The sequence below is a fragment of the Bradyrhizobium sp. UFLA05-108 genome (genome assembly GCF_059803455.1).
Genome location: NZ_JBANAZ010000058.1, coordinates 1 through 57,671, shown reverse-complemented (window position 1 = coordinate 57,671; position 57,671 = coordinate 1). Strand labels below are relative to the sequence as shown.

The 57,671-nt window shown below is 57.8% G+C and carries 48 protein-coding genes and 6 pseudogenes (1 of these 54 running past the window's edge); 30 read left to right on the top strand and 24 right to left on the bottom strand.

All coding sequences use genetic code 11. The annotated features are described in order from the left end of the window. The 8 genes in view from SO140_RS33295 to SO140_RS33260 are tightly spaced (at most 60 nt apart) and all read left to right on the top strand, a layout consistent with a single transcriptional unit that may run on beyond the window. On the top strand, positions 1 to 29 hold the 3' portion of the coding sequence (locus SO140_RS33295) for an ABC transporter substrate-binding protein (RefSeq protein ID WP_498543640.1). 1,336 nt of this gene lie to the left of the window's left edge; only the last 29 of its 1,365 coding nucleotides appear in the window; the start codon falls outside the window, past its left edge; it ends in the stop codon at positions 27 to 29. 60 nt (positions 30 to 89) lie between these two features. Continuing rightward, positions 90 to 1,052, top strand: coding sequence for a carbohydrate ABC transporter permease (locus SO140_RS33290; RefSeq protein WP_498543639.1), 963 nt, complete (start codon positions 90 to 92; stop codon positions 1,050 to 1,052). A gap of 11 nt (positions 1,053 to 1,063) precedes the next feature. Continuing rightward, entirely contained in the window at positions 1,064 to 1,924 is an 861-nt protein-coding gene (locus SO140_RS33285; RefSeq protein WP_449379866.1) for a carbohydrate ABC transporter permease, read from the top strand. Continuing rightward, the gene (locus tag SO140_RS33280) at positions 1,921 to 2,862 is read left to right on the top strand and encodes a ribokinase (protein ID WP_498543638.1); all 942 of its coding nucleotides are present in this window, start codon (positions 1,921 to 1,923) and stop codon (positions 2,860 to 2,862) included. Before SO140_RS33285 ends, SO140_RS33280 begins: the two co-directional genes overlap by 4 nt. Then, positions 2,859 to 3,629 carry an SDR family NAD(P)-dependent oxidoreductase gene (locus SO140_RS33275; RefSeq protein ID WP_449379864.1) on the top strand — a complete coding sequence of 257 codons (771 nt, stop codon included), beginning with the start codon at positions 2,859 to 2,861 and terminating at the stop codon, positions 3,627 to 3,629. Before SO140_RS33280 ends, SO140_RS33275 begins: the two co-directional genes overlap by 4 nt. Then, entirely contained in the window at positions 3,622 to 4,449 is an 828-nt protein-coding gene (locus SO140_RS33270; protein ID WP_498543637.1) for an HAD-IIA family hydrolase, read from the top strand. The genes SO140_RS33275 and SO140_RS33270 overlap by 8 nt, the downstream gene beginning before the upstream one ends. Beyond that, positions 4,449 to 5,561, top strand: a complete 1,113-nt coding sequence (locus tag SO140_RS33265) for an ABC transporter ATP-binding protein (RefSeq protein WP_498543636.1) — start codon at positions 4,449 to 4,451, stop codon at positions 5,559 to 5,561. The genes SO140_RS33270 and SO140_RS33265 overlap by 1 nt, the downstream gene beginning before the upstream one ends. A gap of 36 nt (positions 5,562 to 5,597) precedes the next feature. Beyond that, the gene (locus tag SO140_RS33260; protein WP_498543635.1) at positions 5,598 to 7,373 is read left to right on the top strand and encodes a phosphoenolpyruvate hydrolase family protein; all 1,776 of its coding nucleotides are present in this window, start codon (positions 5,598 to 5,600) and stop codon (positions 7,371 to 7,373) included. Between the two features lie 11 nt (positions 7,374 to 7,384). On the opposite strand, the gene SO140_RS33255 is transcribed toward SO140_RS33260, so the two are convergent. From SO140_RS33255 to araD1, 6 genes are all read right to left on the bottom strand, one after another. Continuing rightward, a complete protein-coding gene (locus tag SO140_RS33255; RefSeq protein ID WP_498543634.1) occupies positions 7,385 to 7,996 on the bottom strand; it encodes a hypothetical protein in 612 nt (203 codons plus the stop codon). A 797-nt stretch (positions 7,997 to 8,793) separates the two neighbouring features. Then, positions 8,794 to 9,576: an enoyl-CoA hydratase-related protein gene (locus SO140_RS33250; RefSeq protein ID WP_498543633.1), complete on the bottom strand. Its 783-nt coding sequence runs from the start codon at positions 9,574 to 9,576 to the stop codon at positions 8,794 to 8,796. 194 nt (positions 9,577 to 9,770) lie between these two features. Beyond that, the gene (locus SO140_RS33245) at positions 9,771 to 10,973 is read right to left on the bottom strand and encodes a CaiB/BaiF CoA transferase family protein (protein WP_498540400.1); all 1,203 of its coding nucleotides are present in this window, start codon (positions 10,971 to 10,973) and stop codon (positions 9,771 to 9,773) included. 301 nt (positions 10,974 to 11,274) lie between these two features. Next, a complete protein-coding gene (locus tag SO140_RS33240; RefSeq protein WP_498543632.1) occupies positions 11,275 to 11,502 on the bottom strand; it encodes a hypothetical protein in 228 nt (75 codons plus the stop codon). A gap of 252 nt (positions 11,503 to 11,754) precedes the next feature. Continuing rightward, a complete protein-coding gene (locus SO140_RS33235; RefSeq protein WP_449379857.1) occupies positions 11,755 to 13,110 on the bottom strand; it encodes an aminotransferase-like domain-containing protein in 1,356 nt (451 codons plus the stop codon). A gap of 65 nt (positions 13,111 to 13,175) precedes the next feature. After that, complete coding sequence (gene araD1 / locus SO140_RS33230) at positions 13,176 to 14,183, bottom strand: AraD1 family protein (protein ID WP_498543631.1); 1,008 nt, start codon at positions 14,181 to 14,183, stop codon at positions 13,176 to 13,178. An 824-nt stretch (positions 14,184 to 15,007) separates the two neighbouring features. On the opposite strand from araD1, the gene SO140_RS33225 reads away from it, so the two are divergent. After that, positions 15,008 to 16,333 carry an MFS transporter gene (locus SO140_RS33225; protein WP_498543630.1) on the top strand — a complete coding sequence of 442 codons (1,326 nt, stop codon included), beginning with the start codon at positions 15,008 to 15,010 and terminating at the stop codon, positions 16,331 to 16,333. Positions 16,334 to 16,873: 540 nt separating this feature from the next. Here the strand turns inward: SO140_RS33225 and SO140_RS33220 are convergent. Both SO140_RS33220 and SO140_RS33215 read right to left on the bottom strand, forming a co-directional pair. Further along, entirely contained in the window at positions 16,874 to 17,866 is a 993-nt protein-coding gene (locus SO140_RS33220) for a hypothetical protein (protein WP_498543629.1), read from the bottom strand. An 877-nt stretch (positions 17,867 to 18,743) separates the two neighbouring features. Continuing rightward, positions 18,744 to 18,924, bottom strand: a pseudogene (locus SO140_RS33215) (IS110 family transposase); the annotation flags it as partial. 207 nt (positions 18,925 to 19,131) lie between these two features. Here SO140_RS33215 and SO140_RS33210 point away from each other — a divergent pair. Together SO140_RS33210 and SO140_RS33205 are read left to right on the top strand one after the other, a co-directional pair. Next, positions 19,132 to 19,908 carry a bestrophin-like domain gene (locus SO140_RS33210; RefSeq protein ID WP_449379853.1) on the top strand — a complete coding sequence of 259 codons (777 nt, stop codon included), beginning with the start codon at positions 19,132 to 19,134 and terminating at the stop codon, positions 19,906 to 19,908. A 173-nt stretch (positions 19,909 to 20,081) separates the two neighbouring features. Then, positions 20,082 to 20,243, top strand: a pseudogene (locus SO140_RS33205) (phosphoenolpyruvate synthase regulatory protein); the annotation flags it as partial. Positions 20,244 to 20,289: 46 nt separating this feature from the next. On the opposite strand, the gene SO140_RS33200 reads toward SO140_RS33205, so the two are convergent. From SO140_RS33200 to SO140_RS33170, 7 genes and pseudogenes are all read right to left on the bottom strand, one after another. Then, a complete protein-coding gene (locus tag SO140_RS33200) occupies positions 20,290 to 21,111 on the bottom strand; it encodes a metallophosphoesterase (RefSeq protein ID WP_498543644.1) in 822 nt (273 codons plus the stop codon). Between the two features lie 123 nt (positions 21,112 to 21,234). Continuing rightward, complete coding sequence (locus SO140_RS33195; protein WP_498543628.1) at positions 21,235 to 22,470, bottom strand: NAD(P)/FAD-dependent oxidoreductase; 1,236 nt, start codon at positions 22,468 to 22,470, stop codon at positions 21,235 to 21,237. Further along, a pseudogene (locus tag SO140_RS33190) lies at positions 22,467 to 23,332 on the bottom strand (sugar phosphate isomerase/epimerase family protein). The gene SO140_RS33195 and the pseudogene SO140_RS33190 overlap by 4 nt, the downstream one beginning before the upstream one ends. A 16-nt stretch (positions 23,333 to 23,348) precedes the next feature. Then, entirely contained in the window at positions 23,349 to 23,669 is a 321-nt protein-coding gene (locus SO140_RS33185) for a MocE family 2Fe-2S type ferredoxin (protein ID WP_498543627.1), read from the bottom strand. Positions 23,670 to 23,837: 168 nt separating this feature from the next. Next, complete coding sequence (locus tag SO140_RS33180) at positions 23,838 to 24,833, bottom strand: sterol desaturase family protein (RefSeq protein WP_498543626.1); 996 nt, start codon at positions 24,831 to 24,833, stop codon at positions 23,838 to 23,840. 118 nt (positions 24,834 to 24,951) lie between these two features. Further along, positions 24,952 to 25,782 (bottom strand): 3-methyl-2-oxobutanoate hydroxymethyltransferase, encoded by an 831-nt coding sequence (locus tag SO140_RS33175; RefSeq protein WP_498543625.1) that lies wholly within the window; start codon positions 25,780 to 25,782, stop codon positions 24,952 to 24,954. A gap of 327 nt (positions 25,783 to 26,109) precedes the next feature. Next, positions 26,110 to 27,126, bottom strand: coding sequence for a ribokinase (locus SO140_RS33170; protein WP_498543624.1), 1,017 nt, complete (start codon positions 27,124 to 27,126; stop codon positions 26,110 to 26,112). A gap of 172 nt (positions 27,127 to 27,298) precedes the next feature. Between SO140_RS33170 and SO140_RS33165 the strand changes: the two genes are divergently transcribed. From SO140_RS33165 to SO140_RS33115, 11 genes are all read left to right on the top strand, one after another. Next, positions 27,299 to 28,183: a helix-turn-helix domain-containing protein gene (locus tag SO140_RS33165; RefSeq protein ID WP_449379894.1), complete on the top strand. Its 885-nt coding sequence runs from the start codon at positions 27,299 to 27,301 to the stop codon at positions 28,181 to 28,183. 440 nt (positions 28,184 to 28,623) lie between these two features. Next, a complete protein-coding gene (locus tag SO140_RS33160; protein ID WP_498540388.1) occupies positions 28,624 to 29,322 on the top strand; it encodes a hypothetical protein in 699 nt (232 codons plus the stop codon). Between the two features lie 386 nt (positions 29,323 to 29,708). After that, the gene (locus SO140_RS33155) at positions 29,709 to 30,953 is read left to right on the top strand and encodes a Tm-1-like ATP-binding domain-containing protein (protein ID WP_498543623.1); all 1,245 of its coding nucleotides are present in this window, start codon (positions 29,709 to 29,711) and stop codon (positions 30,951 to 30,953) included. Then, the gene (locus tag SO140_RS33150; protein ID WP_449379845.1) at positions 30,940 to 31,770 is read left to right on the top strand and encodes a phosphoenolpyruvate hydrolase family protein; all 831 of its coding nucleotides are present in this window, start codon (positions 30,940 to 30,942) and stop codon (positions 31,768 to 31,770) included. The genes SO140_RS33155 and SO140_RS33150 overlap by 14 nt, the downstream gene beginning before the upstream one ends. A gap of 32 nt (positions 31,771 to 31,802) precedes the next feature. Continuing rightward, positions 31,803 to 33,581, top strand: a complete 1,779-nt coding sequence (locus SO140_RS33145) for an FAD-dependent oxidoreductase (protein ID WP_498543622.1) — start codon at positions 31,803 to 31,805, stop codon at positions 33,579 to 33,581. Between the two features lie 1,054 nt (positions 33,582 to 34,635). Further along, a complete protein-coding gene (locus SO140_RS33140) occupies positions 34,636 to 35,988 on the top strand; it encodes a coproporphyrinogen-III oxidase family protein (RefSeq protein WP_498540385.1) in 1,353 nt (450 codons plus the stop codon). 8 nt (positions 35,989 to 35,996) lie between these two features. Further along, a complete protein-coding gene (locus SO140_RS33135; RefSeq protein WP_498540384.1) occupies positions 35,997 to 36,947 on the top strand; it encodes a class I SAM-dependent methyltransferase in 951 nt (316 codons plus the stop codon). Between the two features lie 753 nt (positions 36,948 to 37,700). Then, positions 37,701 to 38,561, top strand: coding sequence for a xanthine dehydrogenase (locus SO140_RS33130; protein ID WP_498540383.1), 861 nt, complete (start codon positions 37,701 to 37,703; stop codon positions 38,559 to 38,561). Between the two features lie 172 nt (positions 38,562 to 38,733). Further along, positions 38,734 to 39,459 (top strand): sulfite exporter TauE/SafE family protein, encoded by a 726-nt coding sequence (locus SO140_RS33125; RefSeq protein WP_498543621.1) that lies wholly within the window; start codon positions 38,734 to 38,736, stop codon positions 39,457 to 39,459. A 684-nt stretch (positions 39,460 to 40,143) separates the two neighbouring features. Then, positions 40,144 to 40,362 carry a hypothetical protein gene (locus tag SO140_RS33120; RefSeq protein WP_498543620.1) on the top strand — a complete coding sequence of 73 codons (219 nt, stop codon included), beginning with the start codon at positions 40,144 to 40,146 and terminating at the stop codon, positions 40,360 to 40,362. A gap of 115 nt (positions 40,363 to 40,477) precedes the next feature. Next, positions 40,478 to 40,639 carry a DUF3892 domain-containing protein gene (locus tag SO140_RS33115; RefSeq protein WP_498543619.1) on the top strand — a complete coding sequence of 54 codons (162 nt, stop codon included), beginning with the start codon at positions 40,478 to 40,480 and terminating at the stop codon, positions 40,637 to 40,639. A gap of 765 nt (positions 40,640 to 41,404) precedes the next feature. Here SO140_RS33115 and SO140_RS33110 read toward each other — a convergent pair. The 4 genes from SO140_RS33110 to SO140_RS33095 form a co-directional block, all read right to left on the bottom strand. Beyond that, positions 41,405 to 42,547, bottom strand: coding sequence for a nucleotidyltransferase family protein (locus SO140_RS33110; protein ID WP_498543618.1), 1,143 nt, complete (start codon positions 42,545 to 42,547; stop codon positions 41,405 to 41,407). Then, positions 42,547 to 43,173: a Cap15 family cyclic dinucleotide receptor domain-containing protein gene (locus SO140_RS33105; protein WP_498543617.1), complete on the bottom strand. Its 627-nt coding sequence runs from the start codon at positions 43,171 to 43,173 to the stop codon at positions 42,547 to 42,549. The genes SO140_RS33110 and SO140_RS33105 overlap by 1 nt, the downstream gene beginning before the upstream one ends. Positions 43,174 to 44,036: 863 nt before the next feature. Further along, the gene (locus SO140_RS33100) at positions 44,037 to 44,168 is read right to left on the bottom strand and encodes a hypothetical protein (protein ID WP_498540381.1); all 132 of its coding nucleotides are present in this window, start codon (positions 44,166 to 44,168) and stop codon (positions 44,037 to 44,039) included. A gap of 182 nt (positions 44,169 to 44,350) precedes the next feature. Then, positions 44,351 to 44,905, bottom strand: a complete 555-nt coding sequence (locus tag SO140_RS33095; protein ID WP_498543616.1) for a peroxiredoxin — start codon at positions 44,903 to 44,905, stop codon at positions 44,351 to 44,353. Between the two features lie 982 nt (positions 44,906 to 45,887). On the opposite strand from SO140_RS33095, the gene SO140_RS33090 reads away from it, so the two are divergent. From SO140_RS33090 to SO140_RS33075, 4 genes and pseudogenes are all read left to right on the top strand, one after another. Further along, positions 45,888 to 46,490 (top strand): DJ-1/PfpI family protein, encoded by a 603-nt coding sequence (locus tag SO140_RS33090; protein ID WP_498543615.1) that lies wholly within the window; start codon positions 45,888 to 45,890, stop codon positions 46,488 to 46,490. 107 nt (positions 46,491 to 46,597) lie between these two features. After that, a pseudogene (locus SO140_RS33085) lies at positions 46,598 to 46,965 on the top strand (ribbon-helix-helix domain-containing protein). A 260-nt stretch (positions 46,966 to 47,225) separates the two neighbouring features. Beyond that, positions 47,226 to 47,765 (top strand): annotated as a pseudogene (locus tag SO140_RS33080) (IS21 family transposase); the annotation flags it as partial. Between the two features lie 482 nt (positions 47,766 to 48,247). Next, positions 48,248 to 48,775, top strand: coding sequence for a hypothetical protein (locus tag SO140_RS33075; RefSeq protein WP_498543614.1), 528 nt, complete (start codon positions 48,248 to 48,250; stop codon positions 48,773 to 48,775). Positions 48,776 to 49,896: 1,121 nt separating this feature from the next. Here the strand turns inward: SO140_RS33075 and SO140_RS33070 are convergent. Together SO140_RS33070 and SO140_RS33065 are read right to left on the bottom strand one after the other, a co-directional pair. Next, positions 49,897 to 50,121 (bottom strand): hypothetical protein, encoded by a 225-nt coding sequence (locus SO140_RS33070; protein WP_498543613.1) that lies wholly within the window; start codon positions 50,119 to 50,121, stop codon positions 49,897 to 49,899. A gap of 442 nt (positions 50,122 to 50,563) precedes the next feature. Beyond that, positions 50,564 to 50,977 (bottom strand): annotated as a pseudogene (locus tag SO140_RS33065) (helix-turn-helix domain-containing protein); the annotation flags it as partial. A gap of 223 nt (positions 50,978 to 51,200) precedes the next feature. Between SO140_RS33065 and SO140_RS33060 the strand changes: the two are divergent. Next, positions 51,201 to 51,695, top strand: a complete 495-nt coding sequence (locus tag SO140_RS33060; RefSeq protein ID WP_498543612.1) for a GNAT family N-acetyltransferase — start codon at positions 51,201 to 51,203, stop codon at positions 51,693 to 51,695. 472 nt (positions 51,696 to 52,167) lie between these two features. Here the strand turns inward: SO140_RS33060 and SO140_RS33055 are convergent, their stop codons facing one another. Both SO140_RS33055 and SO140_RS33050 read right to left on the bottom strand, forming a co-directional pair. Continuing rightward, positions 52,168 to 53,451, bottom strand: coding sequence for a type II toxin-antitoxin system HipA family toxin (locus SO140_RS33055; RefSeq protein ID WP_498543611.1), 1,284 nt, complete (start codon positions 53,449 to 53,451; stop codon positions 52,168 to 52,170). Next, a complete protein-coding gene (locus tag SO140_RS33050) occupies positions 53,448 to 53,735 on the bottom strand; it encodes a helix-turn-helix domain-containing protein (protein WP_498540376.1) in 288 nt (95 codons plus the stop codon). The genes SO140_RS33055 and SO140_RS33050 overlap by 4 nt, the downstream gene beginning before the upstream one ends. A 589-nt stretch (positions 53,736 to 54,324) precedes the next feature. Between SO140_RS33050 and SO140_RS33045 the strand changes: the two genes are divergently transcribed. Together SO140_RS33045 and SO140_RS33040 are read left to right on the top strand one after the other, a co-directional pair. Further along, positions 54,325 to 55,107, top strand: coding sequence for a hypothetical protein (locus tag SO140_RS33045; RefSeq protein WP_498543610.1), 783 nt, complete (start codon positions 54,325 to 54,327; stop codon positions 55,105 to 55,107). Positions 55,108 to 55,536: 429 nt separating this feature from the next. Next, complete coding sequence (locus SO140_RS33040; protein WP_498543609.1) at positions 55,537 to 56,994, top strand: IS4 family transposase; 1,458 nt, start codon at positions 55,537 to 55,539, stop codon at positions 56,992 to 56,994. A gap of 21 nt (positions 56,995 to 57,015) precedes the next feature. Here the strand turns inward: SO140_RS33040 and SO140_RS33035 are convergent, their stop codons facing one another. Further along, positions 57,016 to 57,255, bottom strand: a complete 240-nt coding sequence (locus tag SO140_RS33035; RefSeq protein ID WP_449384682.1) for a hypothetical protein — start codon at positions 57,253 to 57,255, stop codon at positions 57,016 to 57,018. 291 nt (positions 57,256 to 57,546) lie between these two features. On the opposite strand from SO140_RS33035, the gene SO140_RS33030 reads away from it, so the two are divergent. Then, positions 57,547 to 57,671 (top strand): hypothetical protein (locus SO140_RS33030; RefSeq protein ID WP_498543643.1); only part of this gene is annotated, 125 nt, incomplete at its 3' end.

Here is a 57,671-nt window from a genome sequence, read left to right as displayed (position 1 = left end):
TTGCTTCCGAGATCCGCTCGTCCATGTGAAGGCGCCAAAGCGGGCGGCAGGCGCAATTGTCGCCCCTTTACATGTTAGAGATTCGTGAAATGGACATTCGAGGATTCGACGGAATCGTGACGTTGCAGTCTTCGGCCAGTCAACTTGCCTCGTCAAAGGACAAGCAGGTCAAGAGTGCCGAGGAGCCGCGTGTTGATTGGTGGAGCTTTGCCGCAATTGCTCCAGCCATCATTATACTTCTCGGCTTTTTGTTCCTGTTCTTCTACGGGGTCTTTCAGTCGCTAACGGACCTCAAGTTCGGTCGGCCGCTGGTCCACTTCGTCGGGCTCAACAATTACGCAGCGTTGATCAAGACGGAGGATTTCTGGAACAGTGTTCGTACGACAATTGTTTACGCCGGATCGGCGGTACTTGTGGAGGCGGCTTTCGGTCTCGCACTTGCCAAGCTGTTCGCAACTGAAGTCTTCCTTGCGCGGGTGATGCGGCCCGTCATCCTACTTCCGCTCGTCCTGCCGCCGATGAGCGTAGCGCTCATGTGGACGACAATGATGGACCCGCAAAACGGGATCATGAACTATTTGCTGTCGCTCGTCGGCATTGGCCGGTTTGCATGGATTTCAGATCCCGGCACAGCGATGTCCTCCCTGATCCTGATCGACGTATGGACTTATACGCCGTTCTTCGCGTTGATCATCTTTGCTGGCCTTCAAGGGATCAACGAGGAGGTGAGGGAGGCCGCTCGCGTCAATGGTGCGAAGGGTTGGGCAACCTTCCTGCATATCGAGCTGCCGCTGATTGCTCCATACATGCTGATCGCGGCAGTGTTTCGGCTGATCGAGTCCCTCAATCAGTTCGACATCATATTCGGGACAACCCAAGGCGGGCCCGGCAACAGCACCTCCGTACTTTCGGTGCGCGCCTACATTACCGCATTCCAAAATCTCGCCTTTGGGCGTGGTGCCGCCCTTATGGTCGTCAACTGGATGATCGTTCTGTTCGGAACTTTCGCCATGGTCAAGCTGTGGCGCTTTGTTCGGCAGCGCGTAAGCTGAGGAAGCAGCGCATGCGGTTCAATCGCTCGACGCCCACAAACCTGGTATTGAACATCCTCGTCGGCATTTGCGCATTGATCCTGGCCTTTCCACTTATTTGGATCGTAATGATGTCGTTGAAGCAGCAGGCCGAGGTCATGACCTGGCCGCCAAGCTTCCTGTTCTCGCCCACATTGGAAAACTTTCGCGTCCTATTTGATGTCGCGCAGGCAGGAGCGACCAGCTACGGCACTATCAAGGTCGATTTCCTCACGCCGATTACGAACAGCGTCATCATTGCGCTTGGCTCCGTCTTCATCTCTCTGCTCGTGGGAGTGCCTGCCGGCTACGTCCTGGCGAGGCGGGACATACCGCTCAAGGAAGACATTGCGTTCTTCATTCTCGGATTCCGTTTCGCCCCTGTCCTCCTGGTCGTCATCCCTCTCTTCAGCGTCTTCCAGACGATCGGATTGTATGACACCTATATCGGTATGATCTGGGTCTATCAGGTCGTCACATTACCAATGATCGTCTGGCTGAGCCGCTCTTATATCGAAGATATCCCAAAGGACATCGAGGAAGCGGCTGCCATGGATGGTGCCAAGCCCTTCCGGATCGTGCTGCACATCGTGCTGCCGCTCTTGAAACCGGGCCTGATCGGTGCCTCGCTGCTCATTTTCCTACTCGCCTGGCACAACTTTGCCCTTGGTCTGATCCTCTCCTCGACCAAGGCGCCCGTGACGGTCGCTCTTCTCAAATTGCTCAATCCGGGCGTGCAATTCTACCCTGTTATGGCGGCAGGCCTGGTCGTGACGATGATCATTCCCGTCATTCTGATCGTGATCGGCCAACGCCACCTCGAACGTGGCCTTACCTTCGGTGCTGTAAAATGAGTGCCAGGCCATTGATGTTCTTCGGAACGACCAATCTGGATCTCAGCTTCAACGTCGAACGCCTTCCAACGCCGGGCGAAAGCCTGATGGGTACGCTCACCCGCACCCCCGGAGGGAAAGGCGCCAACCAGGCTGTCGCTGCCGCTCGACTTGGCCTTCGGCCACATTTCTACACACGTCTCGGTGATGATGATGCCGGTCATTCCCTCTTGCAGTCATTGGGTGAGGCTGGCGTTCGCCCGGACGCGATCAAGATCTGTGCTGGAGAAGTCTCCGGTTCGGCCCTCGTTCTGGTCGGTGACGACGGCTCCAACATGATCGTCATAGACCCTGGCGCCAATCTGAACGTGGGGCCGGAGATGGTGGAGAGCGCGTCCGAATTAATCGAGCGCGATGCGATTGTTGTTGCCGAAATGGGTATGCCGATCGCGGCGCTCAACCAGCTCTTCGAGCTGAAACGCGATAAAGGCTTCGAGCTCATCTTTAACCCGGCGCCAGTGAGGCCAGGGCTTTCATCGGCGGCGTGGAGAAGCGTCGATTTCGTCACACCGAACCAGACGGAGGCTTTTGAACTGACGGGCATCGAGGTCGACGATTTCGACAGTGCAGCATACGCGGCTTTGCGGCTTCTTGATCTCGGGCCAAGTGCCGCGCTGATCACTCTGGGGGCGCAGGGCGCCTATTATGCCGACGCGACGCGCTCTTTTGCTCTGCAGGCTTTTCCCGTCAAGGTCGTCGACACCACGGCGGCCGGAGACGCCTTTAACGGAGCATTCGCCGCATCACTGGCCCAGCGGTTGCCTCTAAGGGAAGCCGTAAGGAAGGCGCTGGCTGTCGCCGCCCTGTGTGTGACACGGCGCGGCGCTCAAAACTCCATGCCCAATGCAGAGGCGGTTGACGAGTTTCTGAAATCCCAAACGATCTTGGAGTTGGAATGACCACACGGTTCTCAGTTTCCGATAGAACGGTCCTCGTCACCGGGGCCGGGGGCGGCATCGGCTCGGCCATTGTGAATGCATTTAGGGCGGGAGGGGCGAACGTCCTTGCCGCCGATGCTAACCTGGACAATCTCGAAGACATTTTGGCAAGCTTGCCCTATGGCAACGGCGCATTGCCGATGGCCATGGATGTCTCGCGTGAGGACGATATCGCCAGGGTTCTCGATGAGGTTGCCAGACGCTTTGGCCGACTCGATGTGCTGGTGAACAATGCCGGTATCAAATCTGCCCAGCCGCTCCTGAACGGCAATGCAGAGAAAATCGAGCGAACTATCCAGGTCAACTCGGTCGCTGTTTTGCGCTGCTCAAAACTGGCGATCGACCGCTTCATGAAAGCCAGGGGCGGCCGCATCATCAACGTCGGCTCCTCACTGTCCTCGCAGGGGGCAGTGTTCAACTACCAGGCCGGCGGCGCAGATTATTGCTTGTCGAAGGCGATCGTCCACGACGTCACCAAACTACTCGCCTATGAATGCGCGCCCCTTAAAATCAATGTGAACGCAATTGCGCCGGGAATTATCGATACGCCAATGCATGGGCGTCCGCGAGAGGAAACCGAAGCGCGCCACAGTGGCCGGATCCCCTTGGGACGGCTGGGGGTCCCGGAGGATATTGCTGGACTTGCCGTCTTCCTTGCGAGTCCGGCGGCCTCCTACATGACCGGGCAGATCGTTCACGTGAACGGCGGGATGCTGATGAATGGCTAGCAGTAGCTCTAAGATCGACTGGCCGCCTGTCGAAGGCATCATTTCGGATCTCGATGGGGTCGTTTATCGCGGGGACGCTGCGATAGCCGATGCTATCCAGGCATTTGGAAGATGGCAGGCGGCCGGATTGCCATTCTGTTTCGTGACAAACAATTCGACGCACACGCCCGAAGATGTCGTCCGCAAATTGGAGAACTTCGGACTCCAGATGGCGCCGAAAGACGTTGTCACGAGCGCCATCACCGCCGCCGAGCTCGTCCGCGCTAAATATCCTCAAACCACACGTGTCTTTGTCATCGGCGCGCCGTCCCTGGTAAAGGCTATCACGGAGGTGGGGCTCGAGGTGACAGACCGAAGGCCCGAAGCTGTGGTCATGGGGCTCGACCGCCAGATTACGCATGAGAAGCTGCGGATTGCGGTCGAGGCGATCCTGAACGGCGCGGTGTTCATCGGAACGAACCCCGATCTCCTCTTGCCGACTGCCGGCGGATTCGAGCCTGGGGCAGGAGCAACGATCACCGCTGTGGCTGCTGCTACGAAAGTTGAGCCCCTCATTGTTGGTAAGCCCGAGCCCCATATGATCGAAACCGCACTTTTGCGTCTCGGGACGGCGCGTAGCGCCACACTGATGATCGGTGACCAGATTCCGACCGATATTCAGGCAGGCAGGCGCGCGGGCCTTCCGACCGTGCTGGTCACGACCGGGGTGCCGCCCCGGGAGGATCCGACCCTGGCCCCGCCAGATTTCATCCTATCCAACCTGACGGAGATTGGGGTCGCGAGAGCGCTGGTTGAAAGGGCGGAACAGAGGAGAGCGTGATGGCCGATGTCCGTTTGGAAGGCGTCAATAAGGCTTATGGGACTATCCAGATCCTGCGCAATATAGACTTGACCATCGATCATGGCGAATTTGTCGTGTTCGTCGGACCATCGGGGTCGGGCAAGTCGACGCTGCTGCGAATGATCGGAGGGCTGGAGCGCATCAGTGGCGGGCGGCTCTTGATTGACAACGAGGTTGTCAACGACGTTGATGCGGCCGACCGTAACCTCGGCATGGTGTTTCAGAGCTATGCGCTTTATCCGCACATGACCGTGCGTGAGAATCTGGCCTTCCCTCTGCGTATGGCCAAAGTGGCGAGAGCCGGGATCGATAGCAGGGTCGCTGAGACGGCATCGCTGTTGCAAATCGATCATCTGTTGGATCGCAAGCCTCGGCAGCTCTCTGGCGGACAGCGGCAGCGCGTGGCGATTGGGCGCGCCATTGTGCGCGAACCCAAGGTGTTCCTGTTCGATGAACCTCTTTCAAACCTGGATACGGAATTGCGGGTGCAGATGCGGGTCCAGATCGCCAAGCTCCACAAGCAGCTTGGAAACACCATGATCTATGTGACGCACGACCAGGTCGAGGCCATGACCATGGCCGACAAGATCGTGGTGCTCAAGGATGGCAATATCGAGCAAGTAGACACCCCGCACGATGTCTATCACAACCCAGCATCCCGGTTTGTGGCCGGATTTATTGGCTCGCCCAAGATGAATTTTCTCGACGGCCACATCGAGGCCGCTCACGAGGCGGGCATGGACGTCAAGCTCGATGCGGGCGCCACGGTCTCCGTCCCCGTCCAACCGGATCAGTTGCTCGTAGGAAAGCCGATCACGCTCGGAATTCGTCCGGACGATTTCTCTCCATTCGCGGCGGAGAAGAGGGAAGTCGCGATTGAGCTCGACGTCGATCTCGTAGAGCATCTTGGAAGTGTCACCTACATCTACGGAAGTGCTGGCAAGGCAGCCGTGGTTGCAAAGGCGCCGAAGCCCGAGCCGCCGAATGGGGTTGGCAAGGTTCGTCTTGCGGCTTCGCCAGCGGACTGCCATCTCTTCATGACGAACGGAAAAGCACTCCGACGCTTGCATGCGCCGGCAAATTGGAGCTAGTTTTCGAAAGCCTGCCGTGCAGGAGGCGGGGCCGGTATGCACATGCGGGCGGACTACGTAAAAAGCGGCGGGATCAGGCAGTTCTTCCGAAACTCCCGTTCGTTTGTGCTTGGCGCGGCAATCGGATCGGGCATGACTGCGCGAGCGGCCGAACGTGCGGGCGCGGATTTCGTGCTTGCTCTTAATGCGGGCCGTTTTCGCGCTATGGGTGGCTCTTCGCCTGCATCAATTCTTCCAATTCGCGATACCAATGAATTCGTGGCTGGCTTCGGCCGTACCGAAATCCTGCCCTCGACAAAATTGCCGGTCTTTTTCGGGGCCTGTACCTTCAACCCGCAGCTCGATATCGACCGCTTTCTCGATCGCATCATCAGGTGGGGCTTTTCCGGAGTCACCAACTTCCCTTCCATCATCCACATTGATGACTACAGAAGGTCACTGCTTGAAAAGTCCGGACTTGGCTATGCGCGAGAAATTGCGTTCCTGGTGAAGGCCTCAGAACGCGGCCTGATGACGATTGGCTATACGCGGACCCAATCCGAAGTAAAACGAATGGTTGACGCCGGCACTGGAGCTATCTGCATCAACTTCAATCTCAACCGCGGCGTGGAAAGCGGGTCCGAGCCCCTGATCAGTCTGTCGGAGCTTGCCGCGCGAACGAGCGCTGTTGCGCGTGCGGCTCAGTCCATCGACAGAAACGTGATTTGCCTGCTTGGTGGTGGGCCAATAACCAAGCCCGACGAACTTTTGGATATCTGCCGCGAAACGGGCGTCCAAGGCTTCATCGGCGGCTCGTCGCTCGACCGCGTCCCGCTTGAAATGTCGGTCCTTGAGGTGACGTCGGGCTTTAAGACCATTCACTTACTACGGGAGAAGGTCGATCTCCTTGAGCGCCAGCTTCAATTGAGCGGGTTCAGGCACGGCGTCATCGCGCAGTCCTCAATCATGAAACGCGTGCTCGAGACTGCAAGGCGCTTGGCCAGCAATCCCAATCCCGTGCTCGTTTGGGGCGAGGCGGGGTCAGGCAAACGACGAATAGCCAGCCTCGTTCATGCCTTTAGCGATCGGAAGCACACGAAGCCGGCGCTGTTTCATTGCCGCCCCGGTCCGGCCATCGATATGGTCGGCACGCTCTTCGGCGCCGAGGGCGATGAGAACAGGAGACGCCAACTATCGCTCCTGGAAGCCGCAAGCGATTCTTCGCTCTTGCTGATGCATGTCGATCAGCTGCCGAGGGATGGGCAAGAGCGACTTGCCGACTATCTCGAGACGGGGAGCTTCACGCCGCTGAACGGCGTATCCGCTGCAAGGTCAAACGCCCGGATCATCGCAACCGCCACAGTGGCTCGTGGAGCAGGCTTGGAAAGTGTTCTATGTCCCCGCCTCCTTGCCTTCTTTGTTGGGCTCGATATAGGGCTACCCGCGCTATCAAACCGGCTGGAGGACCTTCCGCAACTCATTCAGCATTTCACGGTTGAGGCCAAGGGAGACTCGAACGCGCAAACGCTGGCAATAGAAAAGTCTGCATTCTTGGCGCTGGCGGACCATCATTGGCCCGGAAACTTGAGGGAATTGCGCCAGATCGTCAACCAACTTGTCGTTCTGAAAGACGCGCATATAAGCGCCGAGGTGCTCAAACCCTTATTGAACGCAGCGTCACCCGCTAAGCCCACATCGGCATTCTCTGAGCGCGAATGGATCATCGAAGGGTTGAAACGAAACAAGCTTCACCGCGGAAAGACAGCCAGGTCTCTCGGGCTTTCAAGAAAAACCCTGTACAATAAGATGAAGAAGCTACGGATCCTGGAGTAACCTCGCGGCGCTTAGGTTTTTTGCACTTTCCGCTTCGAGCTTGTCCCATCGAAGAGCGCGAACGTCGGGACTGTCGATTTCCGCGGCCTAAGGCTTGCCAGTTCCATCTCTTCGTCAATCGTCAGGTTGAGAGCTTCCTCCGGTAAATGGATGATGCCGTCGAGATGCGAGCCAAGTCGCCTCTCTGCCGTTGTGATCTGAGAATCGTTGCCGGCGGCGAACAAGATCTTGAATCCCAGGCTCGCAAACCATTCCATTCGCCGAAGTTCGAGCTCCTGTCCGGTGTCAACCGGCACGCCGTCGGTCGACCGCTCAAGAAGGGATGCAGGTGGGAAGTTTATCACCCCCGTCATCCCGGCTTCGTTCAACAACTCGGCAACATCCTCCCAGCACGCGAAGGGATCGATCATGACGATTGCCGCATAGACAGGAGCGTATGTCCTCCGCAGTGCGCGCAAGTCTCGAAAAAGGCAGTCGTTCCAGTCAATGACGGGCAAGGTGGCCATGACGAGCATGGAGCCTTGCGGAAGGCTTCGCAAAGACGGTGCATAGATTTCCACGGTCGCGCGTTTTGGTGCGGCCGACAGGCGGCTCGCAACTTTGCCAATAAGGGGCGCTTTCACGGCTTCTGCCCAATATTACCCGTTTGGACGTTGCACCGATCTTACACGCGGTTTCAGCCCGGTCTAGATCACCTGGTATTCAGAGCGTTCTGCGGAGTAGGATTCTATTGACTGGATGCACTGGGGCAGAGGTCCAGGATGAGAAGCTTGTTGAAGCCGTTGCTAACTTTGAACTAGCTCAATTGTGTATTGCGATGCCACTGAGGGCTCGGGGCTAAGCGCGGGGCGTGGGATCGTGCACAGCATGTTTCAGTCCGATAGCTCGTGACAGGCAATCCGCCGGAACGAAGCCTTTTCCTCATCTGCCCCAGGCCGAGATACCGCTTTCCGGCGCTGTTCTGGGAAGAGCCCAACGTAGACAAACCGGGTCAAAAGCCTGCCGCGCGCTTCGCAGCGCCAAACGTGCCCGCTGGCAGACCGGTTGTCTGCCTCCTCCCTTGACTTGAGCCGCTGTTGGAGAAGCTCCGGCAGCGGCATCTTTTTAGCCGTCCGGGAGCTTCGTTGGCAGCGCGAGCGTTACAAGGACGTCGCAGGCATCCTAGGCCCTTGCGTTTGTGGCTTTCGCCGTGCATCCCTCCTCAGACGCCCGCAGTCGATCGCCGGTGCGCTCGAGGTTTCTCAAGGGGCAGGGCGCGACGAAGGCTTCGACTAGCTGTCGCCACGGCACGAGGGGGCAACGACGACCCGTCTCATCTATCGCAGCTTGTCGAAACTCGGCACCCACAAGGAACGAGGTGCTCTCCGCGCGGCTCGCTTCTGGTCCTGCTCGTCGCAGGGCCAGAATCACGCAAAGGATCTTATCTGCCTTGGTACTTTGGTGGCCGCTTCTCAAAGAAGGCGTTCATTCCCTCCTGCTGATCATAGGTGGTGAAAGCAACCCGAATCGCTTGACGTTCGAATTCGACGCCGGCATCGAGGGGCATTTGAAAGGCGGCTAAAACTGCAGCCTTGGCAAGCTCCGCCGAACGAGGCGGCTTGTGAGCGATCATGTCCGCGATTTCGAGGGCTCGCGCATGTGCATGACCGGTTTCGACGACTTCGGCGATTAACCCCGCCTGCAACGCTGTACGAGCCGAAATAGACTGGCCGCTAAGGATCATCAGCATCGCCAGGGACTTGCCCGCCACACGCGTCAACCGTTGGGTCCCGCCGTCACCGGGCAGAACTCCGATGTTGATTTCAGGTTGCCCAAAGAGCGCGCCTTCGCCTGCGACGACGATATCGGCGAGCATCGCAAGTTCGTGACCACCTCCAAAGCACACCCCTTCTACGGCAGCAACAATCGGCTTCGGACAGTTCGTGATGTCGCGCCAATCGTTGCGCCGGACAGGATTGTTAATGGCCTCGAAGCCACGCAGCTGCATTTCCTTGATATCCGCGCCGGCAGAAAAGTACGCGTCGGTCCCGCAAAGGACGATGCAGCGGACGTCCTCATCTGAAATGGCTTCCCGCAAGGCCGACGCGAGCGCCGCGATCAGCTCATTGCTGAGTGCGTTTCGCTTCGCCGGCCTGTTCATGGCCAAGAGACGGACGTGCGCGAGCGGGGAGGTGCACAGTACAAGTTCGGATTTTGGAATCACGAAAGAAATCTCCAGAATAGCTGGGAAAAAACCCAGAACTTGACCTTAGCTTGGATAGCGTGACTTGCCCCCAGCCCCGGGGACCCAGAGCGCCTCTCGATTTCATCCATGCTCCCGAGCAATCAGGACAAGGCCGGCGTGTCCTCTCGACTACGGACGACGTAGGTGGGCATCGATCAAATTTTTTGGCGGACCTAGCCGAAAGCCTTTCTGCTTCTTGCCTCCTGGATCGCGTGCTCCGAGAAGCCAAAGGACGACAGAACCTCGTTGGTGGCCGCGCCAACAGTCGCCGGGTGAATGCGCACGGCCGGAGGGGTTCGGGAGAGTCGGACCGGCAGCCCGGCGAGCGGCACCGGTCCGCGCCCGGGCACTTCGACCTGCCACATGATGCCGTTCTGACTTGCCTGAGGATGGCTGATCGCCTCCGGGATTTCATTCACAGGTGAGCAAAGCAGGTCTACGGCTGCCAAGCGTGCGAGCACTTCCTCAGTCGTCAAGTGCGCAAAGGCGGGCTCACAATGATGTTGGATCGTGGCCAGATTTTCGATCTGCTTTTCACGCGTGGCGAGTTCGGGACGCGCACTTATGTCCGGTAGGTTGAGCGCCTGGCATAACAAACCAAGAGGATTGTCGCGAAATAGCATCACGACGGCAACCCAGCCGTCAGCAGTCCTGACGAGCATCGCCTGTCGTATCCAGTTGGTTTTCACGCCATAGATGCTCTCACTGGCGATCTCGCACAGCTGCATCGCAAGTGAAACGTCGAACAAAGACGTCGACACCATTTGTCCGCGGCCTGATTTCTGCCGCTCGATCACGGCCGCGAGGATGCCTTGGACGAGCGACATGGCCGCGCCATAATCGACAATAGGAGAGTTGGTCAGCTGCGGAGGCTGGCGCTCTTGCAGTCCGCCCCGTGCCAGGCCGCTAAACGCCTGCGCTAGCATGTCCTGACCTGGCCGATCTGCAAGAGGACCAGCTTCCCCGAAACCGAAGCCTGCGGCATAGATAAGACGAGGATTGCGCGCGCTGAGATCGCCATAACCAAGACCCAGCCGTTCCATGACGCCGGGCCGGAAATTATGCATTAACACATCGGCGCGACCGACCAGCGTCAGGAGGATCTCCAAAGCGGCGGGGTTCTTCAAATCCAGGGCGAGCGTTCTCTTGTTCCTGCCCATCGCCGCGTAATAGGCACTCATCCCGCCAAGGCGGGTGGCTTCAAAATCGAGACCGCGTGTGATGTCACCCTGCGGTCGCTCGATCTTGATGACGTCTGCGCCGAGATCCCCCAACACCTGCCCGGCAAGCGGCACCTGCATGACCATGCCGACTTCCAGGACCACCAGGCCGTGAAGGGCGCCCCCGCTGTCGGAGGCAGTAGATTGATCGATCACGTCAGGCCTTTCTCACGCTGTAGGAGAGCCCGCTCCCATTTGACTTGGCCCAAACGCTATCTCGGCCCTTAGCCTACGTCAACATTATACTATCTCAATATCAGATTGATATATCCCAATAGCGCGTTCTTGCGATGGGCACCTGAGGCGGAGGCAGCTTGATCATCGAAGTTTGGAGCGGCGATTTGCGACATTGAGCAGCTAAGCGGAAGTTAGCTGTGGCCGCCGGAGAGGGCCGGGGGCGTGCAACCGATCAGAGCGGGACGGCGCTCAGGGGCGAAAGTTTTTCGAATAACGGATGCTAGAGCCAGCTGAGCACTAGGCTCTTGGCCGGGATAAATATCGCGTTCACCGTCGCCATTGGTCGTTGTGAATCCTCTGAGACCTCTTTCAGCGTCACGGCGTCTGGGTGTTTTCGCATAAGCGAGGAGAGCGAGGAAACGAAGCCGACTAGCTGGCTGACCTTCAGGGTATTCGGCGTGGCGACGTTGAGTCTGCTCTTCGCCGTCTTTCTGATGCCGCTGACCAAGCGCTACGATGCTTCGCGTTCCGCTCAATCATCTTTGTCCAGGTCCACCGGCAACTATCGATCGAAATTTGAGGATTGATGTCCAGGCCGTGCCTCGAACAAGATTCGATTGACCGACGTGGCGAAATTGAATCGAGCGGCATGCGTTTAAACGTGATCCAGAGACCCTTCGGATCTGGATCGAACAAAGCGGCACACCGGGCCTCAGTGGCGTCTCGTTGAGAGCGCGCGAGGTAAGTCCCTTCGCACAACTCAGATGATTGACATACTTGCTTCGTTCCCGACCTCTAATGCGGCTGCGACCTGACGGAGCGCCCATTCGAGATCTTCGATGTTTTCGGGAACGCCGATCGAGATCCTCAGCCCCGAGATCAAGGAGGGCTCAACCAGGAGAGCCGAAGGAGGCGTTGTAATAACGCCGCGCTGCAATGAACGGGCTGCCACCTGCTGTGCAGTGTCGCTTGGCAGGTCCAGCCAGACATGAAAGCTTGCCGGGTGGTCTGGACGTATGTGCGGCCTGAGTATTTGGGAGGCGAGCTTCACGCGCTTCTTCGCCTCCTGGACCAGAGACTGCTTCACACGGGCGGCCGTTCCGGTCCGGATCCATTCCGACACAATGAAGGACGAGATTGGCGAGGCCATCCAGCAGGTTGCGCGCATCGCTTGATGAATCTGCGCAAGGTACGGCTCGGGTACGACGAGCATGCCGATACGCAAACCCGGGGCCAAGCACTTCGATAGGGTGTTGACATAGAAGGTTCGCTCCGGCGCCAACGAGGCGAGTGGCTCGCTCGCCTCGTCAAGAAACCCATAGGCGTCATCTTCAATGATCAGGATGTCGCGCTTCCGTGCGATCCGCACGATCTCGCGGCGGCGCGCCGCACTCATGATCCTCGCCGTCGGGCTCTGTATGGTGGGAATGGCGAAAAGCACCCGCGCTGTCCCGCTAGCGGCCGCTTTGTCGAAAGGCCCGGGAAGCAATCCTTCACCGTCCATCGGCAGTCCAATAAGCTCGAGCTTTGCGAAATGCGCGAACGACTTCATACCATGATAGGTGCCGGCTTCGACAAAGACTTTGTCCCCCGGCTGGCAGATCGAACTGAGTGTCAGCGATATCCCGTGCTGCGCTCCGTTGGTAATGACAAGGTTGTTCGGATTGGCATCGAAACCTGTTTCGCGAAATAGGTTGGCGAGTTGCTCCCGGTGTTCTGAAACGCCCGAGTGGGACAGGTATCCCACGTAATCGGAAATATCGGCCGTCGGGAACGTTGATGAGCTCTCGGCGAGCACCTTGGGCAGTAATGATGGGCCCGGAATGTTGAGGCTTAGATCAACGACCTTCCCTCCAGCCGCAGAGCTTGGGCGCTGTGATGCGACAAACGTCCCCCGACCAACGTGTCCGACAAGCAGCCCTCGCCGCTGACCCTCCGCATAGGCCTTGATCACCGTGCCGACACTGAGGCCAATATCTTCAGCCAAATCACGCTGGGTCGGTAGCCTCGTTCCGGCGGCAAGAACTCCTGCTGCGATGTCCCGCTCGACAGCTTCGAGTAGCCGGAGAAAGAGGGGAGCGTTGCCCGCCCGCAGGTGAGGATGCCATTTTTGCATTTTAATTGCTTATCTCAAAATGCCCATAGATCGCTATGCCAATCTTTGGCGTAGCTGATTCCAACTTACAATGGCAGCACCCTGACGATTTCCTGTTGCGCATCCGCAGCGAGGGGGTTGCGCAGCGGCCGCCCGAAGCTCGGAGACTCGATTTCGAACGTGTCGCCGCCCCGTAGCCGGACACCGGCCGAAAAGCTTAAATTGCTTGCTCCGAAAAAATAGATGTGTATGTCCCCGGGACGCCGAAAAGCGCGGTACTTGAAGTGATGGTGCTCGAGGTTGGCGATGGAGTGAGACATGTTGCTCTCGCCGGAAATAAAATTCCCCGACCAAATAGGCAAGCCGGCCCTGAGAACGCGGATCGTTCCAAAGACTTCGTCCGGAAGATCGCCCATGAGCAGCTCAGGGCCGTAGGAGCACTGCCGCAGCTTTGAATGAGCGAGGTAAAGGTAATTCCTCTGCTCCATCACGTGGTCTGAATACTCATTGCCAAGGCTGAAGCCCACCCGTAGGACCTCACCTTGTTCGCCGATCACATAGAGCCCGACAACTTCGGCTTCGTCGCTCCCATCTTCAGCGTAGGAAGGTAATGTGAGCGGTTGTTCGGGGGCGACCGCCCAGGAGCCGTCGCCTTTATAGGCCCATTCCGGCTGGACACCGAGCGCTCCGGGCGGCGGCTTTCCGCCGTCCACACCGAGCTTGAACATCCGCATCGAATCCGACAGGTCGGCTGCGGCCAACTTCGCATGCATGGCGTCTCGCGACTCGGCGCTACCGAGATGCGTAAGGCCTGTGACCGCGATCATACACCGGGAGTGGTCCGGGTGATCGAGAGGCAGCAGCAGCCGCTTCTCGCTGACGATCGCATCGTAGTCGACCTGCTCCCCGAAACCATGGGTCTCGATGCACTCGGCGAGCGAAAGTCGCAAGCGTGCGGCCTCTAACGCCAAGTCGCGCACGCTAGCCGCGTTCTTCACTAAAACGGGGTCCGAATTGCCGGCTGCGAGAGCTGCAACATGGCGGCAACCGTCGGCAGATACAAATTGGATCAGTCGCACGTGGGTCAATTCCATTTCAAAGCGAGCCGCGCCAATCGCGGCAAGTCAGATTGTCATCCCAAATGGGATAGGTCAATCTGTAGCCAGACGCAGGTCAATTCTCGAGAATTCCACAGAAGTTGCTGGTATTTAGGGCTGTGGCCTGCGTGAACTTACAGCACCCTTCAGTGTGCTTAGCGAATTGAGATAGCCTAATACGAAAATGAAATGCATCATTATTGACATTGCGGCAGCGCTATGTTGTTCTTCGTAGATAATTGAGATGCTGCACAAAGATGCAGCCCATGTTCCGGGGATGAAATGGATCGCCGCAAGGTTCTTGCTGGATACGCGTCTGAGGCAGTTGGCGCCCTCGTGGCGCCTGCAGTACGCGTCAGCGCTCCCGTCGTGACGTGGCGTCTCCAATCAAATTTCCCTCGCTCGCGCGGCTCGCCTTGGTCTGTCGTGAAGACCCTCGCGGCCTACAAGATGACGCTGAGTGGCAGCAAATTTCGCATTCAATCCCTCTATCCGGTCGGCTCGACGGTCGCAGCGATGGTATCGGCGCCCGCGATTGCGCAAGGGAGCAGAGGGATTCGATCGAACGGGCTTCGACGTCAGCTCGCATGCGCGAACCGCTACTTGAAATATCTTGATGAAGAAAGGCGGAGCCGCCGCCTGCGGTCGCTTAGGCATCCGTTCGCACCGGTGTCGCCCGAAATCTCCCTGGGCTTGCTCAACTTGGCGGGTCTTCTGAATTCACACGTATTGCTCTGGGCTCGCTACGGCCAATGAGTGACCCGCGCTCTCGCGCGCCCCGAAATCCTAAACAATTTGCAGCAACGAGCGGAAGCAGACACATGCAAACAACTGCAGAACCCTCCATCGCACTCGTTCACCCCGACAAGCAAGTTACATCGAGGTCAATGACAATTGGCCTCGGCGGAGGCGTCGCGCTTGAGTGGTACGACTGGCAAGTCTACGGTTTCATGGCGGCGTTTCTTTCGCCGCACTTCTTTCCCTCCAATGACCCAATCGTCTCTCTGCTCGGTGGACTGGCGGTGTTCGGAGCGGGTTTTGTGGCGCGGCCGTTGGGGGCGGCTTTGCTCGGTCCAATTGCAGATCGCATCAGCCACAAACGCGTCATGATGATCGCGGTTACGGTAATGGCGTTGTCCTCGCTGCTGATCTCAGTCTTGCCGGCTCACAAGGACGTCGGGACCCTGGCCACCGTCGTGCTGGTTCTTCTTCGGCTCGCGCAAGGTCTTGCCACGGGCGCTGAGGCGGGCGTCGCTAACGCGATCGCAATCGAGTTGGCCCCGCCAGGGCAGGAGGGCCGGTACCTTGGTTTGATCAATGGTACATTCGTCATGCTGGGCTCAATCGGAGCCAGCCTGGTCGCATTTTTGGTGAGTGCTTCCGTTGCTCCTGAGGTCATGCGCGAGTGGGCCTGGCGTGTGCCGTTTGGGGTTGGTGGCGTGCTTGGTTTGCTTATCATCTTTCTTCGCCAAGCCATCCCGGAAACCTTGATCGCTCGCGCGATGCACCGCGCGGATGAGATGTCGCGCATTCAGGAAACGACCGGCGGCGTATGGAAGACGCTCTGGAGCGTTCGGTTGTCGCTTCTCGCTGCTATTTTGGTGGTCGGTTCCGTGCAGCTTGCGAACTACACGTATAATTTCGGTCTGCCCAACATCGCCAATGGGGTGTTTAAGGAGAATAGCACCTGGGTGTACGGCATCCTGACCCTTATGGGATTTTCCTGGATGATATTCTCACCGTCCATAGGCGCCTTTGCAGACAAGGTGCGGCCATCGCGCGCATTCATAATGATACGTCTGCTACTCATCCCATCGTTCTTCCTGACATTGCTCTATTCGCAACAGAGCCTTTTGACCTACTCAATTGTTATGCTGCTCGGGGGAGCCATGGTGGGCTGCAACATGGCGCTGTACAACTTCATAGCCACAACATTAATGCCGCGCACCGTGCGAACTACCGGCGTCGCGCTCGGCTATGCAATCGGAGCCACGTTGTTCGGCGGTACCACGCCGTATCTCCTCGTATGGTTGCAGCGCGAGAATCTGACTTGGATGTTCCCTATCTACGGATCGTTCATCGCGCTCTTGAGTGTGGTCGTCTATCAGATCGCCAAGAAGAGAGGCTGCGTCTACATAGGCGACTAGCTCAGTCTGCCCGCCTAACTCCCAGGGATACCGCCGTGTCAGTGCCGCCCACTCCGTTCTGGGGAGGGCGGCGCGCCGCGCCGTTGAGACATCCGCAACGAGTCCAATGGCTCGGAATCGTCCTCACTCCAGGTTCTGGCGCCTTGCATAACGGCAGCTAATCTTAATACTCCGAAATAGATCCTCCTCCTTTTTGCTCGCGATCATTCGAGCCAAACCAGCCAAGCTCGATGCCTGCTCGTCGAATCCCGTCAAAATAGACCGCGACAACTCGACTTTTGGCTGCAATACCGGTTGCCAGAACCGAGGACCGCGATCAATACGGCCGACAATCCAAAAGCGCTGAGACTCTCCGATTTGTGGCAGCAGCGCGGGTCGCTGCCGCATATTTCCATCGCCGACATCTATCCGGCGGTGGAAAATGGCCCCATCGCCCGCGCGATGAGTTGAGCCCATATGATGACCCGGCTTTGCCTCTATAGCGTGGCGCTCACGCCCGCACTCAATAATTGCGATCTCCGGCCCGCGGCGGGTGCCGTTCTAGATGTCCGCAGGCGACAATCTGCCAGTAAGCAAATGGAGCGCCTCGAACAAATAGTAACTACCGAAGATGAGTTCCGCATTGCTGACGTAGTCCTCGGCGCGAGAATCCTCGCGCTTGTTGAAACATCCTTCGACCAGCATGCCAGGCAAACGTTTATCGTTCTTGTCGACCGGAGTGAGATGACGTTCGACAAGCGCCAAAGCGGTCCGTTCTCCGGCTTGCCGATATAGTTGCCGCTTGCTTTCAGACGGCGCAATCGAACTCAACTTTAGAAAAGCCGACGCCATGAAGGCGGTAGCGGCAGTGTCTCGCTCAACGTTGGGGGCTTGCGGATCGTCAAAATCCCAGTATGACACGCGGTCAGCTGGCACATGGGCGATCCACCAGTCGGCCCCCTTCATGGCGGCCTGAAGCCACCGCTCTTCTGGGCCGCCGGACAAGTAACTCATCGTCGAGCAAACGACCCCCCACGCCTGTGCTCTCGCCCAGACGCTGCTCTCGCTGTAGCCTTTGTGCGTGTAGCGCCGTAAGATCTCTCCAGTCGCGGGATCAAGCGATGAGGACTGCACGAATGAGCCGTCCTCGCGCTGATGAAGTCCCAGCACCTTGTCGGTATGATTGGCGGCGACCTCACGCATTTCTCGGTCATTGGCGGTTCGAGCCGCCCAAAACAGCAACAGTGAGACGACCAAGCTATCGACACTGCTTGCAGTCGCTCCTACGTCCGAGCCCTCCTCTGCATTCGCGCCGAGGGGTACCAGGCCTAGCTTCGGATTATACCGCTGCTTGAGGTCTCGCGCCGCTGCGAGGCCGAGCGCCCGGGCGTGCTCGCTGCCGGCGAGCAGCGAGCCGAGTCCAGTCCCGTAATAGAAGGTCGCGGCCTTGAACGCGGTGTCGGCCGCAACGCGCGGCGCAAGGCGCGCGCAACCTTGCTCCGCGAGAATCCTGAAGCGCTCGCCGCCATTCCCGCGAGAGGCAAGCCAAAGCATCCCCAACCAATATCCGCCGGTCCAATCCCCATTCGCAGTTGTAGTCCAAGTGCCGCTTTCCGGGTTCGCCCAATGTGGATAGGCGTCCCCTACCTGCCGAGCCGTATCTTCGATACGCCCTACCATACGTGCGATCGGTTCTTCCCAGTCAGTCCTCATCAACACTCCCCATGAAAATTCAGAAACAGCTGCTCGAAGCTGGCGATCAAGTCAGAATCTCACGACGATTGAGATATATCAATAGCAAATTGAGGTAGTCTATAGGTGTAGCAATCTCGTATTGCGTCAAAAGGTACCCCAGGGGCGTCAAGACTGTCCTTCGTCATCCACGGGAAGAAGTTTTCGAGATCCTCCTACTCGTGATCTCGAAGCGCCGCAGACACGCAGTCGTGATCGGGGTCGCGCGATAAGGCCTCGATCCACTCGGCCAGGGGCTTCTGGTCTTCGGTGCCGACACAAGAGGATCGAGGAACCCGCATTCGTTGATCATGGTCTTTTGCAGGCAAGCCATTTGCTTGCCGATCGGAGCACGCGAGCGACATCACCGCCGGCGAGGAGTCGAGGTCGCTGCGGACCATATCGAGTAATCGGCCTCGATCGGCGCTTCGTCTGAGAGCGTACTGAGGCTGCGCAGGCGAGCAGTTGGATCTGCGCGGTTTGGCCCGTAGGTCCTCGTCGTCGAGGTCGCGGACCCGGTCTTCGGCACCACGTCGAGATCGAAGCGTCCGTCGAGGTGCGACAGGGAGCTGGATCAGGACAAAGCGGGCAGCATCAGGGATTCTGTCGTCGTTTTCGTCCCGAAGAGTTGGCAGCAGCTCGGCTGTGCTCACCAAGCCAGCGTTCGCCACCATTCCCAATTCGGCCATGCAGACGTGCACGGCGTTGTCAGGCTGCTACGCTGCCTGATCAATATTTCCCGCGTCCGCAAATCATGCCGGCGGCTTGTTGTTCGGCAGACTTCGCCGGTAGGAACCGCATTGCAGGGATCGCCTCACAAATCGCTTCTGCATCCGCGGCATCCGACTTGCTCGGCTGACATAAGGCTTTACGTAGGCTGGCATATGCGGACCAGGTGCCCAGTGATCTGGCGTGCCCAGAGTCGGCCCTTCAAAGGCCATGGAAAACATTCTGCCAGAATGAACGAATCCATGAACCATTCTGTCGTGGCCAGGGTTGTGATTCCACTACCAACATATTATTTGGGGCCCAATGCTCATATGTTCTAGTCGGGTTCGCCGCCTTGTAACAGGGGATCGGCTAACCTAATGATCAAAGCTTGGCTAGACTTTCCAATATTTGAATTGTTCGCAGTCCTCTTCGCCTTTTACGCGACGACTGGCGCTGTCATTGTGATCGCGAGTTTCAGCCCCGCAACGGTCGTGCCGGTGCGCCGCATAGAAGGCGTGGTCGCTCCGTTTTTCGGAACGGTCGGAGTTTTGTTTGCGTTCCTGACCGGATTTCTGGCCAACGATATAACCGATCGCAACCGCCAAGCGACCCGCGCGGTACAGTCAGAGGCGGCGGAACTGCGCAACATCTATGCTGTTAGTATCGCGTCCGCCTCGGACATGGGCGGCCTCCGCTCAGTACTGGCAAAATACGTCGCCGCCCTCGTGGACGACGAGTGGCCGGCGATGGCGCAGGATCAGGCGGCCAATTCGGTTAAGTCCGCCTACGACGCCTTGCTGCGAGAGGTGAGCGATCCGCGGATCGCTCAAACAGCGGGCGGGGCGGTGCAGACTGCCTTGCTAAATGCCGCAGTCAGAGCGGGCAGCGCGCGTTCCGAACGGCTCGCGTTGGCCTCCGACCGCACGTTCGATGCCAAATGGATTCTCGTCCTGATCCTTGGCGTGGTGACACAGATATCAATCGGGTTGGTGCACCTGAAGAAGCCCGGTGCGCAAATTGCGGCGCTCAGCGTGTTCTCAATCGCCGTCGTGATGGCGCTGGGACTCATTGGTCTCCAAGAGCGTCCTTTTTCCGGTGATATCCGAGTAGAACCGGGGCCTCTGGCAGAGGTCGCCAAGATCCCAGCGGAATGATGCATCATGCAAACCATTCCCGCGTGGACGCAGCTGGGAGATTTCTTGCTCCCCGCTCTCAGCACCTGCGCTTGAGCATGTTCCACAGACGCCGACCTCCAAATGTCTTTGCATTCAAATTTTGGACGCCGATCCCGTGGCTTAGAGGACCCGACCATTGGTGGTGAGCCTGCGCGCCGGGGATCGAACTGTTCACGCTGCGGGAGAAGGGCCTGGTCTCCCAGCTCGAGGACAAGTGCAAAGAGATCGACGTTCCGAGCCTGTCGATCATCGGCCCGGTGATGCAGTTGTTCGAGGCCTATCTTGGCGCCGCAACGACGGGTCGCGTCGGTGCCAGCCGGCGTGCTTCTGACAGTCGGCGTCGTTCATGGTCGGCCCCTTTCAGATCTCGATGATGAGCTTCTCGTTGAAATTCGGGTTGTCACAGGTCCGGTGCTGGCCGGGCCATGGGCCGTAGCCTTTGGCATTGCTGAGGACGCGGGTTTTGCCGATCACGGCGTCGAAGGATTCATGGGTGTGCCCGTACAGCCATAGATCTGCTGGCCGCAGCTCGTTCTTGTCCTCTGTTGTCGACTGAGGACTCATCAACGACCTCAGATCGCTGCGATAAGCGACCATCAAAAACTCTTCGAGCGTGGGTCGGAGGTCTGGATCGTGGAGATCCGCGGGAGCCGGCACCGGCGCGTGGTGCGTGGCGATCACCAACTTTTTCTCGTCGCGAGGCTTGGGCATCTCGGCTTCCAAGAACGCCAGCGAACGCCGGTGCCTGGCGAGCGCGTGCGGGGGCCGAAAGCGCTCTACGTAGTGGCCGACCCGGATTTTCTTGAAGTCATTCATGTGATCGGCGGCGACTGCCATTCCGCGATGCGCGTCGCCGAAAAGCGCGAAGTCGGTCCAGAGCGTCGCGCCGGCGAACGTCACGTCGCCGATGCGGATGGTCTCGTCCTGCAGGACATGCACATTCGTGCCGGCAGCCGCTGCCTTGGCCTTCTCGAGCGTGCGGTCGATGTCGGTCCCGTAGGCTTCGTGATTGCCCATGATGTAGATCACCGGCCGATCAGGCACGCGATCCAACAGCCAGCGGACGCCGCGCTCAGCCCTCGGCACCAGGTCGCCGGCGACCACCATGACGTCGAAGGCGGGGCGCGCGCTGCCGGACGGCAGGTCCCAGCCGCGGGTGAGTTCGATGTGCAGATCGGACATGACCCAAAGGCGCACGGTGCTACTCCTCGGTCCGGAGGGAGGCGGGGTCGACCTCCGAAGGCGTTGGTCTCGCGGTCGTAGCGGCGGCAGGTGATGAACGAGCGTTCCGCAATGCCGAATTGACTAAACCAGTAGATGTTTCATATTCATCGCGGGGTCTGCGAGAGCCTCTGCCTTGGGGCTAATTCCGCGGCTTATCATCATCTCGGCAAAACGCACTTCTCTCGCTACCGTGCCCAGGTTCCCAAATCCGCATGCGGCCACCAGACGGCCGTCGGCGGCGAGGTAAAACAGGAGCTGGCCCCTCGTGCCGAGGTTCCTGACTACGGGGATTTCTCCGTCTGGGCACAGGCCGACGATTTGCAATGTCTCGTCGTATTGATCCGACCAAAACCAGGGAACGTCGTCGAAAGGACGGTTCTCGCCCAGCATGTTCGCTGCCGCCACCACACCTTGTCGCTGTGCGTTGCGCCAGGCCTCCAGCCTGACCCGCTTTTGATAGAGGCGATGCGGAAACGAACAGCAGTCCCCCGCCGCGAAGATGTGCGGATCCGAAGTCACCAGCGTGTCGTCCAGAACGATGCCGTTGTCGACAACCAGTCCTGCCGCTTGCGCAAGTTCGACATTCGGCGTCGCACCGACCCCAACGATCACCAGGTCGGCCCCGTGTGAGCGACCACCGGTTAGCACCACGCTGGAGTGCCCTTCACTGAAGTCGACCCGCTCAACGTTTGCGCCTGTCTCAATGCGCACCCCGGAGCGTTCGTGCTTGGCCCTGATTAGTTTTTCCATAGGAGGTGGTACTGCCCGCATGAGTAACCGCGATCCTGCCTCGAGTACGACCACCGAAGCCCCTCTTAAGACCGCGCTCGCGGCAACCTCGAGCCCGATAAAGCCGCCGCCGATCACAACGACCTTGCGTCCTTGGCCAATAGTGTTGCGGATGCGAGTGGCATCCTCATACGTCCGCAGCGTCGCGACCCTCGTTCCTTCAGCGATCGGAACACTCAGACTCCGAGGTCGAGCTCCCATGGCTAGGAGGAGCCGGTGATACGCCATCCTTGACCCGCTTGAGAGCGTGACCACATTAGCCGCGCGATCAATCGCAACCACTTCGTTTCCCTGGAGATAATCGATCTCCAACTTAGCGAGGCGTTCTGCCGTCACAATCGGCTTGGGTCCAGGGGTCATCTCGTCGGTCAGGATCGCCTTGGATAGAGGCGGACGCTCATACGGAAGCATAGCTTCGTTGCCGATTAAGGCCACGATGCCTCCCCAGCCGCCTTCGCGCAGGGCGACGGCAGCGGCCGTACCAGCTTCGCCCGCCCCAACGATCACCATTGTGGACTGGTCGCTCAAGCAGCTGAACCATTTCCGAGCGCAGGCTGTGCATCGTTTGCCGCGCTCTCGAACAGGCCGCGCACCAGGGATTTGAGTAAGAGAGCCTCCTCCCAACGATCAGTGGTGTCGTTGCCATGGCGATCGCTAGTGGCATAGGGTTGCGGGCCAAGTTCGCAGGTGAAAGTGAGACGGGCACCCGCGCCGGCGCGCCTTCGCCAACTGTTGAAGCCGTATTTCCACCAACCAAGAAACAGATCCAGCCAGATTTTGTGCTGGGGGAAAGTGATCTCGACCTGAATTTGCTCGCGAGACGCCACACGGCCATGAAAAGCCCAGGTACGATCGAGTACCTGCCGCACCAGTGCTTCGTCTTCGTCCGAGATCGGATACCAGAATTCGCGCCCCAGCAAGATGTGCGAGAGATCGGCAAGCATGCGCATCCCAGGAACCTGGTCCATCAGGTCCAGTGTGAAGAGGAGATCCGTCGTCATCCTGTTGCGATGCGTCTCGAAGTAGATCGCCATGCCCGCCTCTTGCGCCACCCTGATCCAGCCCTCGAGCAGAGGGATACACGGCGCGGGCGGATGTCAGGCTGGACGTTGAGATGCAGGGCGCTGAGGTGGTGAGCAAGGTCAATGGCCGCTTTCAAGTGATCGGTCGTCCGCGGGAAGCACATACCCTCGACTGCCAGTCCTGAGCCGGCCAGGGCGCGCCCAATCAGGGCGACACGTGCAGGATCAGCGCAGGAGGTGCTGATGCCGTCGAAGCCCGCTTTTAGGATCATCGCGATGTTATGGTCGATAGAACGCTCGACCCCATCGGGTTGGCGTCGTTCCATCGCCCACAGGGACTGTAGTATAAGCAAGCTCTGCTTTGACATCGTCGTGCTTTTGACTTCAGAGCTTGATGAAGACGGTACCGTTCTCGACCTTCACCTCGTAACTGCGCAGGTCAACACATGCAGGCAATGCGCGCGACTCGCCGGTGCGGTAATCGAACGTCCCGAAGTGCTTCGGGCACTCAATGATTCCCCCATCGACAATGCCGTCCGCAAGATGGACTTTCTCGTGAGAGCAGTGGCCGTCAATCGCGAAGTAGTCGCCCTCCGGAGAGCGAACAATTGCAAACGTACGGCCGCCGTGATCGAGGCGAATGGTCTCTTCGGGCATCAATGCGTCAGTGGCGCAAGCCGCTACCCATTCATCCTGACTAGTCATTTACATCTCCTCTGAGTCAAACTCACAGCAACTGCGCCGATGCGGTAGCAAGATCCGCGGGTCGGCGGCGCCAATGTTGCTGGTGGGTGGAAGGGAAAGTCGCAGTATGTAGCCATCGTCCATCAGAAGAGTCGGAAAGACCGTCCGATCTGCCTTACCAATTCCGGGCTAATTGCCGCGCGCCCACTTCTTGGCCTTTATGCGCTTGTACATCCTCTCGTCGGCTTCGGAAGAACCGTCGTGAGCTGTGCCGAACCATTCGTCGAGCGGGATGCGCCGCTCTCCATAATTCACTTCAAAATACTTGTGATGCAGGTAGTGATAAAAGTTGTCTGTGCTGATGGCTTTTGCATCGTCCACGACCACCCGGTCGAAACCGGTATGAGACTTCGCCGGTGACAACCCCGCGTGCATGAGCTGAAACATTGCATGCACCGGATGGGAGGGCAGGACGAAATGGATCAGCACGCCGGAAAAATAGCAGATGTGCTCGAGTGTAGATGCTGACAGGCCGGACCAAGGTCCCGGGTTAACGTTCTTGTGGTGTATCTTATGTACGATGTGGTACAGCGGTCCCATATGAATGAGCCGGTGAATGAGATAGAAGTGCAACTCGCGCCAGGCCGGCATCACCAACACAAGGGCGGCGCAGTACGCGGGGTGAGTTCCGAAATCGACGTACGGCAAATAGCCGTTAGCATACATCCACCAGGTAAGAGCCTCGTATGCGGTCCATACCGGCACGCCGCTACACATAGTCCAAAATACGTTTTCAGCTGTCTGGCTTCCGAACAGGAAGGTAGTGTTGTCGGTGTCGGGCCACTTTGCGTTATATTTGAAGTTCGTTTGTTGACGTCGTTGGACATAAAGGATGAAGTGGAAGGCGCCATAGACAAGGACCGTTAGCCCGGCATTGCGCAGAAGGATGAGCGAAAGCCATTCAGTGTGGAATTCCCGCATTGTATCAAGCGCGGGTGTCAGATAGATCCACGATACGAGCGAGATCGCGAAATAGAGGGTATTCCAAGGCAAGAGATACCCCGGCAACCAACGAAGAATTTTCTTCGGCTGCACCGGCCAGACAAAAATCGGCGCGCGTTCCGGCCTCTTGTTCGGCGTCCAATTACCGCGTTTGTCGCGCGTACCGTATAAGATGTCATCCATATTTGCCTCCGCTCCGCCGGATCTTTGACGTGAGATGCTCGCCTACCTGAGCGAAATTCTTCAGGTACCGAGAAATCGTAATTTCGTCTGTATCGCTGCCCCAGCGTGCCAACGAGGATCAAAAACCTCCTTGCTCCAGCGCTGACAAGAATGCTGCGAATTCATCGTCGTCGATCTGCGCGGATTCCTGCGGTCCCGGAAACGCATTCGCATTGACGTCGGCGCGGAACGCACTGAGAGCTTTCACACGCTCTTGTTTGAGGCGTTCTTGTATGGCCTGCAGGTTTCCATAGGTCCGAGCGTGCCGGGGACGCCGGCCTTCCTCGCCACATATGTCTGCGGTGAAGAGAAAGATCACCTCTGCATCAGGTCCGGAGCCAAGCGAAATCGTGACCAGCCCGCTTCGCCGGCGGATCTCTGCCATGACTCTGGCCGGAATGACCTCGCATTCGACGGCAAACGCGCCGGCCTCTTCTAGACGGCGGAAGCGATGGAACAACTCCAAAGCTTCATCTGCTTTCTTGCCGACCGCACGGAGCTTTCCAACCCAGGTCGATTTCCTCGGAACTAGCCCCAGATGACCAACGACCGGAATATCTTCGGCCGCGAGCACAGCGACGGTCGCCATGCCGCGCGCTGTGATCACGGCGTCTGCGCCGTCGGTCAACGCCTTTAATGCGGTGCGTAGGATATCGTCCTGGGTTGCGGCATCGGCAAAGCCGAGCGCCGCCGTGACGAAAAGCTGCTTCGAGCCCTTGCGAACGGCCTCCACGTTGCGGGCGCGGGTGACCAGCATCTCGATACCAGATTGTTCCGCAGCTGCTGCCTCGTCCGCCGTCTCAGCGGTGACTTGAGTGTAGCGCCTGCCGGAGTCTTTGGCGCCGCGCAGGTCGGCCACCGTCACTGTGCGCTGGGCTTCGCGTGCGGCCCAATCGTAAATCCGGGGCATCTTGCAATTCAGCTCTCTAGCTTCGTGCCAAAGTTCCAACGCGCCCGCTGGTCAAAGAATTCCGGACGGAAGACTTGCTACCAGGCAGCGACGTATCGTCCTTCGGCCGAGTGCCCCAAAAACTCGCCGAGCCGCCGGTGGCGACCACGCACATGGTTCGATGTGCGGGACGCCCTGCAGCGATGGCAAGATCAGGCGAATAGGAGTTCGGCAGGTTTTGGCATTCTGGCTTACAGACGATCCTCACCTCGCTGCGATTCCTCTTAATGTTGGCCCGGGCAACTCGACATCCGGAAGCTTTGTGGTTTAGGTCCATCCTGCTTTCCTTCAACTCAAGGCGGAGAATTTACGATACATCTCGTCGGCTGCTCTGCGCGTTGCCATGCCAGGAATGACCCCGAGCTTCGTGCAGACCAGGGCACCGCAGCAGACCCCGAAGCGCGCGGCCTCGATCACATCGTGGCCTTCGGCCAGAGCCACGGCGAAGCCGGAATTAAACGCGTCGCCTGCGCCCGTCGTGTCCACTACGTTGACCTCGGCAGCCGGGATGGCTGCGTCGATCGCTTCGGTGACGACGAGCACGCCGCGGTCGCCAAGCGTTACAATCACATTGGCGGCGCCGCGTTTGCGCAGTATTTCCACGAGCTCGCGTGAGGGCCGCGGATCGTCCGGCCGCAGACCGAGCAGAATACGAAGTTCACTTTCGTTCGGCGTCAGGTAATCGACCAACGGGAAGATCTCATCCGGAAGCGGCACGGCGGGGGCCGGATTGAGGATAGTCGTTTTGCCGTGCTTGCGGCCTAGCTCCATGGCTCGCATTGCTACCTCGACAGGAGGTTCGAGGACTGCCATGACGATGTCGCTTTCCCGAATACGGCCCTCGGCACGATCCACAAAAGCTGCATCCATGGCGTTGGTGGCGCCATAGTCCATGATGATAAAGTTCTCACCACGCTCGTTGAGAATGATGAAGCCCACCGCCGTCGGACTTTCGGCGATTTGGTTGACATGCGTGGTGCCAACGCCTTCGGCCTTGTAGAGGTCGGCCGCGATATCGGCGAACTTGTCTTTCCCGATGATGGCTACCAGCGACGAATCCGCGCCTAGTCGCGCAGTCGCAACCGCTTGATTGGACCCCTTGCCCCCAGGCCCCATATCGAAACTGCTGCCTAACATCGTGACGCCGAAGACCGGGATGTTCGGAGCGCGAATGGTAAGTCCCACTGCGAAGCTGCCGACCACGGTGATTCTCGGTTTACTCATCAATTCCTCCCTGAATGTGCCTGAAGCCAGCGCGATGGTGTCGATTGCCTTCACGATATCGGCAGCGGAAGAGAAGAACATCCTTGCTCGGCGTGTGTTGGCGCAGTTCGCGGGCGGTGAGTATCGGCACCGGATCCCCCTGAATCCTCGCAGCAATTACTCAGGAATACAAAACGTGCATCCTGGATGCCGATCGGCGAGTTTGATTGTTAGTCGTTATCTGCGAGCGTAGGCGTGGAATTCGCGGGTGGAAATGGACAAAGCACGCTTCGGTTTATATAAAACACGCATGGCATTATTACCGCAGCGCACAGTTTTTCCGGAAAGCTATCAGTACGTCCTTCCTGACGCCGCCTGGACTCGCTGCGCCTTTACGGTGCTTAGGGCTGGCAAAGCCATCACCGCGCGCGACCACCACATCGCGCGAGACAACTATCCGGGTCAGGACATTCTGTACTGCACAGCGGGACGTGGCTTCGTATCCAGCGAGGGCAGGACATTCATTGTTGGGCGCAATCAGTTGATTTGGATTGCCAACGAGGCGCCACATGCGCACTGGCCGGACGAGAGCGATCCCTGGACCGTTCTATGGGTAAGGATCGACGGACCGAACACGCCGGCTATTCGCCAAAAAGTGTTCGGCACCGGCGCAACCCTCGCAACGATATCGGCACCGAAAGACCTCGAACGGTGGTTCGGAAACCTGTTTGATGTCTTGCGCGCCAGAGATGATAACGTTGATTTGGCCCTCAATCGCCTCGTGGCGGAACTGCTGCACCTCATCGCAGCACCGTCTAAGCAAGGTGATTCCCGTCTCCCCGCTCCATTGCGGGCCATCGTCTCAAAGATGCGGCAGGCACCGGAGCGATCTTGGCATGCCGACGAACTGGTCGCGGTCACGGGCCTGAGTGCCGCACAGACGCGGCGGCTATTCCAAAGGCATCTGCAGATCAGCCCAAGGCGCTGGCTGATCCGAGAGCGCATCATGATGGCGCAGAAGCTGCTCTTGGAAAGCGACGCCGGGCTCGGTACCATTGCCGAACGCTGCGGTTTCTGCGACGTCTATCACTTCAGTCGTGAGTTTAAACGTAGCACCGGCACAAGCCCTCGAACTTGGCGGCGCGCCGAAGGAAGTTGAACTGGCGTGCGCACAGTTTTCATCGAAAATATTATGTATTTCGCGTCTTTGTCGTTTCGTGATCAAGCGCTTTGACGGCGCAGTCGTCTTTCCTGCTGTGAATGCGTTTAAGCCTGCTCGTTGTCGCGATCTCGTGCTCAATCCGGTCGCAACTTTGACGTTCAACAGAGGGGATCGTTAGGCCAACGTCAATGTGCCTCCGATCGCATCCCGATGAAACGGTTCGTCTGCCGTTGAAACTTCGTCGAAATGGCGATGCGCTAAAAATCGAGCGCGGTTGAGCGTTTGTGTGCCGACTTGTCAGAATCGCGACACTCGGTCGAACCGGCGACAGAGGCTTGATAAGAATACGCAAAAGAAATCATCACTTACGGTTTGGCACGCGCTTTGAAAAGCCGTCCACTATCTCTGGGTCTCTTCCAAGAACAGGTGATGTTGGAATGAACGTGCCGAATTTGACGAAGCGAGCAAATAGCCTAGGAACCGACAAGGGAGATGAGGTTGGCGACGCACATGGCTACACCAGCTTCTACTCTTTTCTATTCGAAGAATTCCGCGACGAACCTTTCACGATGGTCGAGATTGGATTGCAGCATGGGTACGGCTCTCTCGATCCCGGTGCGTTGCTCGCTCGCAAGGTCTACGACATTCCGTCCATCAAGATGTGGCTGGAGTTCTTTCCCAAAGCCAACATCGTCGGCTGCGACATCTCCGATTTCAGCGCCTTTGAATTGGACCGATTCCGTTTCGAGCGCCTTGACATGGGAGACGCGCTAGCCCTGGAAAGACTTGCGAGCTCACTACCTCCCGTAAGGATCATCATCGAAGATGCTTCGCACGCAGCTTACCACCAGCAGCTTGCTCTCGGAAAGCTGTTCCCCATCGTTGAGCCAGGGGGCTTTTACTTTATCGAGGATCTGCATGCCACGCACGCGATTGCCGCAAGGCTACCGGTCTGCGATCCGACTGAGGCCGTGGTTGAGAAGTTCAAGCAAACGCGTCAGTTCGACATTCCGTTTCTGAGTGGAATCGAGCGCAGAAATCTTGAGACCTCGATCCGGAAAATGTTTATCCACCGCAACGATAAGGGGGGCGTCAGCGACTGGACCTTGAAAATGGTTGGATTTGAAAAGTATTAGAGATTGAATTGCGACCTTACGTGATCCAAGGTGGTTCCCTGTCATTGATCGCCGGCGGAAGCAATCTCGTTTACGCCGGCATCTTTCAAGAACTGAGCCAAGATCGTCCGCGAACTTTAGTCATGACAATCGTGGCAGGGGCATTCTGCTGCGGATGCTGCGCAAGCTCGGCAGCCGTAGATCGAAGACTACACTGAAGACGAGCATGGGGCTTCAGTGGGGCCGCGAAGATGGTGCATGCAGACCAGCGACACCTCGTTGGCAGTAGCTGCGCAGCACCTTCACTGCCTCTACCCAACCTTACCCAACTGCGCGCGTCACCAACCTTATAGCCGGCCTCCGCCCGGTCTAAGGGTGCCTGGTTTAAATGATCGGGGAGGAAGATCGTGGCTCACCATTGCACGGATGACCAGAGGTCAGTCCGGGATGGTAGTCCATCCAAGCTGCGCGCGGTCGCGATCGTGGCAACGCTGGATACCAAGGGCCGCGAAGCATCCTATCTCAAAGATATCATCGAGGCATGTGGCCGCAAAGTCGTCCTGATTGACATCGGCACCTCCGGGTCGGCTGCGAGGACAAAACAACCCGATCGTAATGGCCCTCGTGTCGTCTCGCCGGCCGAGCTCCTGAAGGAGATAGCCGCAACGACGAGCGAAAGGGTCCGTGTCCTCCTAGCAACGGGCGCCATTGGCGCGATTGTCGGAATTGCCGGTGGCAAGGGGAGCGCAGTTTTCGGCGAGATCGTGGCTGATTTGCCCTATGGCTTTCCCAAGCTGCTCGTGAGCAGTGCAAGGCCAGCGCTGCTCGCTGAATTGGCCGTCCATAGCGACATTATCCTCTATCCAACGCTCGTCGATCTCTTCGGGATCAACACCTTTACCGAACGGGTATTGGAGAATGCGGGGAGGGCCATTGCGGCCATGAACTATGCGCCCACGAAGTATGGGCGGAAAAGGAAGGTCGTTGCCATCACGGCTTTCGGAGTGACGACGCCTGCGGCAAATCACTGCGTGGCGCGCCTTGCCGAGGCTGGCGTAGATACGGTTGTCTTTCCTGCCAACGGGGCCGGCGGTCGCAAAATGGAGCAGTTGATCGCGGCCGGCGAATTCGACGCTGTGATCGATCTGACCACAACGGAGCTGGCCGACGAGATTGTTGGAGGCACCGCCAGCGCCGGTCCGGATCGACTCAAAGCAGCATCACACATCCCGCAAGTGATCGCGCCTGGTGCGGTCGACATGGTCAATTTTGGTCCGCCATCAAGCGTTCCTGATCAATTTCGCGGCCGCCAGCTGTACTCCCATACGCCCTATACGACTCTCATGCGCACAACTCCTTCTGAAAACGCGAGCATCGGCCGGCTCACGGCCGAGCGGCTATCGCGGGCAAAGGGGCCTGCAATTGTGCTTTGGCCCGCGGAAGGTGTTTCCGATTATGACCGCGAGGGCGGTATTTTTCGCAATCCCGAGGCAGACAGTGCTTGGCTCGACGCGGTCAAGGCTGGTCTCGCGCCGAACATTAAGGTTCGTGAACTGAACTGCCACATCAATGATCCCGAATTTGCCGAGAACGCCACGACGTGGATCCTCGAGCGGTTGGGGCAAGGGGCTCATTGCGATGCGCATGTTTGAGCGAGCCGAAATCCTTTCCAGGATCGGCCAACAGGTCGATCAAGGAAAAGCGGTTCTTGTCGCCGGGAGTAGCTGCGGCCTGGTTGCGAAGTGCGCTGTCCTGGGAGGCGCCGACATGCTGGTGGTCTACAGCACCGGGCTGTCCCGTCTCATGGGACTTCCCACGAGCCGGATCGGTGATTCGAATGCGCGTACCCTCGATCTCGCAGCAGAAATCCGCAACGTCGTTTCTTCCGTACCTGTCATAGGCGGCGTCGAAGCGTGGGATCCTCTTCGCCTCGACCTTGATGCCCTTCTGGACAAGTTTTGGGCGGCCGGCTTCTCCGGCGTGATTAACTATCCGACCATCTCCACCATGGGCGAAAAATGGCGTGACCGCCGCGGCCGGGTCGGGCTTGGCTTTGAACGTGAGCTCGAAATGATCGCGACTGCCCGCAAAAAGAACCTCTTCTCGCTGGCCTATGTCGCAAGCCCGGAAGACGCCAAGGCGATGGCCAGCGCAGGAGCCGACTGCATCGTCCCGCATGTTGGCGCGACCCGTGGCGGGCTCGCCGGGCATGAAGAAGGCCAGTCGATACAAGAGGCGATCAGGCGCATCAATAACATCAATATCGCAGCGAGAAGAGTGCGCTCGGACGTTGTCCTGCTTTGCCATGGCGGGGCAATCGCAGAGCCGCAGGATACAGTCGAGGTCTATCGGTCGACGAAGTGTGTCGGCTTCGTTGGCGCATCCTCCATTGAAAGAATCCCAATTGAGCGGGCAGTGAAGACGGCGGCAGAGCAATTCAAAGCTGTCTCGCTTCCCCGAAATCACTGACGCTCATGGGCAAATCTTGGAGCAAGGCCGGAATGAACGAGCCGACCCATCAATCAATCAGGCATAAGACGGTGGTATTCCCGCAACGAGGTAAGCCCGATCATGATTGGGAGACAGATGTCCTCGTAGTCGGTAGCGGTGCAGCCGGACTGTCAGCGGCGCTCTATGCGGCAAAGGCTGGACTGCGCGTTATAGTTTGTGAGAAATCGCCGCGGCTTGGCGGGACGACGGCGCTATCGAACGGCATGATTTGGGTTCCTTGTTCGCCCCAGGCGCGGTCTGCGAAGGTTGAGGACTCGCTTGCGAAAGCGCGCACGTACCTGCAGCATGAACTTGGCAACTACTATCGCGCAGACTTCGTTGAGCCTTATCTAGAAGACGGTCCAACCGCGCTCTCAACACTTGAGAGCGGGACAGAGGTCAAATTTACCCTTGCGTCTGCCCCCGATTATCACTCGAACCAGGTCGGCGGAGTTGACAAGGGCCGGGCGCTGAGCCCCGCACCCTATGATGGAAGGCTTCTCGGCAGCGATTTCGACCTAATAGGCGACCCTATTCGTGTTGTGCTTGGGGGAATGATGATCTCCTCCGCAGAGGTGAGAAGCTTTTTGAACCCGTTTCAATCTTTCGCTTCGCTGAAGCATGTTTTGCGTCGGGTCAGCCGCCACGCGTGGGATCGGCTGAGTTACAGACGTGGCACTGAGCTCAGCGGGGGTAATGCCTTGATCGCGCGGTTGCTCGTGAGCCTGCGCAAGTATGGCGTAGAAATCTGGCCAGAGTCTCCTCTCATAGAACTCATCCAGGATGAGGGGCGCGTCACTGGAGCTGTCGTCGAGCTGATCGATTCTGAAATTCAAGTGCGCGCCTCGCATGGTGTCATCCTCGCAACGGGCGGCTTTGCTCGTAACGCGCGATTAAGAGCGGAGCTTAGCGGTGCGCATCAGCACAACAACACGCTGGCGCATCCCGATGTCACCGGTGACGGCATTGCCCTTGCGTCTAGGCTCGGTGCCGCGATTGACAGTGATGTCGCCTCTGCCGGTTTCTGGACCCCAGTGTCGATCCTGAACAGCGGCAGCCGCTCGCAAGTCGTCCCGTACGGCTGGCTAGACCGCGGTCGCCCCGGTGTCCTCGCGGTAGGGCCAAGTGCCAGACGCTTCGTCAACGAATCCAATTCGTATCACGATATCTGCCTGGCAATGTTCAAGAACGGATATCCGGCAGACAAGCGATTCTACTTCATCTGCGACCGGGACTTCGTCCGCCTCAGAGGCATGGGACATTTGCTACCCTGGCCCTGGACGTTAAGCATCGGGAAATATGAGCGGCTTGGCTATATCAAGGTAGGCCAGACGATTCGAGAACTCGCGAAGCAGATAGGACTAGACGCCGGAGAGCTTCAACGGACGATCGAGGAACACAACGCACACGCTGCCGCGGGACGCGATCCGCTCTTCAACCGCGGTGAATCGGCTTTCAATCGCACGCTGGGCGATCCGGTGGTGGGAATGAAAAATCCAAACCTTGGACCGATCAGAAATGGGCCGTTTGTCGCGCTGCCGATCGTTCCCGCAACGCTCGGCACGGCGACTGGATTGGCAACCGATACTTACGGAAACGTCTTGGACGAAAAGGGCAGGCAGATTCCGGGTCTGTATGCTTGCGGGAATGACATGACCTCGCCAATGCGCGGAATTTACCCCGGAGCAGGCATCACGATCGGTCCGGCCATCGTGTTCGCGTACCGCGCGGTCAACGGCATGTTGGTATCGGCTCAACATGGGCAAAAGGCTGCGGCTTCCGGAGCTTGACGGTCAAGTTCGCCGTTTCCGCTGGCAGACCGGTTCGTCTGCTTCTCCCTAGACTTGAGCCGCTGTTGGAGAAATCCAGCAGCGGTTTTTTTTTGGCCGTCCGGCTGCCTCATCGGATCAGCGTGGTCACGGCGAGCGGTACCAGGACAGGCGTCACAATGCATTCATGCTGCTGCCGAGCCTCGAAAAGACGCCGGCGATCTCGTCCACTTGAAAGGCGCACGCCGTACTGATGCCCTGAACGTACAACTTCTTTGGCTCCGTCCTCCATTTGCCTGTACGCGTGGCTTGGCTCCCGCCTCGGCACCCCGCCGGTTCGCACGGGTCGGGCCTGTACCCGTTTTGGTCTCGTGTATCAAAAATGAATACGCGCCCAAGTTTCACGACCTGTTCTGCTCTTTAGCATATGTTCAGGGGATTGATGTCAGGATGCGTGCACTTCGGCTGGCTCGCAGGGCCTCCCCAGCTGCTGGCGTCGACGGCGATAAGTGAGTCCTTGGTCTCCTTGAACTCTCGACAACTCGTCGAACTCAGATTGCTTGGGTGTCGCGGCCTTCGGCTACTCGCCGTGACAAGGGTGCGGACCGATAAAGGTCGTTCACAAGTCGCGACGGCGGCGGACCGCTGACGAGGAGCTTCTGATGGAGAGTTTGGCGCCGGTCGCCAGGGTTGTCGCGGTTGCGCGCTGAAATAAATTCCCTCCAATGGCGACGGCAGGCATTGGCCGCTTTTTGGCCTTGGACGCAGTGCTATCAATAAACACGCGGGGCGCGGATGCGGATCATGGTGTTCGTCGCCACCCCCCGGGTACCTTGCCCCCTTGTCGGGTTTGTCGCTTCCAAGACACAGTGATGCTCGGCCAACGTGCCGTTCCCCGCTCGCAACTAAGCCATTGAATAGGATACAGAACGAGCTTCTCTGGGGCATTTCGCGCGCTTGGCACGACTCTTGAGTTTCTCTCTTTGGCACGGCCGCCGGAGCGGCCGAGCGGTCCTAGTCGTTGGTTCAGGAGTCATGACCTTCAGGTCATGCACGTCGACCCAGGGGTTAAATCATGGATCGTCTGGAATTTCTTCGGACGAAGATAGAGAAGAAGGAGCTGCCAACATACGTCTATGGCTATCCTTCGAAGCGCGCGTATAGGGCTTTCCCGCAACCACTCCGCATAACCGATGTTGCTGAGCAGGTTAGTCGCTCAAAGCAAATCAACATCTATATCCATATTCCCTTCTGTCGCTACCGATGCACCTATTGCACTCTCTTTCTTGCAACCCGCAATAGACGCGGGAGTCAGGAGTCTTATGTTGGTCGGTTGGTGGAGCACATTGCTCGATATGGAGAGTACTTCGGAGATCAAGAGGTCGTCAGTATCTATTTCGGCGGCGGCACTCCGACGCTGCTAACGGAGCATCAATTCGGCGAGCTATTCGCCGCCCTCGATACTGCATTTCCAAAACGAAGCCGGCGATGCGAGATTACGGTCGAGGGCGCACCGGATTCTTTCGACAATAATCTTATGGATTGCTTGCAGGCACTTGGCGCTAACCGAATGAGCATGGGCATCCAAAGCATGGAACCCGGCGAGCTTGCGCACTCTGGTCGGCCATATTCGATTGAGATTGCAAGAGCGGCAATCGAGGCGCTCATCAAGCGCTTTTCCCACGTCAATCTTGATTTGATCTACGGCCTGCGTGGTCAAACCCGTGACTCTTGGCTCTTTTCGCTTGGTCGCGTGCTCGACTATGAGCCGCAGACGGTCTCTCTCTATCCCGTTGTTGTTCGTCCCATGACGAACGTCATTACCTCGAAAATGCATAATCCTGAATTATTCTTCTCTGAAGCGGAAAAGTATGAAGTCTACGATCAGAACGTTGCTTGGATGGCGTCCAAAGGCTACCGGCAAGAATCCTTCACACGTTTCACAAGGATGACTGGCGACCATGCCTACCGGCAGGAAGTGTCGGATTTCGAGGGAACGCCCCTGCTCGGATTGGGGGCTGGTGCCAGAAGCTACTTCGGCCAATATCACTGCGGCACGGATTATGCCGTAGACGGGGGCACGGCTTCGCGCATCATCGACACATTCTCGGATCGTCCGTTCGATCCTGAGGCGATAGCATCACACGGAATCAAGTTGACGTCGGAAGATGTTGCGCGTCGTTACACTCTCCTTGGCCTCACATTGTCAGCTTTAAGCAGAAAGAATTACGCCGCGATATTCGGACGGGCGCTAGCGGACGATTTCGGCGAAGAACTCAAGGCGCTCGAGTCTTTGCAACTCATCAATTTGGCCGATGATGATGTTTGTCAGCTTACGCAAAAGGGGGTCAAATATTCGAGCATTATAGCTCGGATGTTTTACTCCGACACGGTGGTTAGACTTGAGGAACAATATCAGGCGGCGTGAGGTGCAGTATGGAAGAGATGGCGAATTCACCTTGCTGGTGGGATTCGGGCTACGCCGACCACAACGTTTCGTCTATGGGTGGTCCTAGCCCCGAAATCTTCGAGATCGCGCCAGCTCTCCGCTCGAAGAGCGTGGTTGTCGAGCTGGGGTGCGGCGAGGGGCGCAATGCTCTCTATTTGGCCCATTTTGATCATCAGGTGATCGCGAGTGACAGCTCTGAAGTCGCGATCTCCAAGTTGAATAGGCTCGCAGGTGAGCTTGGCGTAAACATTACGAGCGGTGTGGTTCGCGTTGAAGAGTTTCAGCCACCTGCTTACCTCGACGTCTTTATAGCGCATTCCGTATTGCATTTCACGGAACGGAGCGTCTGGAAACCCCTCATCACGGCCTTAATCGATCGGACTCGGCCTGGAGGATTTCATTGCTTCACCAATACTCTCGATCAACCAGACCATCCCGTTTCGAAGGAGAGTTTGGCGTCCGGTCACAAGAAGTCCTTCTCGCGGGGAGAGCTTCAAGCAATCTATGCGGAAGCCGACTGGGAGATTCTACGGTCTGACCATTACATTAAATGGGACTCGCATCCTGGCATTCCAATTCATTCGCACTGCATCGAGAAAGTTGTGGCTCGTAAGCCAATTGGATCTGAAGATCTCCCGCCAATGCGAGCTGAGCCTATCGACGCGGCCGGAATGATTCCTGCCGAACAATTTGATGACTTGAAACTGGGCACATCACGCGATGCCATAATTGAGATGCTCGGCTCGCCACCAGCCAGCCATGGGGTGGCGACTAACCGGAAGACGGTCGGCGGCAACAATCAGGGGGCCATAGCCGACAGCTATGTGCGCGAGGATATGATCTATGGCGATCACGGCCTCCAGTTTGTTAACGGAATGCTGACTGGCAAATATCGATATTTCACGTCCCCGAAGCGCTTGAGCATTCGGGAAGCTTAAGCTCGGACGAAAGTTCTGATTAGGTAGCCTGCTAGCCGAAGCAAGTCTTTCGTCTGCTCTTCGTTTCCTGCCGGAGAACTTCCAACGTGCCATCATGGCGCCCGCCGCCCCCGCACAGGACTATCCAGGCCGCGGCTGAAAACGCTCCATGTCCTTTGTGGCGAGTGGCTAGACAGGCAAAAGCTTGCAGGAAATGCGCGCAGTAGCTGCAGCCCGGCTTAGGCACGCTGCTTGCTTCGTCCGAGGGAGCATTGCCGAAACTCCCCCCGGTGATGCAGGGGCGACCTGGCGCATCACATCGAGGCGTCGGCGCGTCAGGCCGCCCCGCTGCCTCGCTCTACTTCTGACACCCGCCAGTAGGAGAATATATGAAGGTGAACGCGCGGGCAGCCGCGGCTGCCGCGGCTCACTTGCCGGGCCGCGCACTTCGATCACGACACGTCATCCAAGTTCTCTGTGAAAGTGACAGGCGGTGAAGCCCACGTCTACGACTGCAATGCACATACAGCGCCTGGCCACGCATCGTCCTGGGCCGGCGCTCGTTCTTGCTCGGTCCCCGATCGCGGTGCCGTTCCGGCCATTTGACAGAAGCCGAACCCGCGATTGTCGTATCCGCGACAATCTCGAAGGACATGTTGGAACGCGCGGCTTCACCGTGGTCGGCAGAACGAACCCCTTTTGTTGAAATATATGAACCCGAATTCGCGATTGGCGCGTAGTTTGCTACGGACCCCCGGTAACGGGGCCCCGCCCATGAAAGTCGCTGCTAAGATCCAGGATGCACGCGCGCCAAGGCTCTTCGCATTGGTACTCGGCACGAACGAAATCGCTTCTGCTATCGCCACGAAGCTCACCGAAGCGAAGTTTGCTGTCGTAATGAGACACGATGCCTTTCCACCGGTGATCCGCCGCCGCATGGCATTTCACGACTCGCTGTTCGGCGAGCCGAGTGAAATTGAGGGCGTCGTGGGCAAACGGGCCGATACGCTAGCGGAAATCACAGAGATTCACACCGAACCGAGCAGCGTGGCAGTGACCGAAATGCACTTCTCCGACGTCATTGCCTTGCGCTCACTATCCGTGATCGTGGATGCACGCATGCAGAAGCACCGAAGACCTCCCGATCTGCGCGGCTTCGCGCGGGTGACAGTCGGAATCGGGCCCGGCTTCGAGGTGGGCGTCAACTGCGACACCGCCATCGAGACCCATCCGATTGAGACTGGTGCAATAATCTCGCGAGGTGTCACCAAGCTGGCGGACGGCCGAGCCTGCGAGCTCGGCGGCGCTGGACGCGAGCGCTTCGTATACTCGCCCCGCGATGGCATCTGGCGGACAGGCCTCGATATCGGCACGCTGGTGTCCAAGGGATTGCTGTTGGGTTGTCTCGGCGGCAAATCGGTCCAGGCTCCCATCGAAGGAGTGCTACGCGGTATTGCACGGGACGGCGCGCGCGTGCGGGAGGGCGTAAAATTGCTGGAGGTCGATCCGCGCGGACGCCAATCTTGCTGGACTGGCATGGATGAACGAGGGCGATCCATCGGATGCAGCGCCGTCGCGGCAATCGAGAAACTTATTTCGCCCCGACCGAACAATCGTCGATATTTTCGCCGATAGTTAGAGAGAGAGGTTACTTTTGGCGCGCTCTTTGGCGTGAACTGCCGGTGTAGGCACCGGACAGTTCGTGCAGCAGGTAGCTTAGCACATCAATCTTTTCCGCATCCGAAGGCATTGGGCATACGGATGCTTTCCCCCTGCCGCTGCGCAGAACACTGAAGTGCCAATCGCGATGCTCACAATCTTCTTCGCTATCATTTCCCTCCTTTACGCGACGGTTGGGCAGGCGGGTGGCACCGCGTTTCTTGCCTTAATGGCCTTTGCATCGTTTCCATCAACTCAGATGCGACCGACAGCATTGTTACTTAACATCGTTGCTGCCACGTATTCGACATGGCTCTTCAATCGCGGTGGTTTTATTGATTGGAAGAGATTGAGACCTTTTCTAACCGCCTCGGTGCCAACTGCTTTAATTGGAGGATTCACAATTCTACCCCCGCATCTCTATGATGCTATCACCGGCATTATCCTCCTTTTTGCTGCTGCCATCTTGTTGATCGGGCGAGCCAAGAAAGCTATCCCTGACGGTGGCACGCCGTCATGGGGCGCAATTACGACAGGAGCCGGCATCGGCCTGGTCTCGGGGCTTACTGGCGTCGGTGGGGGCGTTTTCCTCGCGCCTATTCTTATTGCGATGCGGTGGGCTTCGCCCAAAGAGACAGCAGCTTTGTCTGCCCCCTTCATATGGGTGAACTCCGCAGTTGGATTGGTCGGCGCGATTTACGCCGGACAGTTGCCTTCACCTCAGGCATGGCTATACGCACTGGGGGCTGTCGCAGGGGCGATGGTAGGGACCACGATTGGTCTTCGTTGGCTGTCGGAGACCACAACGCGCTATGTACTTGCTGCCGTACTTGGCGCCGCGGGGATCCAGCTTATGCTCTTTTCAACAAGATAACACCATCAGATCGGTTCTTGGATCCATCCGGGACGTCGACCGAGGAACGTCTGCTTCTGATGCTGGAGAAGAATACGGTCGTGGCCGCCCACGTTCGCCGTCGGTCTTGCTCCACTCGCCGGCATCTGCCCGCGACCGCAACCGGGAAAGCGTCTCCTCATTTGGGCAAGATCGTTGCCGCCTGCTGCTTCTGTCTGCACCGCACTTCTGTTCGGAGGCGGCTAAAATGGCGCGCTTTGTGACGAAATCCGGCGAGACGAGGTCCACAAATCACCGCACGTACCGCAGTCGGCACTGGGATCGAGACGCCGGGGCTCATCCTCCTCCTCCTCCTCGGTAGAGCAGACGATTATGCTGTGCTGGCCACCCACATAGTATTCGGCGGTCGCCTCACGATCCGCTTGCCCATGCGCATTCGCCTCGACAAGCGTAACGACAAGTTTCGCACCTTTTTTAAACCACAGCGGACTTTATTTTGTCCTGCGCGAGTTCGAATGAGTCCAATCGCTCCAACCTTTCTCCTACAGACTTCTTGCGCCCGCGCGCAGTTTCTCGTCAATACCTTTTCAAAAACGCAGTTTCTATGCGCGATCCGATGTCAATAATTCTCGAAATAACTTCAACCCGATCTAAAACGGCGGTTAGCAATGGGCGCAACTATAAAATGCAACCTTGGAGAGAGACATGCAGGTAGCAATATGCGTTGCAGGGCTGATACTGGCAATCGGGCTCATCGGGCATGCAGAGGCACGTGGTGGCCACGGAGGCAGCCGCGTCAGCTACGGCGGAGGCCACCACACGAGCAGCCATGGCGGCCGCTTCCTGGGCGGCTCGGGCTCATCCCACCGCGGTGGCACCTACGTGAATTCTAGGACCAGCAACCGCTACGGCACCCACCAATAGGAGCAAGCGCAGTGGCTGACGTACAGGTGACCTGCATCAACAAGCAACCTCGCGATAATCCGCATGAGGGGATCACCCACCTTGGTGGTCGGAATGGAAGTGGCCGCGGTCTCAGGTGATCCAATCAATCGAGTCCGGATCGAACACTTTCTTCACAACAGTCGGCGGGAAGCGAGCCGAGGTCGGCATTGTTAATGGCCCGAACGGAAAATACGTACGGACCCATGCCGGCGGCTATTACAACGCTAACCTCTTGGCTTTGCCCGAATGTTCCTAAGCACTCATCTTTTGGAGTTTTCTCTTTGACCTACGGCTTGCCCGCCTTTCCGATTGCGATTGGATATGTGCGTCGAGGACCTGCTATGGACCGAGAGCCGCGGCGGCGGGGTAGGCTACTTCTCGAGCCGCCGCCGGTGTTCGACGGCATCGCTGTTCACGAGCTGACCAGCCGTGCTTCTAAAGGGGGCGCGCTTACGCTTTGTCTGGAAAAGGATCGTGTTCGCCGGAGCCGAGCTTCGCCGCCACCGATTGTCATGGAGACGAGCCTGTAATAGCCCACGATGCCGATTAGATCGACCGCTCCAGTCTCCCCAAGTGCCGTTTTGACTTCCCGGCGTTTTTGCTCTCCAAGAGCTCGACCGTGAACTCGTATCTCTCATCCTGGAATTGTGGGTCGGCAATCGCGCCGGACGGGGCGCTCTACGTTGCGGACGACGTACACGAACGAATTTGGCGTATCCTTATCATGGGCCTCCCAGCGCCCCCGTCTCAGGCGCTCCGGACGAGCCGGCCTCCGGACGGCGGAATCTCGCTGGCAAATAGCGATCTGAAGCCATTATTGCATTCGCCTGGTCGCTTGGGCACCAGCACATTGAGCTTCATCGCGAATTAGATGAAACGGTCCCGGCGTCTCACTGCCGGGGCCACCCGACTAAGCTTTTAAGAGCTCAAACTTCCGACTCTCCGGCTGCGGATCAAACGCATCCTAGCGCCATTCCACAGGATAGTCCGGATAGCCTATCGGTTTTCGATCCAGGTGGGTTCAAGACGGTACTTGAACGGACCAGATTGCGTCGCGGCTGGTCTTCAGAACCTGGCCTTCAGGAATATGGAGCCACGGTACCTGCTCCTTTGCGACTTCTTTCATCAGGTCGTTGATCTCGACTGAGAGCCGCTTCATCGCGGCGTATTTCTCGTTGGTATCGAAAATGATGCGAGAATTGTCGGGCACCCGGAGTGTCTTTGCAAAAGCCTCATCGTGGTAAAGCTGGTCGAGGAAACGCTGTACTTCGCCCAATATCCTTAACTCGTAGAAGAAGCCCATTTTGAGCGCGTCCATGTCGGCATGGTACATGGTAGCGGCAATGTCGAAGCTGGGAAAATTGATAACCGTACCTTCATCAATGGCGTCGGCTTTTACATTTTTGCATAATCTGATTGCTTTCCTCAATCCACCAAACGCGCTGTCACAACGCTCTCCGACACGCTTAATGTGGAGGAACGGAAGATTGTCTATCGTTTCTGGCACTTTCTTGTTCAGAATCGTGACCGTTCGGTCGTGCTCTTGTCGCGAGACCTGATGCGCATGATTGTCATGCCAGTGGCTCGGAACGACGTCGACTGGGCGAGCTAAAGAACCTCCGGAGATACTGATCGATTTGCCGCCTGACGTATCCACCGTTGCCTTAGGGTATTTGACCTTAAGGATCTTCTCAGCTTCTGACCTCAATGCCGAAAGCACGCCCATGGAAGTTCTGGGCGTTTGAGTGCCTGAGTAATGACCTTGTTGGCTCAGCACGCCTGTCGGCGAATAGGTAAAAAAATCCGTGTCAAGAGTGAGTAGGTCGACATCACTCACGCCTCTAATATGGACGTTGAGTGGCACAGAACCTTGCAATCGAAAATCCGCAGACATACCGGCGCTCGCCAAACCGGCTTTCAGTTGTACGCCAACTCGCTCCGCGGTTTCGACGCTGATGCGCGTATAATCAGCGCCAACCTCTTGCATCGCTCCTAATGCGTAGCAGGTATATTCCTGGTTTGTCGCGCGTTTCTGCCAAGATTCTTGCAGTAGGCTCTTAGCGAGAATGTCTGGTTGAGAATCGGCTGCGACTCGGGTCAGGCTATCGACGCCCTTTCGCCTTTTCGCCAGTTGGTGAAGCCGGTTTCCAATGTTGCGAGCCATCAAACCCTCCTCAATTTCATGGTACCAAACGTGTTGCGGCCGTGGCCGTTGAAATACTCGCCATCAGCGGTTTGCAGATCGCGGGCAAACACTAACTCGCCGAAACCGAGGTGACTTTTCAGGTCGACTTCTCCAATTTTTGGATCGTTCCGATAGTGATAAAGCAGACGATAAGCATCGGCATCGTCGCAGATCAGGGCCGCGGAGATGCTATGCGACGAAGACTGGTTGGTCTTCAACAGGACCCTGATTCGATCCCAGCTTTGATGTACGGTGATCGTGGCCTGCCAACTCTGACCAAGGGTGCCGTCGTGGTTGAGGGTTTGGCCCTCACAGCGCCATTGGCCCGCGATATCGGGTACTTTGACGACCAACTTGAGGAAGCGCCACTTCCAAGCAAATCGATCGAACAGCCAATATAGCGCCGTGAAGACCGTAGCCGCGCCGGCCAACGAAAGGACGGACGGGGTCAGATTTACGTTCCAACCCCAACGATGGACGATGTCTACTGCCGACAACAGAACGTAGACAATGAAGGCGGATACGCTTGCCGAGAGGAGACTTAGATACCTGCCCACGTGCGCGCGGTTCATCGCCCCAAGCAACGCATATTCGTGTTCGCGCATTTGGATTCCCCCAACCCCGACCCAAAATAGGCGCTGCGTTCCGCAACTTCAAAGGGAGTGAATCTAACTAGGTTGTGGATAACCTTCGTGGGAAACACTCATAGGTCGTCGGTCCGGAGAACGTTGCGAGCGGATCTCTCGATGGCTTAATCAGGCGGTAGGTAGTCGATGTGGGCCCGGGTTCGATGATCAATACCGCCAACACCGCGAGACGACATGTCGCAAGCCGAAGAGGGGGCGTTATCGGCCCTGCGCTGTCTCCTGAGGAGCGCAACGCAATCATCGAGTTCCTCAAGTCGATATGAAATCAATAGGATCAGCTTCAAGTGGAATAGTATCGAAGACAGCCTCCCGCAGGACAGAGCTGGACGGGTGCTCAGACCGATTGATCCAGGCGAAACTTTTCTCGAGCAAGGGGCGGCAATGGCGGAGCAGAAGTAGGGTCTGGTGGCGAAATTCCTGAAATGGATGATTGCTAAACATCCGGATACATTGTTCGCGCTAATCCGGCTGTCAGGCCCAACTTGGCGTTGGGTGCCGAAGGGCCGGTGTTTATCACCCGCTTCCCGGACGTGGAGGAAGCGCTCAGTCGGCCTGACATCTTCAACGTCACCTATGCGCCAATTATGGACCCATCGGTGGGCCCCTACTCGGCCGCGACTGCACGGAGATAAACCAGCGCGACAAGGGCATCATGCGTGCCTTCAAACATTTGGATCATTGTCGCGATATCGGTGGGATCGATTTTAGTGGCGGAGCCGATCCTCACATTTCTGCTGTTCCGCGAGGTGCCGACAACCGGCTCTCTGATTGGGCTGGTTTGCGGCGCGGTGGGCACGCTCGCAGCGATTTTCTTATAACCGCTAGCGCAACCGCACCGGCATCGCCTTGTATTCCGGATTGGATGGGAGGTGGCCGAAGCGGTAGTAAATCTTGTTCATCGCCGTCACGGCAGCCGCACATTTCGCTGCTGCGATCGCCGCCAGCGCGATCACGACGGCCGCCGCGGATTCTATCGCCTCTATGACACTGAGTTGTGGGTCGCAATCACGCTCGCCAGCAACAGGCCGTATCTGCTTTGCGGTAAAAGCGTCTCATAGGTCGTCGTCGGCGCAGAGTCTGACGTCCTTGGCGCAATCCGGAATTTGATCCTCAACTGCTCAATTGACGTGTTGCCTCAGGCGACTTTCAGCGTCTCGCCGCCGATTTCGCGATTGCAGGGGCAGAGTTCGTCGGTCTGCAGCGCGTCCAGAACCCGTAGCGTGTCCTTCGGGCTTCGGCCGACATTCAGGTTGGTCGCATAGACATGCTGGATCGTATTCTCCGGATCGACGATGAACGTGTAGCGATGAGCGACGCCCTCAGGCGAGCGCACGCCAAGGCCATCGACAAGGGTGCCTTTGGAGTCAGCAAACTGCCAGATGGGAAGGTGATGCAGATCCTTGTGCTCGCGGCGCCAAGCGAGCTTGCAGAATTCGTTGTCGGTTGAGCCGCCGAGCACGATTGCATCGCGATCGGCGAAGTCCTTCGATAGCCGGGCAAACTCGGTGATTTCGGTCGGGCAGACGAAGGTGAAATCCTTGGGGTAGAAGAAGATGATTTTCCATTTTTCGGGAAAGCTCTCTTGAGTCAACGTCTCGAACGCGCTCTGCCCCTTTTCTTCCTGCAGGTGAAAGCCCGGCTTCACACCCGTGACTTCGAACGACGGCAACTTACTTCCAATTCCAAGCATGTGTGTCCTCTCGGGGTTGCGCGTGGAAGCGGTGGTCTGGCTTCATCGAAGCAATCGACATGCCACTCGATCTTGAGGTTTAGACTGGCTGAAATGCAACACAGGTTCTGATTGGTTTGAGAGTTCCGGAGAGCCGATCGGGGAGGGGCCAGCACTTCGATGCTGTGGGGCGAGCCGGGTTGGAGGCCTGACGAAAACCTGAACATTCGAACGTCAACATCATCTGGTGAATGGAAGGCAGAGGATACCGCGAAGCGCTCGTGCATTCCCATTCGGGCGCATGTGTTGTGCCCTCATCCTGCTTTCTCTCTGGAAATACCGCTTGCTGCGATCTCGATGTGCTTGGACTTAGTCGAAACGACTTGCTTCAGGGGCCGCCTGGCGATCACGCGAGCGATCCGCGAGAAAGAAACGCTCTGCGAGGCTGTTCTCGGGATCGGTGATCGAGTCGTCGCAGATCGGTGACGCTCGCGAGGGACTTCAACTGCGGCTGCGGGAGTGTGGCACAGATTTGTACCCCACCAAAACAAGGAGGCGACAACATGCTAATTTGTGTAGCAATATGCTTTGCGCGCTCGGAACGAAAGAGTGTCCCACACCGCTTTGATTCGGAGCAGTTGGATGTGTCGCGCCGCTTCGACGGAACTGGAGTCCCAAGGTATTGTTCAATGCTTTGACGCCGGCGATGTTTGCTGCCGAACCATCTGTTGTGCGCGCGCGTTGGGACAAGTTGTGGCCGGATTTGTATACGGAATATGCGCGAGGCATTTGAAAGAAGAACTGTCCATTCGTAGCTTGATCGTTACCGACGAAGCTGAGGCATTCTTTGACGCCTGGGCTCTTTGCGCGCACACTGCCGACGGCAGCGTGCGCGTGCCGCTCGCTCGACTGCGTTAACTGGTTAACGCCACGTCTCGTCCGCCGGCTGTATCTTCAGGCGCGCAAAGTGCGAGCGCTGGAACCCAATGAGCGAGGATAACGCATGAACGGCAAGCGCGTTCTGATGATCGTCGGGGATTTTGGTGAGGACTACGAAACAATGGTGCCGTTCCAGGCCCTGCTCGCCGTCGGCCACACGGTTCATGCCGTCTGTCCCGGCAAGGCCGCAGGCGACACAATCGCAACGTCGATCCATGATTTCGAGGGCCAGCAGACCTACAGCGAAAAGCGCGGCCACAATTTCACGATCAATACCACGTTTACCGAAATCGATTGCTCAACTTACGACGCGCTCGTGATACCGGGCGGCCGAGCTCCCGAATACCTTCGCACCGATGAACGGGTGATCGATCTGGTCAGATACTTTTTCGATGCCGAGAAGCCCGTCGCCGCAATCTGTCATGCGGCGCAGCTCCTTGCGGGCGCCGGCGTGCTGAAGGGGCGCACCTGTTCGGCCTATCCGGCCTGCCGCGTCGAGGTCGAACTTGCAGGCGGCGTCTATGCCGATATCCCAATTGATGGCGCTGTGACAGATCGCAATCTGGTCAGCGCGCCGGCTTGGCCGGCTCACCCGTCGTGGCTGTCGCAATTTTTTGCCGTTCTGGGGACGACGATCAGCCATTCCGGCATGCGCCGCGCCGCATGATCGTCCGGCTTGACGACGCCCGCCCAGTGGGAATGAGCGTAGGTACAGGCGCAGGGCAGGGTGATAGGCTGTGATCCGGCTGGTTCTGTTGACCGAGGAGGTCGCCCATGTGCAGGCTCTTTGTCAATGCGGATGCGGAGCTTTGGCAGACCCGGCTGAAGTCCGTGCGCATGCGCGGTTTCTCCACCAGCATCCGCTTGGAGAACCTTTACTGGCGAATTCTCGAGGAGATCGCGCAGCGCGACGGCATGACACTCTCGCAGCTTCTGGACCGGCTGCATGAAGAATTGCTGGAGGACCGGGCGAACGTGGAGAATTTTCCTCGTTCCTCCGCGTCTGCTGCGGCCGGTATCTGATGCTGCAGCTCTCTGACGACATCCCGCGCGATTTCGCCACGCCGATCAGATCGCTAGACGCCAACCGCATCCTCGAGCGCGAGGCACGACTTTTTGCTGCGAGCCGGGAGCACGAATAACAAATCGAGGGTTTCAGTCGCTCGTTAGGCGGAATTGCGTCATGGCTGTTGCCGAACTCGTCTGGGACAACAAGCTACTTTCAAATGGCGCGCCTGACACGATTTGAACGTGTAACCTTCGGAACGCTATCCAGCCGGGCGATGGGCGCATGCTTACACGCGCTTCTTGCAAGTTGTTACGCATCACACATCGGCATCGAAGATAAGCTGACGCGGGCCCAGTCCGCACGGCCAAGAGACTGATGCAACCGTAAGTTCGCATCGCGAACGTCTTGAAGCCGCATCTGCAAAGCACCGTATTTACGTTCTTGAGCTTCAGACGAGCCAACGAGAGATCCAGCGGCTGACGGGGATCGACCGCAAGACGATCCGGCGCTACCAGGCGATTTTCGTGTCCGGGCGAGCGGCGGAGGCAAATTCCCCCGAGGTGACCGCCGGCTCTGAGGCCACCGAAGGCCAAACTCCCCCACCTCCGCGACCGCCAGCTATCGGAGTGACGGTGGCCGTCAAGACGTTTGATTTCGCCTGCCCAGCCTGTGAACCGCATCGGGAATGGATCGAGCAGCAGGCCCGCCTGAGGCGCAACGCGCAGGCGATCTATAAGGATTTGGTTGATCAGTTCGGCTTCACTGCCAGCTACGAGAGCGTCAAGCGCTTCGTGCGTGCCTTGCGCCACATCGATCCCAAACAGTTTGACCGTATCGAGTTTGCCCCGGCGAGGAAGCCCAGGTCGATTATGGCGAGGGCGTTCTGACCCGTACCCGAGGAGCGGTCGTCACCGCCGGCCGCGCCTGTTCATCCCAGTTTGCTTTCATGATATCATGTGTATGAGCAAATCAACTCATGATATCACGAAATCAGCAAAGAAGAGACCTTCCGAAGCCGGCGAGGCGGTGCTGGTGCGGCCTGCAGCCAGAACTGGCAAAGCCGCTGGGAGCCGAGTTCAGGACGACCTTCCCGGACGGCCAGAGGTGATCCGGCGGCTCGTCGATATCGGACTGAGGGCGAAGGGCGAAATAAGCTTTGGGGACGGACTGACCATGAAGCCGCTAATCGGACTTGTCGCGCTACTGCTTACGACCAGCGCGTTCGCTCAAACCGTTCCGCCGAGAGCCGCTAAAAGGCCGCCAGTTCAGGCAAAGCAGCAAGCCCCGATGGGTTGCAAGTTGGTTGGCACGGTCAGGGGCACTAAGCTATGGGCGGGCGACTGTACTGCGGCGCCGCAAGCTCCGCTGCCCGCATCGCCGGCTGAACCGCCCAGCGACGCCCCCGCAGAGAAGCAATGATCGGCATCATGCTCGCTGGTGCAACCCATTGTGGTGGGGACACCCATAGATGGTTATCCCGGTTGCGATTTTTTCCCGATATGGTTTGCGGTCGGATAGGCGCTCTAAGAGCAGGCGGCTCCGGCGTCGCCAGCCCGCCGTCTGCTTTGCACGCGCTGTTAACGTGGCTGGCGGCGAGGACCGTCAATGGATTTGCCAGAACGCCTCTTGATTGGTCTGGCTACTGGAGCCGGATTGTTTCTATGCGCGGTCGTTTCCGCGCTTTGGATGGTTGGCTAGGAGGTAACGCGCCGATGTCCGATCGAGAAATCGAGCATGAAACCGCCGTGAAGCAACTGCTAAGGAAGGCAGCCAGGCGAAGGCGTCCAAGTCAGCTCTACTCAATCGTCCCGCACGGCCAAGAGACTGATGCAAACCGTGAGTTCGCATCGCATCGCGATCCGAACGGCCTCCTATGGTTTTTCTTATTTTTGCCGGCGTTTGTGATTGCCTACGCAATTTGTGTGAAGATGGGCGCGATTTAGGATGACCATCCCGCTCGAGCGAAATTCATTATTCGGACCACAGCCGTCGTGTTCGAGGACTGCAAAGCAGGTCCATCTCAATTGCGCCTTGTCGGCGTTCATCCCGGGTTACGGGTTCGGTCTGTTTCGTCGTGGGGAAGGCAACACCTCCGCGGATCAACGAAACGGCATAAGCCGGCCTAGGCATAACTTCCGCGCAATTGATGGCAGCCTGCGGCGATCAAAGCGCGCCGCTGCGGTGGGGAATGACAGAGTTGGAAGTGTGGCACTGAACCTGCGTGCAACGTTGCGCGGGCGGCCTCCGTTAGGGCATGTGGCGCTTTCACCTGAAGCGCTTACGGTTTTGACGCTGAATATCCAGAAGCGCCACGTCATCGGACATAATCTTGGCGTCGCGGTGCAGCTTCCGGCGGAACGAATGCGCTGGCGGCGGCGAAAGCCGAAGTGGTGCGCAAATCCGTGGGGCCGCAAGGCCTGTGCCGGTTCGAGTCGGGCCACCCGCACCAGGTTATCCAATTCGAAGTTTTTGAGGTGACGATGAACGATTTGAAGGAGAGCACGTCGGCGGAATTTGGCAAACGGTGAACTCGATAAGCTCTCCCACGTCGGCCGCGGCGTTTGCAATCTCCAGCTTGCCTCCCCAAGATCCTGACGGCGGAGGGACGCAAAGAGCTGAGGGCGGTTTTTCGTATAGATGGGCCGATGCGAGCGTGGCGGAACTGGTAGATGCATCGGACTTAAGCCATCGAGTTGGCGGGAGCTTGGCTCGTGATTGCCGGTGAAGGTTGCCTGGACTTTGAGCAGTTCTGCGCCCAGGGTTTCCCCTAGGGCAAATACGGCGCAATTCACACCTAAGGCAAAGAGAATACGGTTTATATCGAAAGCGACCGCGCCTGGTAACAGCGTCTCCTCGACGCTCCGGCCTTGTCGTCCTTCGAGAACGTCTCCGTGATCGCTTCCCGCGCCGTCACGTCCGCCTTAAGCGTATGGTCAAGCATAGGCACAAGCCAATCCCTTCAAAGAAACTTTCAGCTTGGTATCGGGTCCGGCGCACCAGCGTACCCGATCCGTCTAACGGATAGAGCTCGCACCCGGCTTGCCGTTCTGGTAGCGCCGCCGATCTACGCCAGCAACTCCCGCTGACGCGCGTCTCGCTGCGCTTTGAAGGCAGCGATGAAGACCTCAAGGCCGGAGGAGGTTAAACCGTTCTCGGCGACGAGACCCATCCGCATGAGGTTGACCGTCTCGATCAGGCTGTCGCCATGCGTGGAGCCTCCGCCGAACAGCTTAATAACAATTCTCTGCTCCCTGCGAGTTAGCTTGTTCCAGAGCGTCAAGTCGGGCATCTCAATGCCTCACGCGAATCGCTGCATGACAATGATGAATTAGCGCATCGCCCAGAGGCGAAATCATGGCGCCGGCCTCAATGCTGCGAGTAGAGGCAGATGGTTTCGGTATTGTGCGGCGGAACGCGAGTGATTTTCACCTCCAGCGCGCAATAGGTCTCGTATAGCCCTCAAGAATGGTCATGGCGCCTCCGGATCAGACAGATGCAAGTGGCCGCCCCGTCAGCTTCTCGTCAGGTGGATGCGGCATACCCGACAAGCTGATGCTCGTTGAAGAGGCAGCCCGGTTCGGCAAGCGGGTTGCCCACGCACTGGTACGAGCTTCGGCGGCACGCGGTGCGTGTTCCAAGATGCACCGCGTGCCGACTTTTCCACCATTGTGGCGGCACGACCTCTCGAATTGCAGGGTAGCTTAGAATATTCCGGCTTGTGAGATCTATGTCAGGCGCCGCCGAACCATCTCGCGGGACAGGCTCTTGTGCTCGGTGAGCTTGACCATCGCGCTTGCCAGCAGCTCGAGCGTCCAGCGGGCACGGCCCTCCGGCCGACCGGCACAGGCGGTGGCCACCAGCCAGGCTTCTTTCTTGCCCGTGAGTCTGCGCTCCGCCCCGGGACGCGGCTCTTCGCTCAGCGCCCGCTCCAGATTGCCTTCCACGAAGCGTCGCTTGGTCCGGTACACGGTCGAGCCGCCCACGCCGACACTTCTGGCGATCTCCTCGTCGCCGGCCCCGACATCGGCAGCCAGCAAAATCTGCGCTCGCTTGAGCTTGCGGGACGCATGCTTGCCGCCGCTGAGCAGGGTCTTGAGTTCGGTGCGCTCCACTTGGCTGAGTTCGACCCGATAGCGTACATTCATGCCTGCCTCCTTGATCGAGGCACGCACGAACAACTGAGCTGACTCTGGAACGAGCTGGCCTCATTAGACGGCAGCCAAGAACCCCCCGCAGCATCGAGATCCTCGTCGATCCCAAAAGCCTGCCCGAGCTAATCTGACCGTTCCCAGTCCAACCGGTCAAAATCACTGTGCAGAGCCACTAGTGATCGTTATACTTTGGGAGATTCATTGAAAGTAGTTTTGTATGCTGTGGCGAGCGATGGAGCCCGACCATCTTCCTGGGGTTCGTGGCATTGCACATCGCGTCCACCTGAACTACCCCGAGGATGCGGCCGTTTTCTCGGAACGGCTGGAGCTGTACCCTGAGGGATGTTTCGTACTCGAACGCGCGCGGGACGGCCTGGCCGGTTACATCGTCAGCCATCCCTGGCACTTCAAGAAGCCTCCCGCGCTGAACGTGCTTTTGGGCGCCGCCGCCGAGCCCGCATCGACCTACTATATTCATGACATCGCGTTGCTGCCGGAAGCGCGCAGCGGTGGCGCAGCTTCCGAGGTCGTGCTCAAGCTGGTCAGGCACGCGAAAAAAGCCAGGTTTCCCAATCTGTCGCTGGTGGCGGTCAACAATTCAGCAAGGTTCTGGGAGAGACACGGTTTCCGAACGCTGGATGATGCAGATCTGAACCAGAAGCTCGCAAGCTATGATGACCGGGCAAAGTATATGGTCCTTGAACTGACATGATACGCAGGCGGTTAGATAGCCCTCGCGAAGGCTCAAGCTGGTGAGTATTTGCGGCTTGCGCCGAACGTAGTTCGTGCGTGGCTGTGGTTTTCGCTTGATGGGGGGCGTGGTCGGCTGGGATTGACCATCTTTCGCAGCAGCTTGTCTTCGACCTTCGGTAACCGTTTGATATTGATCGCCGCCGCGCTCAGCTGGTTCTTGATGTGCGAGGCCTAGAATTTCTCGATTTGTTCCACGCTTGTGCGGCAGTTCTTGGCGATCTGGTAGATGTCGGCACCCTCCATCAGCCGAAGGCAGGTAGTCCGGGCCCTCAGCAGCTTCTGCCTCCCATAGCTTACTCCTCCGAATTGAAGCGGGACAACTGTCGGTCGAGAAGGTAACCGCTCATGAGAGTAGAAGCTCACCTCGTCAATGGGAAAATAGATTCTCCGACTTGGTTCAAGCTGTCCGCGAGGGCTGAGGAAATCGAGCACTAGACCGTGCCCAGGATACGTCGGCAGTCCTTGGCTCTTGCAATCAACCGTTCGGTCAAGCGCGCAATGATCGCGTTGTCGAGTCCCTGTGCCTTTGCGCTTGCGCACACGGCGGTTATGTTGTCGGGGATCTGCGCGGCCATGGAGGTCAAGCCTGCAATCACTTTGTCGGCGTCGAAGCGGGTTTCGCGCGCGAATCTCTGCCAGTCGCGCAGGCTAATCTCGTTCAGCTTGTATTCGTCGCCGATTTTCATGGCGAGCTTGGTCTTCTTTAGATCGACGTCGTCGTAGGGAAGAATGCTGGCTACGTCGTAGAGCGGCGCAAGCCGCACGGTGGGACCGCCGGCTAGAAGTAGTGAATAGTTCTTGGCGTGGGCGTCCGTACCCGCAATGAGCCAGTTAAAGGCGAGAGCATCGACGAATGTATCGACATCGGTGACACGATCTGTAGAATGGGTACGCAACAGTTCAATAATGTCGGTGGGTGTCGGTCCGCCTTCGCTTTGATATTTTTGCGTCGGCATTGTACCGCGTGCCTGACAGATGTCTTCCTGATGGACGCGCACGATGCGGTTTCCGCTGAATTGCCGATCGTAGCGTTCGATGACGATGGCAATTTCCTTTTCGAACCGCATAACTCTGGTTTCTGCGACCGGCAGGCCAAGATTGCGCGCGAGCAGGAGGCAGATATGTTCGTTCTCGGCATGGCCGTCGAAATGACCGGTCGGCGGCTTCAGGATATGAGTTGTCGGAATACGCCCAGACGGTATGCCCCATTTGTCCTTCTGTAGTAGCAATGCGGTTTTTGGCTGAGCGCCCGCGAGGCTGAACTGCCCTGTGTCCCGCGGCAACCGCCATGCGGCGTGATCTTCGCGGAGCGCTTGCAGGCGTTTTGCGAGGGCCGTTTCGTCGAGCCATTCGACCTTATCGTCCGCGCCGCTTTGCAAGACTTCCAAACGGTCAGGAGTGACGAACTGAACCGCGCCAGCGCAATCCTCGCCGACATGCGAAATGAGGGCAAACACGTCGCGGGCTGAAACCTGAAATTTCTTGGCCCAACGATCGAGCACACGTTCGTTGTCCGGCAGTAGGCCCCAGAGAAAAGCTTGAACGGCGGAAGGTCCGTGTTTCTCGGCCGCGAGCGGCATGGAGAGCGATAGCGGATAGGCTCCCTGCGCGTTACGCCAATCGCGGTTGTAGACAAAAGTCAGTCGGCCGCGTGCATCGTTATGCACCCGGCCAACTTCGTTGCCAGCCAGGAGAGCAATGAGCTGGTTCGTCATGTCTTGCGCTTTCTGGCTTTGGCTATGATCGCGTTGATATCGACGGCGGTCTTTTCTGACGTGCGGCTATTGGAAGGCTCGCTGCTTGCATCCAAGCGAATATCCAAGGCGTCGAGAGCGCGGAGGACAAGTCCGAGTTCAGCGCGTGCATGGCCCTGCTCGATTTCGATCACCCACTGACGGCTGACGCCAATGCGCTTGGCGAGGCTCGATTGATCGAGTTTCAGCCTCTTGCGTCTATCACGGATGATAGCTCCGAGATCGGTCGCGGTACGAATAAGCATGGCAAGTCCAAATGTCAGCGTTCGCCAACATTATCATATGTCATCGATCGCTGACAATCAGAAAAATGTCAGCGTTCGTCGACACCTGCCAAAAGTCAGCGATCGCTGACATTAACGCGCTCCGAGCGTCTTCAAAATAGTTATATATATCAATATCATAGATTGAAAAATAGGCCCAATACAGAAAGTCTTAACGACCCATTGCTAAAGGTCAAGTGTAGCGCAATTGGGCCTTGCCGCAGAGGTGTCGATGCTTGTTGCCATATACGAGGAAATTTGGCCGTCGCCGGTCCGAGAGGACTTTCAGCCTAAAGTCAGAGGCCCCGTCGACGTGGCCGACGGCTACGACAAAGCCCACGCCATCGCACAAGAGAAGGCAGGCCGGTTCAATCGTTCTTCGTTTGTCGGAGACGCTAGATTTTCCGTACTGGTGGGGCCACGACAAGGATGCCCCACAATTGCATCGGTATGTAATCAGAGCTTCGTAGGGACGTGATACCCAAGATAAAAGACACGCAATCATTGCGTTAGGCTTGTCTCACACGCCGTCCATCCAATAAGGTATTTGAAACCGGGAGAAGACGCGACCATGAGATGGCATGCTTTCATGATATTCGTGGGTCTTGTCGTCGGGACAATGAATTCCGCACTTGGGCAACAGATCAATTGCGGGCCGCCTCCAACACTCAGCCAAGAACTGCAAAATAACGAGGTAATAAAGGGTAACTTGCAAGGCAAGGCACAGCTTCTCTCGAAATATGTTGGACAAGCAGAGCTAGGTGGACAGATCGAGACGACCAAGAGCGAAATATACACTCAATCCAAGGACTACTATCCTGCGCAACAAGAAGCCTATCTTAGCTATCTCTTCTGTTCGATTATCAGCGCCGATCCCAAATTCACCACGCCGGAGAAACTAGACGCGCTTATGAAAAACAAGGCGGCTCGTCAGAAAAGTTCGTCGAATGATCTGCCGCCATGCGTGCCCAGCGTCCTGAAGAACATCCCGTTGCCGAACGTACCGACCCTGGACGGGAACGGCAATCATGTTGGCGATCTCTCTGGCATCGCCGTGAGCGTCATTCAAGAATGCCCCACACCGACGGCGTCTAAGCAAAGAGCACATCTCGCGTTCGGCTACTATAATGGATCGGGAACGTGGAGAGGCGAACAACATCTAACATTGGTTCTGAAATCGAGCGAAGGGGCGGTCCTCAAGTCACAAACAGTTCCGCTCGACCGCTCCCGTTGCATCTATGGTCATGAAGAGCAGCGAAATGCGGACGATACTCTTGACGGCGGAATCGGCTATCTAGTGAACTCTGCTGAACTAACCGTGTCACGCGTCTCTGGCACTCAAACCCCCTGCTAAAGTTGGTTCGTCTGACGCTCAAACCGTTATCTCAAGAATCTAATGCACGCAGTCGGAATCCGGCAATTAGTCGAAGAGCTGCGGTATTGCGTATAAACTATTGCAACGTACGATCGCGTACTCGCCGTTAATAGGTCAAGCTGGCACGACCGGTTTTATGTTGGAGGGTGCCTAGCTGGCCTCTCTTTCTCCATTTCACAGCATCGCTATTCAACAAAAGGACATTACGAATGCCCTGGTCCGAGACGTCGAGACGGCAGACCTCAGTGGTGAAGGCGAGATTAGCGCGGCAAGAAGTATCCATTCGGCGTAGCTTTCAATTACCCATAACTTTGACCACTCGGGCTGATCCGCCGATCGGCGAAATCTTGAGTCGAAAGAATCACTTGTGATTCCTTGCTGAGCACCTGATTCGCGAGGGGGTGCTCTATGGGGCTGACATTAAGGGATCGATCGGCAAAAGGCCGTTTGCGGTCCTTGGAAGGCGAATGTTGGATTGATCGAGAGAGTGGTGGATGCGAGTTTAAGGACGCGCGGCTCGGCGACAGATTCCGCAAACTGCTCACGCAGATTGGAAGTGCCATGGGACAAAGCATTCCGCTCGTCTGCCAGGATTGGGCGAATACCAAGGCTGCCTACCGCTTCTTCTCCAATGACCGGGTCAGCGAAGCGGACATTCTGGCCGGCCATTTCCAATCGACACGTGGTCGTGCCGCCGCCGCTGAAGGTCTCGTTCTTGTGCTGCACGACACAACCGAGTTCAGCTATCAACGCGAGAAGTCAGAAGCGATCGGCATCACCAAGAGCATAAACAGTGGACGGGATAAGGCGGGCCGCCTCAGATCGCACACGGTTTGCGGCATCCTGATGCATTCGAGCCTCGCGGTTACAATCGAGGGTGTGCCACTGGGGTTGGCGGCCGTTAAGTTCTGGACCCGGAAGAAATTCAAGGGGACGGCAGCGCTTAGAAAGAAGATCAATCCGACCCGGATTCCCATCGAGAAGAAGGAAAGCATCCGGTGGTTGGAAAATCTCAAGCAGTCTACGCAGCTCGTGGATCATCCGGGACGATGCATCCATATCGGTGATCGCGAGAGCGACATCTACGAGCTTTTCTGCGCAGCACAGGAGATCGGAACTCATTTCCTGATCAGGACCTGCGTCGACCGCTTGGCTGGCGACGGGGATCACACGATCGCCGACGAAATGGACGAGGTCGCCGTCAAAGGGCTCCATCGCATCGAAGTCAGAGACAGCAACGGCGATCCCGACCAGGCCGTTCTTGAGATCAGGTATCGCAAGATTCGCGTCCTGCCACCAATCGGAAAGCAGAAGAGCTATCCTGCTCTGACCCTGACGGTGATCCATGCCGAAGAGCGCGGGACGCCGAAAAACAGAAAGAAGATCGATTGGAAGCTGATCACCGACCTGCCTGTTGGATCCCGCACCGACGCCATTGAGAAGCTGGAATGGTATGCTTTGAGATGGAAGATCGAGGTGTTCCACAAGATCCTCAAATCGGGCTGCAAAGCTGAGGAGTCGAAGCTCAGGACCGCCCAGCGTCTGACCAATCTGATCTCGCTATTTTGCATCCTGAGTTGGCGGGTCTTCTGGATGACGATGCTCAACCGTTCCGCCCCAGACGCGCTGCCAACCCTCGCGTTGACCGCGACTGAAATCGGTGTGCTCGATCGCCTCGCCAACGACAAACCAAAAGCAAGACAGAAAACGCTCTCGCACTATTTGATCAAGATCGCCCGGCTCGGCGGTTATCTCGCCCGCGCCAGCGATCTGCCGCCCGGCAATACCGTCATGTGGCGCGGGCTGTCACGCCTCACCGACATCGCGCTGGGCGCCATGGTCGGAGGAGAATTTGTGGGTAATTGAAAGTCGGCGTAGGCCGCAGGGTCACCGCCTGAGCAGTTCAGGGTTCTCTTTGTAAACCTTGATGAGCTCGATCAGGTTTTCGATGCCGAAGTCGGTGAACGCCTGAACACCGTCTTCACCGACGCCATAGACCCAGATCACGCCGTCCTCGATCTCCATCCCGATGGCGATGTCGCGCAGCCAGTCTTCATCTTCGCCGAGGTCCATTGCCACCTGGGTAATAGTGGTGACGTGATGGACCTTGTTGACGTGCGTGGTCATGCTGCTCGAGCAGAGATTGCTGATCCCGGCGTCCAATTCCAAGGCAGCAGCTCGTCCAGCCGATGAACTGTAAGCGGCGTGTCTCCCGCACCTTGTTGCTGTTGAGCTGATCGGCAATATGCGTTCGTCTTGAAGTGGACGGATTGCACAGATGATCGAGCGTGTTGTTGATGCATCGCAGCTACGAGTTCGGCGGCGCTGGAGCGACGAGGTCAAAGGACGGATCGTCTCGGAATCCTTTGTGCCGGGCGCGATCGTCTCGGTCGGCGCCACGGTCTGTCGCCGCAGCATTTGTCGGCCTGGCGCAAGGCGGCACGGGACGGCTTGTTGAAGCTGCCGGAACACACGGAGCCGAGGCCTGCAGGAGCGGTCGCGATCCAGGAGGCGAGTTCATCAAGCGGCGAGGCCGTTAGCTC

Excerpts from the sequence above, each read along its gene's own strand:
- SO140_RS33290 (WP_498543639.1), top strand. The coding sequence starts at position 90 with ATGGACATTCGAGGATTCGACGGAATCGTGACGTTGCAGTCTTCGGCC.
- SO140_RS33285 (WP_449379866.1), top strand. The coding sequence starts at position 1,064 with ATGCGGTTCAATCGCTCGACGCCCACAAACCTGGTATTGAACATCCTC.
- SO140_RS33280 (WP_498543638.1), top strand. The coding sequence starts at position 1,921 with ATGAGTGCCAGGCCATTGATGTTCTTCGGAACGACCAATCTGGATCTC.
- SO140_RS33275 (WP_449379864.1), top strand. The coding sequence starts at position 2,859 with ATGACCACACGGTTCTCAGTTTCCGATAGAACGGTCCTCGTCACCGGG.
- SO140_RS33270 (WP_498543637.1), top strand. The coding sequence starts at position 3,622 with ATGGCTAGCAGTAGCTCTAAGATCGACTGGCCGCCTGTCGAAGGCATC.
- SO140_RS33265 (WP_498543636.1), top strand. The coding sequence starts at position 4,449 with ATGGCCGATGTCCGTTTGGAAGGCGTCAATAAGGCTTATGGGACTATC.
- SO140_RS33260 (WP_498543635.1), top strand. The coding sequence starts at position 5,598 with ATGCACATGCGGGCGGACTACGTAAAAAGCGGCGGGATCAGGCAGTTC.
- SO140_RS33235 (WP_449379857.1), bottom strand. The coding sequence starts at position 13,110 with ATGCAAAAATGGCATCCTCACCTGCGGGCGGGCAACGCTCCCCTCTTT.
- araD1 (WP_498543631.1), bottom strand. The coding sequence starts at position 14,183 with ATGGAATTGACCCACGTGCGACTGATCCAATTTGTATCTGCCGACGGT.
- SO140_RS33225 (WP_498543630.1), top strand. The coding sequence starts at position 15,008 with ATGCAAACAACTGCAGAACCCTCCATCGCACTCGTTCACCCCGACAAG.
- SO140_RS33220 (WP_498543629.1), bottom strand. The coding sequence starts at position 17,866 with ATGCTTTGGCTTGCCTCTCGCGGGAATGGCGGCGAGCGCTTCAGGATT.
- SO140_RS33210 (WP_449379853.1), top strand. The coding sequence starts at position 19,132 with ATGATCAAAGCTTGGCTAGACTTTCCAATATTTGAATTGTTCGCAGTC.
- SO140_RS33200 (WP_498543644.1), bottom strand. The coding sequence starts at position 21,111 with ATGTCCGATCTGCACATCGAACTCACCCGCGGCTGGGACCTGCCGTCC.
- SO140_RS33185 (WP_498543627.1), bottom strand. The coding sequence starts at position 23,669 with ATGACTAGTCAGGATGAATGGGTAGCGGCTTGCGCCACTGACGCATTG.
- SO140_RS33180 (WP_498543626.1), bottom strand. The coding sequence starts at position 24,833 with ATGGATGACATCTTATACGGTACGCGCGACAAACGCGGTAATTGGACG.
- SO140_RS33175 (WP_498543625.1), bottom strand. The coding sequence starts at position 25,782 with ATGCCCCGGATTTACGATTGGGCCGCACGCGAAGCCCAGCGCACAGTG.
- SO140_RS33170 (WP_498543624.1), bottom strand. The coding sequence starts at position 27,126 with ATGTTCTTCTCTTCCGCTGCCGATATCGTGAAGGCAATCGACACCATC.
- SO140_RS33165 (WP_449379894.1), top strand. The coding sequence starts at position 27,299 with ATGGACAAAGCACGCTTCGGTTTATATAAAACACGCATGGCATTATTA.
- SO140_RS33160 (WP_498540388.1), top strand. The coding sequence starts at position 28,624 with ATGAACGTGCCGAATTTGACGAAGCGAGCAAATAGCCTAGGAACCGAC.
- SO140_RS33150 (WP_449379845.1), top strand. The coding sequence starts at position 30,940 with ATGCGCATGTTTGAGCGAGCCGAAATCCTTTCCAGGATCGGCCAACAG.
- SO140_RS33145 (WP_498543622.1), top strand. The coding sequence starts at position 31,803 with ATGAACGAGCCGACCCATCAATCAATCAGGCATAAGACGGTGGTATTC.
- SO140_RS33140 (WP_498540385.1), top strand. The coding sequence starts at position 34,636 with ATGGATCGTCTGGAATTTCTTCGGACGAAGATAGAGAAGAAGGAGCTG.
- SO140_RS33135 (WP_498540384.1), top strand. The coding sequence starts at position 35,997 with ATGGAAGAGATGGCGAATTCACCTTGCTGGTGGGATTCGGGCTACGCC.
- SO140_RS33130 (WP_498540383.1), top strand. The coding sequence starts at position 37,701 with ATGAAAGTCGCTGCTAAGATCCAGGATGCACGCGCGCCAAGGCTCTTC.
- SO140_RS33125 (WP_498543621.1), top strand. The coding sequence starts at position 38,734 with ATGCTCACAATCTTCTTCGCTATCATTTCCCTCCTTTACGCGACGGTT.
- SO140_RS33120 (WP_498543620.1), top strand. The coding sequence starts at position 40,144 with ATGCAGGTAGCAATATGCGTTGCAGGGCTGATACTGGCAATCGGGCTC.
- SO140_RS33110 (WP_498543618.1), bottom strand. The coding sequence starts at position 42,547 with ATGGCTCGCAACATTGGAAACCGGCTTCACCAACTGGCGAAAAGGCGA.
- SO140_RS33105 (WP_498543617.1), bottom strand. The coding sequence starts at position 43,173 with ATGCGCGAACACGAATATGCGTTGCTTGGGGCGATGAACCGCGCGCAC.
- SO140_RS33095 (WP_498543616.1), bottom strand. The coding sequence starts at position 44,905 with ATGCTTGGAATTGGAAGTAAGTTGCCGTCGTTCGAAGTCACGGGTGTG.
- SO140_RS33090 (WP_498543615.1), top strand. The coding sequence starts at position 45,888 with ATGAACGGCAAGCGCGTTCTGATGATCGTCGGGGATTTTGGTGAGGAC.
- SO140_RS33075 (WP_498543614.1), top strand. The coding sequence starts at position 48,248 with ATGATCGGCATCATGCTCGCTGGTGCAACCCATTGTGGTGGGGACACC.
- SO140_RS33070 (WP_498543613.1), bottom strand. The coding sequence starts at position 50,121 with ATGCCCGACTTGACGCTCTGGAACAAGCTAACTCGCAGGGAGCAGAGA.
- SO140_RS33060 (WP_498543612.1), top strand. The coding sequence starts at position 51,201 with ATGCTGTGGCGAGCGATGGAGCCCGACCATCTTCCTGGGGTTCGTGGC.
- SO140_RS33055 (WP_498543611.1), bottom strand. The coding sequence starts at position 53,451 with ATGACGAACCAGCTCATTGCTCTCCTGGCTGGCAACGAAGTTGGCCGG.
- SO140_RS33050 (WP_498540376.1), bottom strand. The coding sequence starts at position 53,735 with ATGCTTATTCGTACCGCGACCGATCTCGGAGCTATCATCCGTGATAGA.
- SO140_RS33045 (WP_498543610.1), top strand. The coding sequence starts at position 54,325 with ATGAGATGGCATGCTTTCATGATATTCGTGGGTCTTGTCGTCGGGACA.
- SO140_RS33040 (WP_498543609.1), top strand. The coding sequence starts at position 55,537 with ATGGGGCTGACATTAAGGGATCGATCGGCAAAAGGCCGTTTGCGGTCC.
- SO140_RS33035 (WP_449384682.1), bottom strand. The coding sequence starts at position 57,255 with ATGACCACGCACGTCAACAAGGTCCATCACGTCACCACTATTACCCAG.